Annotated in this window: 42 protein-coding genes; 20 read left to right on the forward strand and 22 right to left on the reverse strand. The window is 63.4% G+C overall.

The features are described from left to right. Positions 1-244 (forward strand): hypothetical protein (locus tag F3H96_RS30920; protein WP_149791147.1); only part of this gene is annotated, 244 nt, incomplete at its 5' end. Positions 245-364: 120 nt separating this feature from the next. On the opposite strand, the gene F3H96_RS28905 is transcribed toward F3H96_RS30920, so the two are convergent. The 8 genes from F3H96_RS28905 to F3H96_RS28940 all read right to left on the reverse strand — a co-directional run bounded on the left by F3H96_RS28905 (position 365) and on the right by F3H96_RS28940 (position 9,447). Continuing rightward, the gene (locus tag F3H96_RS28905) at positions 365-727 is read right to left on the reverse strand and encodes a nuclear transport factor 2 family protein (protein ID WP_149805052.1); all 363 of its coding nucleotides are present in this window, start codon (positions 725-727) and stop codon (positions 365-367) included. Positions 728-852: 125 nt separating this feature from the next. After that, a complete protein-coding gene (locus F3H96_RS28910) occupies positions 853-1,338 on the reverse strand; it encodes a hypothetical protein (protein WP_149805053.1) in 486 nt (161 codons plus the stop codon). A gap of 98 nt (positions 1,339-1,436) precedes the next feature. Continuing rightward, positions 1,437-2,615: an MFS transporter gene (locus F3H96_RS28915; RefSeq protein WP_149805054.1), complete on the reverse strand. Its 1,179-nt coding sequence runs from the start codon at positions 2,613-2,615 to the stop codon at positions 1,437-1,439. A 20-nt stretch (positions 2,616-2,635) separates the two neighbouring features. Continuing rightward, positions 2,636-3,376, reverse strand: a complete 741-nt coding sequence (locus F3H96_RS28920) for an NUDIX hydrolase (RefSeq protein WP_149805055.1) — start codon at positions 3,374-3,376, stop codon at positions 2,636-2,638. A gap of 91 nt (positions 3,377-3,467) precedes the next feature. Next, positions 3,468-3,911 carry a DUF983 domain-containing protein gene (locus F3H96_RS28925; protein ID WP_149805056.1) on the reverse strand — a complete coding sequence of 148 codons (444 nt, stop codon included), beginning with the start codon at positions 3,909-3,911 and terminating at the stop codon, positions 3,468-3,470. Then, on the reverse strand, positions 3,911-6,220 hold the full coding sequence (rnr, locus tag F3H96_RS28930; RefSeq protein WP_149805057.1) for a ribonuclease R: 2,310 nt from the start codon (positions 6,218-6,220) through the stop codon (positions 3,911-3,913). The genes F3H96_RS28925 and rnr overlap by 1 nt, the downstream gene beginning before the upstream one ends. A gap of 6 nt (positions 6,221-6,226) precedes the next feature. Next, positions 6,227-8,794, reverse strand: coding sequence for a type I DNA topoisomerase (topA, locus tag F3H96_RS28935; protein WP_149805058.1), 2,568 nt, complete (start codon positions 8,792-8,794; stop codon positions 6,227-6,229). 275 nt (positions 8,795-9,069) lie between these two features. After that, positions 9,070-9,447 (reverse strand): hypothetical protein, encoded by a 378-nt coding sequence (locus F3H96_RS28940; protein WP_149805059.1) that lies wholly within the window; start codon positions 9,445-9,447, stop codon positions 9,070-9,072. 165 nt (positions 9,448-9,612) lie between these two features. On the opposite strand from F3H96_RS28940, the gene F3H96_RS28945 reads away from it, so the two are divergent. The 4 genes from F3H96_RS28945 to F3H96_RS28960 all read left to right on the forward strand — a co-directional run bounded on the left by F3H96_RS28945 (position 9,613) and on the right by F3H96_RS28960 (position 15,014). Continuing rightward, positions 9,613-10,359: a cytochrome c biogenesis CcdA family protein gene (locus F3H96_RS28945; RefSeq protein ID WP_149805060.1), complete on the forward strand. Its 747-nt coding sequence runs from the start codon at positions 9,613-9,615 to the stop codon at positions 10,357-10,359. A gap of 204 nt (positions 10,360-10,563) precedes the next feature. After that, positions 10,564-11,931, forward strand: a complete 1,368-nt coding sequence (gene glmU, locus F3H96_RS28950) for a bifunctional UDP-N-acetylglucosamine diphosphorylase/glucosamine-1-phosphate N-acetyltransferase GlmU (RefSeq protein WP_149805061.1) — start codon at positions 10,564-10,566, stop codon at positions 11,929-11,931. A gap of 234 nt (positions 11,932-12,165) precedes the next feature. Next, positions 12,166-13,989, forward strand: a complete 1,824-nt coding sequence (gene glmS, locus F3H96_RS28955) for a glutamine--fructose-6-phosphate transaminase (isomerizing) (RefSeq protein ID WP_149805062.1) — start codon at positions 12,166-12,168, stop codon at positions 13,987-13,989. A 272-nt stretch (positions 13,990-14,261) separates the two neighbouring features. Beyond that, positions 14,262-15,014, forward strand: coding sequence for a DUF502 domain-containing protein (locus F3H96_RS28960; protein ID WP_149805063.1), 753 nt, complete (start codon positions 14,262-14,264; stop codon positions 15,012-15,014). Here F3H96_RS28960 and recG read toward each other — a convergent pair. Then, positions 14,966-17,074: an ATP-dependent DNA helicase RecG gene (recG, locus tag F3H96_RS28965; protein ID WP_149805064.1), complete on the reverse strand. Its 2,109-nt coding sequence runs from the start codon at positions 17,072-17,074 to the stop codon at positions 14,966-14,968. The two genes, F3H96_RS28960 and recG, sit on opposite strands and share 49 nt — an antisense overlap. Positions 17,075-17,167: 93 nt before the next feature. On the opposite strand from recG, the gene F3H96_RS28970 reads away from it, so the two are divergent. From F3H96_RS28970 to F3H96_RS28980, 3 genes are all read left to right on the forward strand, one after another. Further along, positions 17,168-17,455 carry a succinate dehydrogenase assembly factor 2 gene (locus F3H96_RS28970; RefSeq protein WP_149805065.1) on the forward strand — a complete coding sequence of 96 codons (288 nt, stop codon included), beginning with the start codon at positions 17,168-17,170 and terminating at the stop codon, positions 17,453-17,455. A gap of 13 nt (positions 17,456-17,468) precedes the next feature. Beyond that, positions 17,469-20,969 carry a transcription-repair coupling factor gene (mfd, locus tag F3H96_RS28975; RefSeq protein ID WP_149805066.1) on the forward strand — a complete coding sequence of 1,167 codons (3,501 nt, stop codon included), beginning with the start codon at positions 17,469-17,471 and terminating at the stop codon, positions 20,967-20,969. 156 nt (positions 20,970-21,125) lie between these two features. Next, positions 21,126-22,499, forward strand: coding sequence for a 3-deoxy-7-phosphoheptulonate synthase class II (locus tag F3H96_RS28980; RefSeq protein ID WP_149805067.1), 1,374 nt, complete (start codon positions 21,126-21,128; stop codon positions 22,497-22,499). 104 nt (positions 22,500-22,603) lie between these two features. Here the strand turns inward: F3H96_RS28980 and F3H96_RS28985 are convergent, their stop codons facing one another. After that, the gene (locus F3H96_RS28985) at positions 22,604-24,184 is read right to left on the reverse strand and encodes a glycosyltransferase family 39 protein (protein WP_149805068.1); all 1,581 of its coding nucleotides are present in this window, start codon (positions 24,182-24,184) and stop codon (positions 22,604-22,606) included. A gap of 202 nt (positions 24,185-24,386) precedes the next feature. On the opposite strand from F3H96_RS28985, the gene F3H96_RS28990 reads away from it, so the two are divergent. After that, positions 24,387-25,091, forward strand: a complete 705-nt coding sequence (locus tag F3H96_RS28990; protein ID WP_149805069.1) for a hypothetical protein — start codon at positions 24,387-24,389, stop codon at positions 25,089-25,091. 54 nt (positions 25,092-25,145) lie between these two features. Here F3H96_RS28990 and F3H96_RS28995 read toward each other — a convergent pair whose 3' ends face one another. The 3 genes from F3H96_RS28995 to F3H96_RS29005 all read right to left on the reverse strand — a co-directional run bounded on the left by F3H96_RS28995 (position 25,146) and on the right by F3H96_RS29005 (position 27,384). Continuing rightward, on the reverse strand, positions 25,146-25,913 hold the full coding sequence (locus F3H96_RS28995; RefSeq protein ID WP_149805070.1) for an RES family NAD+ phosphorylase: 768 nt from the start codon (positions 25,911-25,913) through the stop codon (positions 25,146-25,148). Further along, entirely contained in the window at positions 25,873-26,250 is a 378-nt protein-coding gene (locus F3H96_RS29000) for an MbcA/ParS/Xre antitoxin family protein (RefSeq protein WP_149805071.1), read from the reverse strand. Before F3H96_RS29000 ends, F3H96_RS28995 begins: the two co-directional genes overlap by 41 nt. Positions 26,251-26,313: 63 nt before the next feature. After that, positions 26,314-27,384 carry a diguanylate cyclase gene (locus F3H96_RS29005; RefSeq protein WP_149805072.1) on the reverse strand — a complete coding sequence of 357 codons (1,071 nt, stop codon included), beginning with the start codon at positions 27,382-27,384 and terminating at the stop codon, positions 26,314-26,316. Between the two features lie 320 nt (positions 27,385-27,704). On the opposite strand from F3H96_RS29005, the gene F3H96_RS29010 reads away from it, so the two are divergent. Together F3H96_RS29010 and F3H96_RS29015 are read left to right on the forward strand one after the other, a co-directional pair. Further along, positions 27,705-28,124, forward strand: a complete 420-nt coding sequence (locus tag F3H96_RS29010; protein WP_149805090.1) for a GFA family protein — start codon at positions 27,705-27,707, stop codon at positions 28,122-28,124. A 78-nt stretch (positions 28,125-28,202) separates the two neighbouring features. Continuing rightward, positions 28,203-28,562 (forward strand): diacylglycerol kinase, encoded by a 360-nt coding sequence (locus tag F3H96_RS29015; protein WP_149805073.1) that lies wholly within the window; start codon positions 28,203-28,205, stop codon positions 28,560-28,562. Between the two features lie 22 nt (positions 28,563-28,584). Here F3H96_RS29015 and F3H96_RS29020 read toward each other — a convergent pair whose 3' ends face one another. Next, positions 28,585-29,184 (reverse strand): DedA family protein, encoded by a 600-nt coding sequence (locus tag F3H96_RS29020; RefSeq protein ID WP_149805074.1) that lies wholly within the window; start codon positions 29,182-29,184, stop codon positions 28,585-28,587. Further along, positions 29,181-29,744, reverse strand: coding sequence for a DUF1003 domain-containing protein (locus F3H96_RS29025; RefSeq protein WP_149805075.1), 564 nt, complete (start codon positions 29,742-29,744; stop codon positions 29,181-29,183). Before F3H96_RS29025 ends, F3H96_RS29020 begins: the two co-directional genes overlap by 4 nt. Positions 29,745-29,833: 89 nt before the next feature. Here F3H96_RS29025 and F3H96_RS29030 point away from each other — a divergent pair, with 89 nt between their 5' ends. From F3H96_RS29030 to F3H96_RS29050, 5 genes are all read left to right on the forward strand, one after another. After that, positions 29,834-30,547 (forward strand): DNA-3-methyladenine glycosylase I, encoded by a 714-nt coding sequence (locus F3H96_RS29030; RefSeq protein ID WP_149805076.1) that lies wholly within the window; start codon positions 29,834-29,836, stop codon positions 30,545-30,547. A gap of 201 nt (positions 30,548-30,748) precedes the next feature. Further along, complete coding sequence (locus F3H96_RS29035) at positions 30,749-32,428, forward strand: NAD+ synthase (RefSeq protein ID WP_149805077.1); 1,680 nt, start codon at positions 30,749-30,751, stop codon at positions 32,426-32,428. 17 nt (positions 32,429-32,445) lie between these two features. After that, complete coding sequence (locus tag F3H96_RS29040) at positions 32,446-32,859, forward strand: GNAT family N-acetyltransferase (protein ID WP_149805078.1); 414 nt, start codon at positions 32,446-32,448, stop codon at positions 32,857-32,859. A 377-nt stretch (positions 32,860-33,236) separates the two neighbouring features. After that, the gene (locus tag F3H96_RS29045) at positions 33,237-35,042 is read left to right on the forward strand and encodes an ABC transporter ATP-binding protein (RefSeq protein WP_149805079.1); all 1,806 of its coding nucleotides are present in this window, start codon (positions 33,237-33,239) and stop codon (positions 35,040-35,042) included. Positions 35,043-35,482: 440 nt separating this feature from the next. After that, a complete protein-coding gene (locus F3H96_RS29050; protein ID WP_149805080.1) occupies positions 35,483-36,652 on the forward strand; it encodes a hypothetical protein in 1,170 nt (389 codons plus the stop codon). Between the two features lie 160 nt (positions 36,653-36,812). Here F3H96_RS29050 and F3H96_RS29055 read toward each other — a convergent pair whose 3' ends face one another. The 4 genes from F3H96_RS29055 to F3H96_RS29070 form a co-directional block, all read right to left on the reverse strand. Continuing rightward, complete coding sequence (locus F3H96_RS29055; RefSeq protein ID WP_149805081.1) at positions 36,813-37,301, reverse strand: NUDIX hydrolase; 489 nt, start codon at positions 37,299-37,301, stop codon at positions 36,813-36,815. Between the two features lie 259 nt (positions 37,302-37,560). After that, entirely contained in the window at positions 37,561-38,061 is a 501-nt protein-coding gene (gpt, locus tag F3H96_RS29060; protein WP_095765134.1) for a xanthine phosphoribosyltransferase, read from the reverse strand. A 213-nt stretch (positions 38,062-38,274) separates the two neighbouring features. Continuing rightward, complete coding sequence (locus tag F3H96_RS29065) at positions 38,275-39,108, reverse strand: universal stress protein (protein ID WP_149805082.1); 834 nt, start codon at positions 39,106-39,108, stop codon at positions 38,275-38,277. Between the two features lie 135 nt (positions 39,109-39,243). Further along, positions 39,244-39,984 (reverse strand): competence/damage-inducible protein A, encoded by a 741-nt coding sequence (locus F3H96_RS29070; RefSeq protein WP_149805083.1) that lies wholly within the window; start codon positions 39,982-39,984, stop codon positions 39,244-39,246. Positions 39,985-40,151: 167 nt separating this feature from the next. On the opposite strand from F3H96_RS29070, the gene F3H96_RS29075 reads away from it, so the two are divergent. Then, positions 40,152-41,090 (forward strand): alpha/beta hydrolase, encoded by a 939-nt coding sequence (locus F3H96_RS29075; RefSeq protein WP_244620203.1) that lies wholly within the window; start codon positions 40,152-40,154, stop codon positions 41,088-41,090. A 319-nt stretch (positions 41,091-41,409) separates the two neighbouring features. Here F3H96_RS29075 and F3H96_RS29080 read toward each other — a convergent pair whose 3' ends face one another. From F3H96_RS29080 to F3H96_RS29090, 3 genes are all read right to left on the reverse strand, one after another. Continuing rightward, a complete protein-coding gene (locus F3H96_RS29080) occupies positions 41,410-41,649 on the reverse strand; it encodes a DUF2188 domain-containing protein (protein ID WP_149805084.1) in 240 nt (79 codons plus the stop codon). A gap of 25 nt (positions 41,650-41,674) precedes the next feature. Further along, positions 41,675-41,953 (reverse strand): DUF982 domain-containing protein, encoded by a 279-nt coding sequence (locus F3H96_RS29085; protein WP_149805085.1) that lies wholly within the window; start codon positions 41,951-41,953, stop codon positions 41,675-41,677. Between the two features lie 87 nt (positions 41,954-42,040). Continuing rightward, entirely contained in the window at positions 42,041-43,144 is a 1,104-nt protein-coding gene (locus F3H96_RS29090; protein WP_149805086.1) for an NADH:flavin oxidoreductase/NADH oxidase, read from the reverse strand. 153 nt (positions 43,145-43,297) lie between these two features. Here F3H96_RS29090 and F3H96_RS29095 point away from each other — a divergent pair, with 153 nt between their 5' ends. The 3 genes from F3H96_RS29095 to F3H96_RS29105 form a co-directional block, all read left to right on the forward strand. Further along, a complete protein-coding gene (locus tag F3H96_RS29095) occupies positions 43,298-43,876 on the forward strand; it encodes an NUDIX domain-containing protein (protein ID WP_149805087.1) in 579 nt (192 codons plus the stop codon). Between the two features lie 312 nt (positions 43,877-44,188). After that, complete coding sequence (locus tag F3H96_RS29100) at positions 44,189-45,355, forward strand: sulfite oxidase (RefSeq protein WP_149805088.1); 1,167 nt, start codon at positions 44,189-44,191, stop codon at positions 45,353-45,355. Positions 45,356-45,653: 298 nt separating this feature from the next. Continuing rightward, on the forward strand, positions 45,654-45,951 hold a 298-nt coding region (locus tag F3H96_RS29105; RefSeq protein WP_149805089.1), incomplete at its 3' end, for a hypothetical protein.

Genomic DNA, 45,951 nt, shown 5'->3' on the forward strand with positions numbered 1-45,951 from the left:
GGCCGAGATCCTGTGCCTCCAGGAAGAGCGCGTCGTCGCTCGCGACAACACAGTCGCCTTCGCGCGGCTCAGATTGCAGCTGCCGCAAAGTCCGATCCGACATCACTTCGTCAAAGCCACGGTCAAGATCAGGCAATATCCTGATGGCACGTTCGCAATCTTCCACGGGCCGCGTCGCATTGCGGCATATAGCTCCGATGGCACCCCAATCCAGAACTGCCGTCAAATCGGCAGAGCTGCGTGAACCGCTTCGACGCAAACTGAAGCGGACAAATGATGTGCTACCAAACCGGACAACTTGATTAGCTACCGACAGCCCGCGAGGCTCCAACCGGTGTCTCTGTTTTGAGTAGCTGAACACGGCTCAGGGAAGGATGGACGGCTGGTCGATCACCCAAAGCCACGTTCCGTCAGCTTGCCGGTGGGCGATCTCCGCAGTCACCGTGCCATCGCCAAGGCGCGTGGAAGTGAGCGCCAAATCTGCGTTGACGATAGCCGGGCGTTGATCTCCAAGCTCAAATTTTCGCCCGGTTGCCACCAGCTTGGCGTAGAATCTATGGATGGCGTCCCTGCCGCGGGCCAACTGTCCGTCGCCGACGTCGAGGATGGCTTCGGGCTCGTAGAGAGCAGCCATGCCTTCCGCATCTCCCGCCAGCTCGCGAGCAACCAGGAGCCGCGCCAGATCCTGGGGATCATTCGCCGGCTCGTGGTTTGCCGCGTCATTCACAGACGACATTCTCCAACACAGAGTTCAAACGCCTGCAGCGGTTCCGGGACACGACATGCATCAAAACAAAAACCTAAAGCGCATCGCTTGAATCCGTTGCAGCGCGACGCGCTTCAGGCTCCGCTTCACTCCGCTGCGACTGTCTCCGGCCGCCTTGCCTTACCGAGCCGATCCTGATCGGCCTTCTTCCAGTCGCCCGTCGAGTTCCACCAGCGGTTGGGGTTGGCGCGGTCGCCGAGGCCCTTCGAGCGGCTGGCAAGCAACGGCTGGAGGCGAATCACCGGCTCCTCGTAGCTGTGAGCCTGATAGATAGCCTCGACGACACGCGCGGCCAGATCCTGGTCATCGGGCATTTCGAACGACACCTCGACGGTGCCCGGCCGCTGCCGCAACAGCGTCTCTGCACCGGCTGCCGCACCCTCGAGCGGCCGATAGCGCTCGACGCCGTCCGCCGACTGGAAGGCATTGCTGTCATAGTTGCCCATTCCAAGCGGCGTGATGGCAACGACGGCGTCCATGATGCGGTCGACATCGGCGGCTGGCGCCTGGAAGCTGACAAGCAACAGCAATTGCATCCGCACGGATTTGGTTTCAAAGCCACTGTCTATCATATGATATCTCCCTGCTTGCTGAGCGTGGGTATAGCAGGGGTGCTGCTGACACGGTGATGTCAGCAGCGTCGCTTGCCGAAGGGTTCCGGGTAGGCGCCCTAAAGGACCTTCTTCCGGATGAGCCTGACGCCGACCAGGGCCATATAGGCGGCAAAGAACATGGCCAGCGACCAGCCGAAGCCGGAGGGACCGAAGGCGTCCATGCCGATACCGATCGCCTGCGGGCCGATCACCATGCCGACGCCGTAGCAAAGCACGAAGGCCGCGTTGGCAGACGCCAGTTCATGGCCGGACAATTGCGCGCCGAGATGGGCAAGACCGATCGTGTACATGGCGGCGACGACGCCGCCCCAGACGAACAGAAGGGCAGCCATCAGGTGCCAGTTCTGCGCGAAGAACGGCATGAATATGGTGCCGACGAGGCCGACGGTGGCACAGGCCAGAAGCAGGTAACGGCGGTCCGAGACACGGTCGCTGATCATGCCGATCGGGATCTGCAAAAGCACGTTGCCAAGTCCGATCATCGTCAGCAGCAGTGCGGCGTCGGCCTCCGAATAGCCGATCCGGTTGCCGTAGATTGGGAAGAGCGAGAAGCCGCCGGTCTCGACCGCGCCGAACACAAGCACGGCAAAGGTCGCGGTCGGCACCAGCCAGACATAGCGCAGGAAATGGCTGGTCTCGCTGTCGGCGACGATGGTCGGGCTCTCGTTGCGGGCCGCGAGCACTGGAATGGCGGCAAGCGTCACCAGCGCGATGGTGACGCCGAAAGGCAGGAAGCCTGAACTGCCGAGGTGAGCGAACAGCCACGGTCCGGCGGCGAAGCCGAGTGATAGCACCGTGGCGTAGATACCGAGCACGAGGCCACGGCGGCGCGGCGGCGCGGAGGTGCTGATCCAGAATTCCGACAGGATGAACAGCACCGTCAGCGAGATATGCAAGGCGACGCGGAGCGGAAACCACATCCAGAAATGCGGCGCGAAATGAAAGCCGACGAAGGCGAGCGCGCCGACCGCAATCATCATCAGCATGGTCCAGGCGACGCCGAGGCGCATGGCAAGCGGGGTGGCGAGCGGCGCGCCGGCGATCGAGGCGAGGCCGGCGACGGCCGTGTTGAGGCCGATCATCGAAGCCGAATGCCCGCGGCTTTCCAGGATGACGCTGAGCAGCGGCATGCCGAGGCCGATGGCGATGCCGACAACGCTGATCGACGAGATCGCCGCGGTCATAGGCAGCCAGTGTACGCGTTCGTCGCCCTTGTCTTGGGTATCGACCGTCATGGGATCAAAATGCTCAGCTTCTAAAGGACTTCGCGGACAAAGCGGTTGCGGACGAGCCGGAAGAACGGCACGGCACCCCCCGGCCGCAGCAATGGATCGTGGGCAAGTCGCTTGTCCAGTTCTTCCAGGATCATGCCGGTAATGTCGGGGATATCGGCCTTGCGGGCATCGGCAAGCGGCAGCCAGACGAGTTCTTCCAGCTCGTTGGTCGGGCCCCCGCCGGGCAATTCCACGGCGACGTCGTGGCGCCAGGCGCTGAAGAAGCGCGTGTCGAAACGGCGCACGCGATTGGGCGGCGTGATGGCGCGGGCGATGACGCGCAGCACGTCCAGCGACGGGACCACGCCATGTTCGACGAAACCCTGCCAGTCGCGCTTTGCGGTCGAGAAAGCGCCTTTACGGCCGATCAGCAGGCCGGCTTCCTCATAGGTCTCGCGAATCGCCGACAGGGCGATTGCCCGCGCCCGCGCCGGGCTCGCGCGACTGGGACCGGCGACCAGCTTCTTCTCGTCTTCGCCGCGCAGTGCGGCGGCGACGGGAATGCGGCTGTCGGCCGGATCGGTGCGGCCGCCGGGGAAGACGAATTTGCCGGGCATGAAGGCGTGACCGGCATGGCGGCGGCCCATCAGCACCAGAACGTCCTTGTCCTTGCGGTCGAGCAGAATGAGGGTCGCGGCATCGCGCGGACGCAACGCCCGGCCGCTGCGCACGGCCAGGCTTTTATCGAGCTTGTCGACATCCGCCTTGGTCATTCCTTCCATGCGCTCGACCTAGCGGAAACTTTCCGGATGCGAAAGTGGCTTGCGCGTCGCGGCCCTTGCACCAGGGCGGGACAGCGATGCAGCGGGCTTATCAACGGGTCTCGAATTCGTCTTTCTCGTCGCCGAAGCCGTGCATATAGAGCGCCCATTGCAGGCCGATGACGGCGCCCTTGACCGGCTGCAACAGCACGATCGCGAGAACAATGGTCAACGGCACCCAGATCAGCGCGTGCTGCCAGGTCGACAGCGTTGACGTAGCTTCGACGGCCATGAAGCCGCCGACCACGATGTGGCCGACGATGACGATGACCAGATAGGCAGGCAGGTCGTCCGCGCGATGGTGGTGGAGGTCGTCGCCGCAGACCTCGCATTTGTCGACGGGCTTCACGAAAGCGCCGAACAGCTTTCCCTTGCCGCAATGCGGGCAACGGCCGAGCATGCCGCGCTTCATCGCCGTCCACAGCGGACGCGCGACGCGGCCCGAATGATGCTCGCCGCCGAAAGCCGGTTCTTCCATCTGCAAGTCGCCTGGCATTATCGTCTCCTGCCGCGCGGTCCCGAACGCGATTGCGACGCGCGGGCGCGGCCCTTGGCCTTATGGAATGACCGCCTCGAGCCGGGCAGTGGCTTCGGGTCGGTGAGCATCTCGAAACGCATTGCACCGGCCATCGGCGCAACCTCGACCAACCGGACTTCGACGCGATCGGCAAGCTGATAGCCTTTGCCGGTGCGTTCTCCGTACAGCGATCGGGCGGTTTCGTCGTAAATATAGTAATCGCCGCCCAAACTTGACACCGGAATAAAGCCGTCGGCGCCGTACTGCGGCAATTGGACAAAAAGTCCTGCCTTGGTGACGCCCGAGATGCGGGCGTCGAAGGTGTCGTTTATGCGCTCGGCGAGATAGGCGGCGACCAGCCGGTCGACCGTGTCGCGCTCGGCGGCCATGGCGCGGCGTTCGGTGGCCGAGATCAGCGCTGCGACCTCTTCCAGCCGCTCAGCTTCCTGTTGCGTGAGGCCGCCGGGGCCAAGCCCGATTGCGGCAATAAGCCCGCGATGGACGATCAAGTCGGCATAGCGGCGGATTGGCGAGGTGAAATGCGCGTAGCGCCTGAGGTTGAGACCAAAATGGCCGATGTTCTTCGGCGAGTATTCGGCCTGGCTCTGCGAGCGCAGCACCACTTCGTTGACCAGCGCCTCGTTGTCGGCGCCGCGCACGCGCTCGAGAATGCCGTTGAACTGGCTGGGGCGCATCTGCGCGCCGCGCGCCAATGACAGGCTGAGCGTCTGCAGGAAATCGCGCAGCGATTCCTGCTTGGCGAGCGAAGGCGCGTCATGGATGCGGTAGACGAGGGGCTCTTTCTTGCCCTCCAATGTCTCTGCAGCCGCGACATTGGCCTGGATCATGAACTCCTCGATGAGCTTATGCGCATCGAGGCGTTCCGGCACGATGACACGGTCGACCGTGCCGTCGGGTTTGAGCAGGATCTTGCGCTCCGGCAGGTCGAGCTCCAGCGGCTGGCGGGCATCGCGGCCGCGCTTGAGCACGGCATAGGCGTGCCATAGCGGTTTGAGCACCCCGTCGAGGATCGGCCGCGTCTTGTCGTCGGGCATGCCGTCGATCGCGGCCTGCGCCTGCGGGTAGGCGAGCTTGGCCGCCGATTTCATCATCACGCGATGGAAGGAATGGCGAAGCTTGCGGCCTTCCGAGGAGAAGGTCATGCGCACGGCGATCGCCGGCCTGTCCTCACCCTCGCGCAGTGAGCAGAGATCGTTTGAGATGCGTTCTGGCAGCATCGGCACGACGCGATCCGGGAAATAGACCGAATTGCCCCGCTTCAAGGCTTCGCGATCGAGAGGGGTTCCATAGCGCACATAGGCGGCGACATCGGCGATCGCCACGGTGACGACGACGCCGCCAGGATTCTTCTCGTCGGTGTCGGGCTCGGCGAAGACGGCGTCGTCATGGTCCTTGGCGTCGGCCGGGTCGATGGTCACCAGCGGCAAATCGCGCCAGTCCTCGCGGTGAGCAAGCGTCGCCGGCTTCACCGCATCGGCCTCGGCAATCACGTCCGCCGGAAAGACATGGGGAATATCGTGGGCGTGGATGGCGATCATCGAGACGGCCTTCTCGCTGCTCAGCGATCCCAGCACCGCCAGCACCTTGGCGCGCGGCAGGCCGAAGCGCGAGGCGCGCGCAGGCTCGACCTCGACGAGGTCGCCGCTTTTCGCGCCGTTCTGGAATTCCTTGTCGACGATCAGCTCCGGCTGCCGCCGTTCGACAGGCTCGATGCGGAACGTGCCGTCCTTCAACACGCGAAAGACGCCGAGCACCGCGTCGCTGCGCTTCTCGAAGATTTTCATCACCCGCCCCGTATAGGCGGGGCCCGACGGATCGTCGGTCGGGAAGGTCTTGGCGAGCACGCGGTCGCCGATGCCGGGCACGGGGCCGCCGGCGCCGCGCGAGATGCGGATGGCGATGACGGGCGGCGAACCGGCGCCGGTATATTCGCTCGGATGCGCCAGGAGCACGCCGTCGTCGTCGCGGCCGGCAATGTCGAGCACGGCGACATGGGGCACGGCGCCCGCGCGGGTGAGGCGCTTCCGCTCCTTGTTAAGCAGGCCTTCATCCTGCAGGTCGCGCAACAGGTCTTTCAGCCAGATGCGGTCCCCGCCGCGCAGCGCGAACGCCTTGGCGATCTCGCGCTTGCCGGAGCGGTCGGGATTTTCGGCGATGTAGCGCAGGATCTCGTCACGCGAGGGCCGGTAATCGTCCTTGACCACCTTAGCCCTCGTGTCGGCGTGGCGCGGATCGCCGTGGCTTCGTCCGGAGATCCTGCGCGCCACGTGCTGCTATCCCTTCTTCGCGACCCTGCGGAAGGGTTTTTTGCCGTTTCCGCCCTTGGCTTCCTTCTCGGCGATCAAGGCGAGCGCCTCTTCCATCGTCACCGATTGCGGGTCCTTGCCCTTGGGCAGCGTCGCGTTGACCTTGCCGTAGTTGACGTAGGGGCCGTACTTGCCGTCGCGCACGACGATCTTGCCGCCGCCGTCAGGATGGTCGCCAAGCTCCTTCAGCGCCGCGGGCGTGGCGCCATTGCGGCCGCCCTTGCCCTTCTGCTGCTTCTCCGCGATCACCGAGACGGCGCGGTTCAAGCCGATCGAGAACACGTCCTCGATGCTTTCCAGATTGGCATAGGTGCCGTCATGCAGCACGAACGGGCCGTAGCGGCCGAGACCGGCCGAGATCATCTTGCCGGTTTCGGGATGCTTGCCGACGTCACGCGGCAGGCCTAGCAGCGCCAGCGCCTTCTCGTGGTCGATCGATTCGGGCGTCCAGCCCTTGGGCAGGCTGGAGCGCTTGGCTTCCTTGCCTTCGCCGCGTTGGATGTAGGGACCGAATCGGCCGCCGCGCAGGGTGATTTCCTCGGCGGTGTAAGGATCCTTGCCAAGCAGCTTGACGCCGTCATCGCCATTGCCGTTCTCGCCATTGGGATTGGCGGCGTCGCCGAGTTGGCGAGTGTAGGAGCATTCCGGATAGTTGGAGCAGCCGACGAAGGCGCCGAACTTGCCGAGCTTCAGCGAGAGGTTGCCGGTGCCGCATTTCGGGCAGATGCGCGGATTGGAGCCGTCCTCGCGCTCCGGGAAGACAAGCGGCGCGAGTTCTTCGTTGAGCGCGTCGAGCACGTCGGTGACACGCAGTTCCTTGATGTCGTCGACGGCGCCCGAGAAATCCTTCCAGAAGTCGCGCAGGACGTCCTTCCAGGCCAGCTTGCCGTCGGAAATCTCGTCGAGCTTTTCCTCGAGCGATGCAGTGAAGTCATACTCGACATAGCGCTCGAAGAAGCTTTCGAGGAAGGCCGAGAGCAGCCGGCCCTTGGCCTGCGGCACCAGCCTGCGCCGGTCGATTGTGACGTAGTCGCGGTCCTCGAGCGTCTTCAGAATGGCCGTGTAGGTCGACGGCCGGCCAATGCCGAGCTCTTCCAGCTTCTTGATCAGCGACGCTTCGGAGTAGCGCGGCGGCGGCTCGGTGGTGTGCTGGGTGGCGTTGATCGCCTGACGGGCAAGCTGCTCGCCGGCGCGGATTTCGGGCAGGCGGCGGCTTTCCTCGTCTTCCGCGTCCTCGTCCTTCTGGTCGGTATAGGCGGCGATGAAACCGTCGAAACGGATGACCGAGCCGATCGCCCGCAGTTCGGCCGAGCGGGCGCCGTTGACCGCCTCGATCTCGACCGTGGTGCGCTCGATCTCGGCCGGCTGCATCTGGCTGGCGATGGCGCGCTTCCAGATCAGCTCGTAGAGGCGGGCCTGGTCGCTATCGAGATATTGCCTGACCGAAGCCGGCGTGCGTTTGAAATCGGTCGGGCGGATAGCCTCGTGCGCTTCCTGGGCGTTCTTGGCCTTGGTCGTATAAAAACGCGGCTTTTCCGGCAGGTACTTTGCGCCGAATTCGCTGACGATGGCGCTGCGGGCGGCCTCGATCGCCTCCGGCGCCATCTGCACGCCGTCGGTTCGCATATAGGTGATGAGACCGGCGGTCTCGCCGCCGATGTCCATGCCTTCGTAGAGCTTTTGCGCGACCTGCATGGTGCGTGTGGCTGAGAAGCCAAGCCCGGACGAAGCGGCCTGCTGCAGCGTCGAGGTGGTGAAGGGCGGGCCGGGATTGCGCTTGGTGGGCTTGGCCTCGACCGACAAAGCCTTGAAGGTCGCACCTTCCAGCATCGCCTTGATGTCGTCGGCTTGCGCCTTGTTGGCGATGTCGAGCTTCTGCAGCTTCTTGCCGGCATAGGCGGTCAGCCGCGCCTCGAAACTGTCGTTGCGCGGCGTGCCGAGGATGGCGGCGATCTGCCAGTATTCCTCGCGGATGAAGCGCTCGATCTCGGATTCGCGGTCGCAGACCAGGCGCAGCGCCACCGACTGCACGCGGCCGGCCGAACGGGCGCCCGGCAGCTTGCGCCACAGCACCGGCGACAGCGTGAAGCCGACGAGGTAGTCGAGCGCGCGGCGGGCGAGATAGGCGTCGACCAGCGGCGCGTCGATCTGGCGTGGGTTGGCCATCGCCTCCAGCACCGAGGCCTTGGTGATGGCGTTGAAGACGACGCGGCTGACCGGCTTGTCCTTCAGCGCGCGCTTCTGCTTCAGCACTTCCAGCACATGCCAGGAGATCGCCTCACCCTCGCGATCCGGGTCGGTGGCGAGGATCAGCCCATCGGCATCCTTGACCGCCTTGGCGATGTCGGCGAGGCGCTTGCCCGACGCGGTGTCGACCGACCAGGACATGGCGAAGTCCTCGTCAGGGCGCACCGAGCCGTCCTTGGCCGGCAGGTCGCGGACATGGCCGAACGAGGCCAGGACCTTATAGTTCTTGCCCAGATATTTGTTGATTGTCTTCGCTTTGGCCGGCGATTCGACGACGACGACGTCCATGAGGTCTCTTATCAATTGTGAGGTGGCGGAAGAACTCCGCGACGCACGACGAAATCCCACTCTTTTCGTCGCTCACATGGCCGTGCTTTTGCAATCGGTCAAGGGGAGGGACCCAATTTGCGAAGCGGCCGTCGGCTATACACTCTAAGAGTGTATGGCAAAGATCACTTTTTGGGGGACAGTGACGTCCGCGCCTCAAACGGGCTGACGACTGCGAAAAGATGGCCGGCTGCCAGATCGAGGGACCCGGCAGCCGGAGCAGTCATGGCGTGAGCTCAATCAGCCTTGACGACGTGCCAGGCGCCGGCGACGCCTTCGCCGGTCATATCGCCGGCCTTCTTGTCCTTGACGAAGGTGTAGACGGGCTTGCCGTCATAGGCCCACATCTTGCTGCCGTCCTTGCGGTCGACGATCGTCCATTCGTCATCGGCCTTGGCGCCGGCTTCGGCCTTCAGCGGCGGCCAGTTGGCGGCACATTTGTCGTAGCAGCTGGATTTGCCCTTCTCATCCTTGTCGAAGGTGTAAAGGGTCATGCCCTTGGCATCGGTGTAGATCTTGGTGCCACCCACTTCCGCTTCCTTCCAAGCTTCCGCGGCATGGGACGCGGCGGTGCCGAGCAGAAGGGCGGCAAACCCGAGTGCGATCGATTTCATGACAATCTCCCTGAGAACAAGCGCTCGATTGCCGCGCGCTCATCCGAACAACGCATTGGCGCGGCCGTTTCTTCCTTCGCGAAGCGGCGACGTGCCACACAATGGTGATTGGCAGGCGCGCGCCGGCGTCGCTATATCGACGCCAGCACAATCGGGACTCATTAGATGGCATTGGACATCGGCTATGTCAGCGCGGTCGGGGCCGGGGCGATCTCCTTCCTGTCGCCTTGCGTGCTGCCGCTGGTGCCGCCCTATCTCTGCTACATGGCCGGCGTTTCGGTCGACGACTTCCGCGGCAATCAGGGCGTGACGGCACGGGAAGGCGCCCGCGGAGCGCTGCTCTATGCCTCGCTGGCTTTCGTGCTCGGCTTCTCGACCGTCTTCGTCGCGCTCGGCGCCGGCGCTTCCACCATCGGCCGCCTGCTGCGCGTCTGGCAGGAGCCGCTGGCGATGGCGGCGGGAGTGCTGATCATCCTGATGGGGCTGAACTTCCTCGGCGTTCTGCGCATCCCGCTTCTGTCACGCGAGGCGCGCTTCCAGTCGCAGGGCAAGCCGGCCAGCATGGTTGCCGCCTATGTCATGGGGCTCGCCTTCGCCTTCGGCTGGACGCCGTGCATCGGCCCGGTGCTGGGGCCGATCCTGACGCTTGCCGGCGGCCGCGAAACTGTGGGCGAGGGGGCGCTGCTGCTTGCCGCCTATTCACTCGGGCTCGGCATTCCGTTCCTGGTCGCGGCGTTGTTCTCCGGCGCCTTCATGCGCTTCCTCGGCAAATTCCGCGTCCATCTCGGCAGGGTCGAGAAAGCCATCGGCGCGCTGCTGGTGGTCGCCGGCTTGTTCTTCCTCACCGGAGGCGTGCAGAGCGCGTCGTACTGGCTGCTGGAGAATTTCCCGGTGCTTGGAAGGTTAGGCTAACCCGCCGGACGCCTGAAGGTGTTGGCTGAATTGCAAGTGACGAACAGGCTGAATGCAGGAAGCACGGCCTTCTGTAGCCGTCCGGGGATCCGCATAGTAAAATTCAGCCGCTCCATCATCTCACCGGAATTTAACCGCATTGGTGCAGCATCACGCGGCTGCTAGCATGCTTTTGATTCAGCTCTTTCATATGGTTGCCCGTTCATGAGCCAGAGATCCTGCCTGTCCGTCATCCTCGCCGCCGGCGAAGGAACGCGCATGAAAAGCGCGATGCCCAAGGTGCTGCATGCCATTGCCGGTCTGCCGATGGTGGCGCATGTGGTGAAGGCCGCCGAGGCGGCCGGCGCGACTGGCGTGGCGCTGGTGATCGGTCACGGCGCGGAAGAAATGCGCAGGGCGGCACATAAATTCGCGCCGAAGGCGGAGACTTTCGTGCAGGAGCAGCGGCTCGGCACCGGGCATGCCGTGCTCGCCGCTCGCGAAGCGATATCAAGAGGTTACGACGATATTCTCGTGATGTTCGGCGACACGCCGCTGATCGGCGCGGGCGCGCTGACCGCCGCCCGGCGGAAGCTGGCGGAAGGCGCTGCCGTCGCGGTCATCGGTTTCCGCCCGCCGAGCCCGGCCGGCTATGGCCGGCTGGTCGAAAGAGACGACCATCTGGTCGCCATTCGCGAGGAGAAGGACTGCTCCGAAGAGGAGAAGAAAATCGGGTTCTGCAATGCGGGCATGATGGCGGTGGCCGGCAAGCACGCGCTGCAACTGCTCGACAAGGTCGGCAACAGGAACGCCAAGAGCGAGTTCTACCTTACCGACATCGTCGAGATCGCGGGCGCCGGGGGCCTCGACGTGGTGGCGACGGAGGCCAGTTTCGAGAATGCGCTGGGCATCAACAACCGGGCCGAGCTGGCGGAGGCGGAAGCGATCTGGCAGGCGCGCCGGCGGCGCGAGGCGATGCTTGCGGGCGTGACGCTGATTGCACCTGAGACGGTCTATTTCTCGCATGATACCGAAATTGGCGCCGATACGGTCGTCGAGCCGAATGTCTGGTTCGGGCCAGGCGTCAAGATCGCGTCGGGCGCCAGGATCCACGCCTTCAGCCATATCGAGGGCGCCACCATCGCCTCGAACTGCGATGTGGGGCCGTTCGCGCGGCTGCGGCCGGGCGCAGACCTTCGCACCAAGGCAAAGGTCGGCAATTTCTGCGAGGTCAAGCAGGCGACCATCGAGGAAGGCGCCAAGGTCAACCACCTGACCTATATCGGCGACGCACGTGTCGGCGCGGCGGCCAATATCGGCGCCGGCACCATCACCTGCAACTATGACGGTTATTCGAAATTCTTCACCGACATCGGCGAAGGCGCCTTCGTCGGCTCGAATTCCTCGCTGGTGGCGCCGGTTACGATCGGCAAGGGAGGCTATATCGCTTCTGGCAGCGTGATCACCGAAAGCGTGCCGGACGATGCGCTGGCCTTCGGTCGTGCCCGCCAGAAGACGATCCCCGGCAAGGGCAAGGAGTTGCGTGAGCGCTTTGCTTCGGCGGCCGCGGCGAGGAAGAAGGCCGCGGAGTGATCCTACAAACGGCGGTTTACAGAGGGTCGCAGCTGTCGCTAAAGATGAACTCGGATAGCGGAGCGGTGAAAACCGGGCAGTTGCAGTAACCCGATTGCAAGGAGCCGTCTGTCAAATCGCCGGCATCAGAAGACCGTTCCCGTTGACACGGAACGAAACGCAAATTGACTTTCGCGGCGGCCCGGCAATCCCTAGATAGCGCTGGGTTTTCCGCTGGGAATCGGGGGCTGTCGCATGTGCGGTATCGTTGGAATTATCGGCCGGCAACAAGTCGCACCGCTCATCGTGGATGCATTGAAGCGGCTTGAATATCGCGGCTACGACTCGGCCGGTGTCGCCACCATCGAGAATGGCGAGCTTGGCCGCCGCCGCGCCGAAGGCAAGCTGGTCAACCTCGAACGCCGGCTGAAGGACGAGCCGCTCGATGGCACGATCGGCATCGGCCATACGCGCTGGGCGACGCATGGCGTGCCGAATGAGACCAACGCCCATCCGCATTTTTCCAACGGCGTCGCCATCGTCCACAACGGCATCATCGAGAATTTCGCCGAGCTGCGCGACGAACTTTCCCGCGACGGCTACACCTTCGCCTCGCAGACCGACACCGAGGTCGTCGCGCATCTGGTGGCGCGCGAGCTCGCCAAGGGGCTGAAGCCGGTGGAGGCCGCGCATGCGGCGCTGAAGCGGCTCGCAGGCGCCTTCGCGCTGGCAATCATGTTCAAGGGCGACGAGGACCTGATCGTCGGCGCCCGCAACGGTCCGCCTTTGGCCGTCGGCCATGGCGAGGGCGAGATGTTCCTGGGCTCCGACGCCATTGCGCTTGCGCCCTTCACCAATTCGATCACCTATCTCGAAGACGGCGACTGGGCAGTGGTGCGCCGCAACGGCGTCAGCATCTTCGACATCAACGGCAACAATGTCGAGCGCGGCCGGCAGCAGTCGCTGTCGACCAGCTTCATGGTAGACAAGGGCAATCGCCGGCATTTCATGGAAAAGGAGATCCACGAGCAGCCGGAGGTGATCTCGCACACGCTGGCGTATTATGTGGATTTCGTCTCCGGCGTCTCGAAGCCGCTCGAGCTGCCGTTCGACTTCGCCAAGATCGGCCGGCTGGCGCTCTCGGCCTGCGGCACCGCCTATCTCGCCGGGCTGATCAGCAAATACTGGTTCGAGCGCTATGCGCGGCTGCCGGTCGATATCGATGTCGCATCGGAATTCCGCTACCGCGAGATGCCGCTTTCGGCGAACGACGCGGCCTTCTTCATCTCGCAATCAGGCGAGACCGCCGACACGCTTGCCTCGCTGCGCTATTGCCGCAAGGCGGGCATGAAGATCGGCGCCGTCGTCAACGTGCATGAATCGACCATGGCGCGCGAATCCGACGTCGTGCTGCCGACGCTTGCCGGCCCGGAGATCGGTGTCGCCTCGACCAAAGCCTTCACCTGCCAGCTTTCGGTGCTGGCCTCGCTCGCGGTGCGGGCCGGTGTGGCGCGCGGCACGATTTCGGCCGACGAGGAGCGGCGGCTGGTGCGCGAGCTTTCCGAGGCGCCGCGCTTCGCCACCCAGGTTCTGAAGCTGGACGAGCAGATCGAACGCATCTCGCGCGAGCTCTCCCGCTACAAGGATGTGCTCTATCTCGGCCGCGACACCAATTTCCCTTTGGCCATGGAAGGCGCGCTGAAGCTCAAGGAGATCTCCTACATCCACGCCGAGGGCTATGCGGCCGGCGAACTGAAGCATGGGCCGATCGCGCTGATCGATGAGAACATGCCGGTGATCGTCATCGCGCCGCATGACCGGATTTTCGAAAAGACGGTATCGAACATGCAGGAAGTGGCGGCCCGCGGCGGCAAGATCATCCTGATCACCGACGCCAAGGGCGCGGCGCAGGCGGGCATCAAGACGATGGAGACGATCATCCTGCCCGCAGTGCCCGAGATCATCTCGCCGATCATCTATGCGCTGCCGATCCAGATGCTGGCCTATTTCACCGCCGTGTTCATGGGCACCGATGTCGATCAGCCGCGCAATCTGGCGAAATCGGTGACGGTGGAGTAGCACCGTCACTGGTTGCTTTGGGCACAGTAGCTCGAAGTACATAGCTGCCCGTGGTCCTTGCATTCGTCATCCACGGGCGGAGCGGGAGCGAAGCTCCTGCTCTGCCCGTGGATGACGAAGGGAAGGATGTTTCGGCTAATCGCGAACGGAAGCAGCTTCCATTTGGTATACTGAGAGTCGCGTCATAGAAAGGCGTTCTTAAAAACTTCGCAGTTCCAAACCGGCTCGGGGTTCACTAATCTTAGGGATGCAACCTGCGCCGCGGTGAACTCATGTCCGACGCCCTGAAGACCTCTGGCATGACCCGGCTGAGGAATTATTTCCTGACCGGCTTCATTGTCTGCGCGCCGTTGGCGATCACGGTCTACATTGCCTGGTCGCTCATCGGCTGGGTCGATTCCTGGGTGAAGCCTTACATCCCCGCGCGCTACAACCCCGACACCTATCTGCCGTTTCCTGTTCCGGGCTTCGGGCTGATCGTGGCGCTGGTGCTGATCACGCTGATCGGCTTCCTGACGGCGAACATCGTCGGCCGCGCTATCGTCAATTTCGGCGAGCGGCTGCTCGGCCGCATGCCTCTGGTGCGCGGCATCTATGGCTCGCTGAAGCAGATCTTCGAGACGGTGCTGTCGAACAAGGGCGATATGTTCCGCCAGGTCGGTCTGGTCGAATACCCGCGCAAGGGGGTCTGGTCGCTGGTCTTCGTCGCCAGCGAGAAGGAAACCGAGATCAACCAGAAGCTCGACCAGGAGGGCGATCCGCTGATCGCGGTGTTTATGCCCTGCACGCCGAATCCGACCACCGGCTTCCTGATGTATGTGCATAAATCCGAGATCGTGCCGCTCGACATGTCGATCGAGGACGGCGCCAAGCTGATCGTGTCAGCCGGCCTGGTGGCGCCGGAAGTCAACGCCAAGCTGGTGACGCTGAATGGCGAGCATCTTGAAGGACCGCTAGCCAATCCGGCGCTTGGCGCTCAGCCGGCGCGCAGCAGCCGGACCGCCTCGTCGCGACCGAACAGGTAAAGCAAAAGCCGCAGAGCCTGGCCGCGTTCGGTTTGCAATTCCGGATCGCGCGACAGGATCAGCCGCGCGTCGTCGCGCGCGGCTTCGAGCAGGTCGGCATGGAATTCGAGCCGCGCCACCTGGAAGCCGGGCGTGCCGGACTGGCGGGTGCCAAGCAGTTCGCCTTCGCCGCGCAATTTGAGATCCTCCTCGGCGATGCGGAAGCCATCCTCGGTCTCGCGCATCACCGAAAGCCGGCGTCTTGCGGTCTCGCCGAGCGGGTCCTTGTAGAGCAGCACACAGGATGACGGCTTGTCGCCGCGACCGACCCGGCCGCGCAATTGATGCAATTGGGCAAGGCCAAAACGTTCGGCATGCTCGATGACCATGATGGTGGCGTCAGGAACGTCGACGCCGACCTCGATGACGGTGGTGGCGATCAGGATGCGCGTTTCGCCTTGCTTGAAGGCGCGCATCGCCTCGTCCTTCTCCGCGCCCTTCATGCGGCCGTGCACCAGGCCGATCCGATCGCCGAAAAGCGGTTTCAGCGAAGCGAAACGGTCCTCCGCCGACATGAGCTTGATTTCTTCGGATTCCTCGACCAGCGGGCAGATCCAGTAGATCTTCTGGCCCTCTGCGACGGCATCGCGCATGCGCCCGACCAGTTCGTCGAGCCGCTCCATAGGCAAGGTCACGGTGCGGATCGGCTGTCGGCCGGCCGGCTTCTCGGTGAGCTTCGAGACGTCCATGTCGCCGAAGGCGGTCAGCACCAGCGTGCGCGGGATGGGTGTGGCCGTCATCACCAGCATATCCGGCGCATCGCCCTTGGCGGTGATGGCGAGGCGCTGGTGGACGCCGAAGCGGTGCTGCTCGTCGACGACGGCCAGCACGAGATCGTGGAACGTCACCGTTTCCTGGAACAGCGCATGGGTGCCGACGACGATGTCGATCGCGCCGCTGGCAAGGCCTTCCAGTGTTTCGGTGCGTTCGCGCCCCTTTTCGCGCCCGGTGAGGATGGCGAGGCGCAGGCCAACCTTTTCCGCCAGCGGCGCGATGGTCGCCAGATGCTGACGCGCCAGGATTTCGGTCGGCGCCATCAGCGCTGCCTGGCCGCCGGCCTCGACCGCGCGCGCCATGGCAAGTAACGCCACCACCGTCTTGCCGGAGCCGACATCGCCCTGCAGCAGGCGCAGCATACGTTCCGGATCGGCAAGGTCGGCATTGATTTCGGCGAGCGCGAATTCCTGGCTGGGGGTGAGCTTGTAGGGCAGGGCCGCACGCAGCTTTTCGACGACGCGGCCATCGCCGACCAGCGGCCGGCCCGACAGGCGGCGGATTCTGGAACGCACCAGTGCCAAGGATACCTGACCCGCAAGCAACTCGTCATAGGCAAGGCGTCGCCAGGCCGCCCCCTCGACGGCGACGTCAATCGGGTCCTTCGGGTGGTGGATGCGGGCAAGCGCATCGCCGAAGGGCGCGAAGGTATGGCGACGCATGAAGGCGTCGTCCTGCCACTCGGGCAATTCCGGCAGGCGGCCGAGCGCCTGCCCGATGGCGCGGCGCAGCACCTTGGCCGACAGGCCGGCGGTGAGCGGATAGACCGGTTCGACCAGCGGCAGCCCCTCGGCCTCGTCGATCGGCGCGATGTGGTCTGGATGGACCATGGTGGGGCGGCCGTTGAACCATTCCATACGGCCGGAGATCACGACACGCTCGCCTTCGGGAAGCATCTTCTGCAAATAGGCGGCATGAGCGTGGAAGAAGGTCAGCGCAACCTCGCCGGTGTCGTCATGGGCATAGACGCGGTACGGCACCGACCTGTTGCCGCGCGGTGGCGGCTGGTGGCGGTCAACCCGCACCTCGAGCGTGACGATCTGACCTTCGGCCGATAGCGCGATGCCTGGACGGTTGCGGCGATCGATCACCGTGTTGGGCAGCAGGAACAAAAGGTCGGCCGCGCGCGCGGCGCGGTCGCCAGGATCGGCTGGCACAATACGTTCGATCAGCAAGCCAACCTTCGGGCCGACGCCGGCAAGCGAGGTGATCGGGACGAACAGGGGATCGAGGATGGAGGGACGCATTGTGTCAGCTTATGTCGCGACGACGGCAGCGCAAAGGCTGACACCGGTCTCTATCCACGCTATATGCGCCGCTTCAGCTGGGATGGGGGTGCCATGACGGGTACACAGCGATCAAGCGAGGGGCTGGATGTCCGCCGCCGTAAGCTTCTGTTCCGCTCGTGGCATCGCGGCATGCGCGAGATGGACCTGATCCTCGGCTCCTTCGCCGATGCGGAGATCGGCGCCTTGACCGGCGACGAAATCGACCAATATGAAAAGCTTCTCGAAATCCCCGACACTGAATTTTTGCCGATGGTCACCGGCGAGCGCCCGGTTCCGCCCGATATCGATTGCGCGGTGCTGCAAAAGATACTGGCGTCGCGCCGGACCATGACATTTTGAAAAACGCATATCCATGAGCCTCATTCCTTCCATCGGTCTGCCGAAAGGCCGCGCCGGCCAGTTCATCGTCGACGGCGTCGCCGACGGCTATGAAGCCTTCGCGCTGGTGCAAACGGTGCACGAGATCGCGCCAGACAAGCCGGTGCTGTTCGTCGCCCGCGACGGCCAGCGACTGCCGGCGATCATCGAGGCGCTAGCCTTTGCCGCGCCCGGCCTGCCGGTGCTCGAACTGCCGGCTTGGGACTGCCTGCCTTACGATCGCGTTTCGCCCGGTGCCGATGCCGCGGCGCGGCGGCTCGACGCGCTTTCCGCCATGATCGCGCTGGCAAAAAAGCCGCATCGCGCCGTCATCCTCACCACCGCCAATGCGCTGTTGCAGCGCATCCCGCCGGGCGAGCTGATCGAGGCGCAGACCTTTCATGCTAGGCCCGGCAACCAGATCGACATGAACGTGCTGATCGCGCGGCTGGAAACCTCCGGCTTCGAACGCGTGCCGACGGTGCGCGGCCTCGGCGAGTTCGCGGTGCGCGGCGGCATCCTCGACCTGTTCGCGCCAGGCTGGAGCGAGGCGCTGCGGCTCGATTTTTTCGGCGACACGCTGGAATCGATCCGGGTCTTCGATGTCGCCACCCAGCGCACCACCGGACAGCGCAGGTCGATGGCGCTGCAGGCGATGAGCGAAGTGGCGCTGGCGCCGGCGACGATCAGCCGCTTCCGCCGTTCCTATATCGACGCCTTCGGCGCGCCGTCGCGCGATGATGCGCTCTATACGGCGGTCAGCGAAGGGCGGCGCTTCGCCGGGATGGAGCATTGGCTTCCGTTCTTCTACGAACGGCTGGAGACGGTGTTCGACTATCTGCCGGATGCGCCTGTCGTCTTCGACCATCTGGCGCATGAGGCGCTGGCCGAGCGTCATACGCTTATCCTCGACCATTACGAGGCGCGCCGGAAGCAGGCCGACAGCGCGCTGAAGGATGCGGTGCCCTACAAGCCGGTGGCGCCGGATCTGCTTTATCTGTCGCCGGAGAATCTCAAATCCTCGCTCGGACCGCGCGAGGACATCGACTTCACCGTCTTCGACGCGCCCGATGTCGGAGGCAGGCGGGTCTTCCACGCCGGCTCGCGCCACGGCCGCAGCTTCGCCGAAGAGCGCGCCGACCCGAATGTCAATGTCTTCGATGTGGTCGTAAAGCACATAGCCGACGAGCGCGCCGCGCGCCGCCGTGTCATCGTCGCCGGCTGGACGGAAGGCTCGCTCGACCGGCTTGGCCAGATTCTGGCCGAACATCATCTAGGCAATCTGAAACCGGTCGCGACGCTTGCGGAGGTCGAAAAACTCGAGCCGGGGCAGGCGGGTCTCGCCGTGCTGCCGCTCGAATCGGGCTTCGAGACCGACGACATGGTGGTCGTCGCCGAGCAGGATATCCTCGGCGACAGGCTGATCCGGCGTTCGAAGCGCAAGAAGAAGGCTTCGGATTTCATCGCCGAAGCCTCGTCGCTGTCGTCCGGCGACATCGTCGTCCATGCCGACCACGGCATCGGCCGCTTCATCGGGCTGCGCACCATCGAGGCGGTCGGTGCGCCGCACGATTGCCTCGAAATCCATTATTCCGGCGACGACCGGCTGTTCCTGCCGGTGGAAAACATCGAACTTCTGTCGCGCTACGGTTCGGATTCGGCCGAAGCGACGCTCGACAAGCTCGGCGGCGGCGCCTGGCAGGCGCGCAAGGCGCGGCTGAAGAAGCGCCTTCTCGACATGGCCGGGCAGTTGATCCGCATCGCCGCCGAGCGGCAGATGCGCACTGCACCCGCGATGATCCCGGCCGAAGGGCTCTATGGCGAATTCGCCGCGCGATTCCCCTATGAGGAAACCGACGACCAGCAGACGGCGATCGACTCCGTCATGGGCGATCTCGGCGCCGGCAAGCCGATGGACCGGCTGGTCTGCGGCGACGTCGGCTTCGGCAAGACGGAAGTCGCGTTGCGCGCCGCCTTCATCGCGGCGATGGAAGGGTTTCAGGTCGCTGTCGTGGTGCCTACCACGCTTTTGTCACGCCAGCATTTCAAGACTTTCTCGCAGCGTTTTTCCGGCCTGCCGATCCGCATTGCGCAGGCGTCTCGCCTCGTTGGCTCGAAGGAGCTTGCAGAGACCAAGAAAGGCGTTGCCGAAGGCACCGTCGACATAGTCGTCGGCACGCACGCGCTGCTCGGCAGCTCGATCTCGTTCAAGAATCTCGGGCTTCTGATCATCGACGAGGAGCAGCATTTCGGCGTCAAGCACAAGGAGCGGCTGAAGGAGCTGAAGAACGACGTGCACGTGCTGACGCTGTCGGCGACGCCGATCCCGCGTACACTGCAGCTGGCGCTGACCGGGGTGCGGGAACTGTCGTTGATCGCCACCCCTCCGGTCGACCGCATGGCGGTGCGCACTTTCATCTCGCCTTCCGATCCGCTGGTGATCCGCGAGACGCTGCTGCGCGAGCGCTATCGCGGCGGCCATTCCTTCTATGTCGTGCCCCGTATCAGCGATCTCGCCGAAATCCATGATTTCCTGAAGGAATCCGTGCCGGAACTGAAGGTGGCGGTGGCCCATGGGCAGATGCCGCCGGGCGAGCTCGACGATATCATGAACGCTTTCTATGATGGCCAGTACGACGTGCTACTATCGACCACCATCGTCGAATCCGGCCTCGACATCCCGACCGCCAACACGCTGGTCGTCCACCGCGCAGACATGTTCGGCCTGGCCCAGCTCTACCAGCTGCGCGGCCGCGTCGGACGGTCGAAGGTGCGCGCCTATGCACTGTTCACGCTGCCGGCCAAGCGCAAGCTCACCGACACGGCCGAGCGCCGGCTGAGGGTGCTGCAATCGCTCGACACGCTGGGCGCGGGCTTCCAGCTCGCCAGCCACGACCTCGACATCCGCGGCGCCGGCAACCTTCTGGGCGAAGAGCAGTCGGGCCACATCAAGGAGGTCGGCTTCGAGCTTTACCAGCAGATGCTGGAAGAGGCGGTTGCCGAGGTGAAGGATACCGGCGAGGCGCAGGACGGCGGCTGGTCGCCGCAGATCGCCGTCGGCACGGCGGTGATGATCCCGGAAAGCTATGTGCCCGACCTCCAGCTCCGGATGGCGCTCTACCGCCGCCTCGGCGACCTCGAAACCACCGAGGAGATCGATGGTTTCGGCGCCGAGCTGATCGACCGGTTCGGCCCGCTGCCGGAGGAAGTGACGCATCTGTTGAAGATCGTGTTCATCAAGGCGCTTTGCCGTAAGGCCAATGTCGAGAAGCTCGATGCCGGCCCCAAGGGCGTCGTCATCCATTTCCGCAAGCGCGAGTTCCCCAACCCTGTCGGGCTGGTCAAGTTCATCGGCGAGCAGGGCTCGCTGGCCAAGATCAGGGCCGACCACAGCGTCGTCTTCATGCGTGATTGGCCGAACGCCGAAAAGCGCCTCGCCGGATCGGCGGTGGTGATGACGCATCTGGCCCGATTGGTCGACAAGGCCGCCGCCTGACTGGTTCACATTGGAATTCCGAGCAGATCAAGGTATTCGCCACTGCTCAAATTCCCGGCTAGAATAGGAAATCGGCTTCGTGTAAGGAGCCGCGACCTCTTGTTGGGGCGGGAATGGCGGGCAAGGCGCTCGCTGTGAAGAGTATTGGATGCAGCGATGACGAAATGGTCGCCGAATTCGTGGAGAGCAAAGCCGATCAAGCAGGTTCCGGCCTATCCGGACCTTGCGGCGCTTAAGGCGACGGAAGCCCAACTCGCCACTTTCCCGCCGCTGGTTTTTGCCGGTGAGGCGCGCAAGCTGAAGAAGCAACTGGCGGCGGTCGCCGCCGGCGAGGCTTTCCTGCTCCAGGGCGGCGACTGCGCGGAGAGCTTTGCCGAACATGGCGCCGACAACATCCGCGACTTTTTCCGCGTCTTCCTGCAGATGTCGGTGGTGCTCACCTTCGCCGGCGCGCAGCCGGTGGTGAAGGTCGGCCGCGTCGCCGGCCAGTTCGCCAAACCGCGCTCGTCGGACAACGAGACCAAGGCCGGCGTGACGCTGCCGAGCTACCGTGGCGACATCATCAACGGCATCGAGTTCGACGCCAAGTCGCGCATTCCCGATCCCGCGCGGCAGGAGATGGCCTACCGCCAGTCGGCCGCCACCCTCAACCTTCTGCGCGCCTTCGCGCAGGGCGGCTACGCAAGCCTGGAGAACGTGCATCGCTGGATGCTGGGCTTCGTCGCCGACAGTCCGCAGGGCGAGAAATACGAATCGCTGGCCAACCGCATCACCGAAACGATGGATTTCATGCGCGCGGTCGGCATCACGTCGGAAACCAATTTCGCGCTGCGCGAGACAGATTTCTACACCAGCCACGAGGCGCTGCTGCTCGGCTATGAAGAGGCGCTGACGCGCGTCGATTCCACCTCGGGCGACTGGTACGCGACCTCCGGCCATATGATCTGGATCGGCGACCGCACCCGCCAGCCGGACCATGCGCATATCGAATATTGCCGCGGCATCAAGAATCCGCTCGGCCTGAAATGCGGGCCGTCGCTGACGCCGGACGGCCTCATGGAACTCATCGACCTGCTCAATCCGGAGAACGAGCCAGGACGCCTGACGCTGATCGCGCGTTTCGGCTCCGACAAGGTGGCCGAGCACCTGCCGAAGCTGGTGCGGGCAGTGAAGAAGGAAGGCCGCAACGTGGTGTGGTCGTCCGATCCGATGCATGGCAACACGATCGAGGCGGCGGGCTACAAGACGCGGCCGTTCGATCGCATCCTCAAGGAAGTGCAGACCTTCTTCGAGGTGCATCGCGCCGAAGGCACGCATCCGGGCGGCATCCACGTCGAGATGACCGGCAAGAACGTCACCGAATGCACGGGCGGCGCCCGCGCGATCACGGCGGAAGACCTGCAGGATCGCTATCACACGCATTGCGATCCACGCCTCAACGCCGATCAGGCGATCGAACTCGCCTTCCTGGTCTCGGACCTGCTCAAGAAGAGCCATCCGGTCCAGCACAAGCAGGCCGCGAACGCCTAGAGCCCGCCGCAGCTTTCCCTCAGGGATCGCGCCAAACCAACGAGGCGCTGGCAACGAGCCGGCGCCTTCTCTATTTTGGCAGACGGATTAGTCCGGACCGCTGGTCATTCCGGGTCGGGCGGTCCGGCGGGGTCGCCAGGGAAACTGGTCCTGCCGGGCGGAATGACGGCAAAATTGATAGGCAAGGGCGGTGCCTTGAGCGACCAGTCGAAAAACACCGTCTTGACCGGCAGGCCGGCAGTCCAGGCCTGCTGTTGCGCGGAGAGTTTCCAGCCCTTTGGCCATACCAGCAGCATGCCCTGATCGTGCAGGCGCTGGACCGTGATCCAGGGGGCAAGGCGCCGGTCGAGAGTAGTGAATATCGAGGGTTGGTCCGGAGCTTCGAGCCCGGCAAGCCTGGCGGCGACGTCGTCGCCGCCGACGATGCGCAGCGGCGCCGATACCGTCTCGTGCCAGACCGCATCGGCCGCCTGCGAGATCGATCGCGCCGGCCAGCACACGGGCTGCAGGCGACCGAGGATGTTGCAGCTGGTCCAGCGGGTTGCCGCATAGGCGCTCGATATTCCGACCACGCACAGCAGTGCCAGCACCGTCAACCGGCGCAACTCGGCTGGCCCCAGTCGCTGGCCCAAGAGCGCAATCGCCAGGGCGCCGACGAGATTGTACATCGTCGCTCCCCAGGATTCGCCGGTGCCTGTAAACAGCGAGGCGACCATGATCAGCAGCGCCGGCCCCAGGCCCATCCATGCCAGGTAGACAACCGCGCGCCGCTCGGGGGCGGGGTGGGTCGATAACGGTTCCTGCGCGGGGCTTGTTTGCCGGCGCAGCAGGCCGGAGAGCGCGAGAACGACGGGAACGGCGGACAGACCGGCAAGCTGAACGCCGATATAGTAAAGTCGGGCGCGGTTCGCGACCACCCATGCGTTGCGATGCTCGGCATAGGTCAGCGGCAGGAAATCGAGGCGGAAAAGCTCGATCGCCAGCGGCGCCGCGGTGCCGAGAAAAATCGCAAGGCCAAGCCATGGCCACGGGGTGGCAAGCCTGCTTCGGGCACGGACGTCGTACAAAATCCAGAGGCCGCCGAACGCCAGCAGCAAAGCCGTCGAGAACTTGGCATAGAGCCCTATGCCGGAAACGAGGCCGAGGGCGAGCCACCAGCCGGGCCGTCCGTCGCGCGCCGCGCGCCACAACAGCCATGAGATGCCGGCCCAGAACGGCATCTGGGCATAGTCATGGTTGAATTGCGGGGTGGGCCAGCCGAAGAAATAGATCGCGGGCATCAGGAGCACGGCGGCGAGCGCGCGGGTCGGCCCCATGATGTCGCGCGCCAGAAGATAGACCAGGACGAAAGTCGTCGAGACCAGCAGTTGCGACAGCATATATTGCGGCCAGCGGAACGAGCCGGTCAGGAGATGGCTTATCTCGAGCAGCCAGCAGGGCAGTTGCGGGTGCTTGTAGGTCAGCAGCACCCATTCTCGGCCCCACATGAAACCCTCGACGACGTCCCCTGGCGGGCCAACATTGACGAGTGCCGGCATCACGGTCCAGCAGGCGATCTGGGTAAGGCACAAAAACGCCAGCAATCGCCATGGGCGCCGGACCAGGCCGCTCCATAACGACGACAGATGGCCTTCCGCCGCGGTCGCGGCCGGCCAGACATGCGCGGACTCGCTGGTTCTCGACATACGAGCCTAAAATCACACCGGTGGATCGCTGAATAGCCCGATAGCAGAAGCTTACGAAAATGTATGCTGCCGCAACATTGTAAAACCAAGATTGCGTTGGAACCCGTCGCCGGCGCTTCGGGTAAGACCGTGGCCGGCCGGTCATTGCCGGGGCGGCCGCCGCTGCTCGGAGCGCTGAGGTCCCAGCCAACCAGGTGCCATCATGCGTCACCAGCATGCCATCATCCATCACCGCGGGCTCGACTTCTGGTCGGCGCGTGCGGCGGTTGTCGTCATCATCTGCCTGCAGCTTCTGGTCATCAACAACCTGTCCTTCGGTCCGCGCTGGCTGGCCCCGACGGCCGAGGCGGCGTTGCTGGCGCCGTTGTCGATCGCGACGGCCTGGACACAAATGGCGACCCGAACGGCAGTCGATCACGAACATTGGTACACGATCGGCCAATTGCGCCTCTACATCCGCCGCACGGCACTGGTGATGACCGGCGTCATCAGCGTCATGAATTGCGGATCGCTGGTGTTGCTGGTGCGGGCGCTGCTCGAGGGGCATGCCGGGGCCGGCACGACGCTTCTCGTCGACGCGCTCAACATCTGGGTCACTAATGTGATCGTCTTCGCGCTATGGTTCTGGAGCACCGACCGGGGCGGTCCGCCGACCTGTGGCCTGGTCAAGCGCGCGCATGCCGACTTCCTGTTTCCGCAAATGACGTTGCCCGATCGCGAGATACAAGGCTGGCTGCCGGGCTTCGTCGACTATTTTTTCCTGGCTTTCACGAACGCCACGGCGTTCTCGCCGACCGACACCTTGCCGCTCACCCAGCGCGCGAAGCTCTTGATGATGGCCGAGGCGATGATCTCGCTCCTGACGATCGCGCTGGTGGCGGCGCGTGCCGTGAACATCCTGGCCTAAGCTGCGTCGATATTCAGGTGAGGCCGCCCCGACCTCTCAACACAGCTTCCGAGTTCAGTGACCGCGCTCCCAGCGCATGGCGGCCAGTCGCGGATCGGCAAAGGCAGTGCGTGAGAATTCGAGGCGTTTTTCCGGAAATTCGCAGATCGCCTGGATGCCGAACGAGCCGATGCGGATGCGCCAGGTCTGCGGCTCCAGCGGCTTTGCCCTGGTAAAGCCCTTGCATGTCAACAGGGCGATGTTGGCGCCCTTCGGATCGCGCACCGAGCGATAACGGATCGCCTGCAGCTCAGCCTCGCGGGCGACATCGGCGATCGCCTGGCAGGCGGTGTAGTCGGTGGCGTGCGTCCAGGCTTTTTCATCGCGGCCGATCGGCGGCCGCGTCAAGTCGATGGCGCTGTTGCATTTGATCGCGGCGGCGAAGGCAGTGTATTCCGCCGCATCGTTCGGCCATTGCGTCGCCGGCGATTCCGCGAAGAACAGCAGGCGGTAGAAGGCCATTTCCGCCACCGCCGTCAGCACCGTCTCGGCGGCATAGTAGACGCCTTTCGTCTTGCCCGCGCGACGGAAGCGCGAGCCGTGCGGATAGACGGAGCCGTAGCGAAAGGGCGTTGCCAAAAGATAATGGAGATGGCGGCATTCCAGCGGGATCTGCGGCTTGGTGTCCTCGATGAGGTCCTCCAGCAGCGCCTGTTCGTCGAGCGTGTCGACGAGCTTGAGGGTCGAAACGCGATGTTGCGCCTCGACCATGCGCCAGTATTTGCCTTCGAGCCTGACGGCCTCAGACGAGAGCGCGCCGGGAGTCCAGGTAGGCAATGACATCGACAAGTCCGGCAATCGTCAGGATTTTTTCGAGCGGCGTGCCGTCGAGCGTGGTGTTGGGGTTCTTCAGCCACGCCCTGGCAACGGTCGCGTCGCCGCCGACGATGGCGTCGAGCGAGCGGAACAGACGAACGAACAGCACCGCCAGCTCGAACGGCTTGGTGCCGCGTTCGAGCAGGAATTGTTGCTTGCGCATGCGCGAGACCGTTGCTTCCGACACGCCGATGACCAGGGCGAGTGTCCTGGCGGTGATGTCGAGCAGGTCGGCCGCGCGCAGCGTGGCCTTGGTGATGACGGCATTCTCGGCCGCGGTCGCGGCCGCGACTGGACGTGGCATGAGCGCACCTTTCATTTCTGTGGAAAATATAGTCCACAAAAATTCGTCTGGAAAGGGACCGATTCAGTCTTTCTTGTAAAGCAGCCAGCCCTTGCCGGGGCGGCCTGCCATCGCTGAATGCTTGGTCACCCGGTTACGACCGCCGAGCTTGGAGCGATAAAGCGCCCGGTCCGCCTTGGTATAGAGATCTTCGGGGCTCTCAGCCTCCGAGGCCATGCAGATGCCCAAGGATACGGTAACGGTGCCGTAGTTCATGCCGGTCTGGCTGCTGGTAAATGGGGTCTGCTCGATCAGCGCGCGGATGCGCTCGGCGATTTCGCATGTCGCTTCCTCGCTGGCGCCCTCGACGATAAACGCAAATTCCTCGCCGCCGGTGCGCGCGACGAACATGTCGGCACGAACGCTGGATTGGAAGATCTCGGCGATGATCTGCAGGATCCTGTCGCCGACCGGGTGCCCGTAGCGATCGTTTATATCCTTGAAATGATCGATATCGGCAAGGATCAAGGCATTGAACAGGATGCCGCGATTGCTGTTGTAGATCCGGGTGATCTCCTTGTCGAAAGCGCGGCGGTTCCACAGCTGCGTGAGCGGGTCCGTGTCGGCAAGCCGCTTGTATTCCTCGAGCTTCGACTTGACGCTTTCAAGCTCGGCCGTCTTTTCGCTGAGCGTGCTGGCGACCTGGCGGCCGTGATCGATCGTTGAGCTGGTGGCGGCCGACATCGCGCCGGCGATCTTGTGCAGGAGCTCCTGCGAGAGCAGGCTGCGATTGCTCAATCCACTCGATGTCTCGTCGAGAATGCGGCCGTATTTCTCGATATGCGTGTGTTCGTTGCGCAGCAGCGCGGCGATTTCCTCGAGTTCCCTGGCGATCAAATCCCGCGCATGTTCGACAATGGCGGGACCGTGATGCTGCGGGAAGAAGGTGCGTCCGATGCGATCGAGGTCCTCCTGCGTCGGGCGGCTGCTCAACGAGACGACGGCAAGGCCGAGTTCGTGATTGCTGCCGCTGAGCGCTTCGTAGAAGATCTCGTAGTTGCGCGGCAGGCCAAGCACGCCGAGCTGTCGCATCGTCGCCACGACTGTGCTGGCGATGTCGGTATTCCTGTCGGTAGGGTTGGCTGCCGGTTGCATGTCTGTTCACTGTCCCTTCAGTGCGACCGGAGACCTGCCACCGCCGGGAGTCGCTCATACGGGGATTCGAACCGGAATGCGATTGCGCCGGTGCGTCCCCTATCACGACCATCGCTTGTGGAAACCATAAATGCGTTATCGCTAAAGTTTCCTTAATGGCCTGCATTTCCTCAATGTTTTTGCTACCCCAGGATGCAAGGCCGTGCAGGCGCGGCCTTTGAAACACGTCGCTCCGGTGTCGCATTTGCCTGTGCCCAGCCACCCCAAAACTGAAATGCTATCCGTCAACAATCGGGCGAATGATGCCGAAGGAGGCCGGAATGGATGACAACCACAGCGGATCGTGCCTGTGCGGGGCGGTGCGTTTCAGGACGAGCGGCTCGTTGCGCGGCGTCGTCTATTGCCATTGCTCGCAGTGCCGCAAGCAGAGTGGACATTTCTACGCAGCGACCAACGTTTCAGATGCCGATATCGCAATCTTCGGCACGGAAAACCTCACCTGGTACGAGGCCTCCGCCTTTGCCAGGCGCGGGTTTTGCAAGACGTGCGGCTCGCTGCTGTTCTGGAAGCCATCGGACGATGCTTATGTATCGGTTCTGGCGGGATCGTTCGATGAACCAACGAGCCTCCAGGGTCGGTGCCATATCTTCGCCGGCGACAAGGGCGATTACTATTCGATCGAGGACGGGCTGCCGCAGTTCGAAAAATCGACTCCGTCAATAAAGGTCGCGGACGGATGAATTTTGAAACGGCTGCCTTATTCCCTTGGTCCCGTCATTGCGATATCCCCTGCCGGTGACTCGCAAAGGGGCATGGGCATGCAGCGACTGATCGATGCCTTCATCAATTCAGTTCGGGCCTTCCGCAAGCTGGCCGCGCACGAAAAGGCATTCCAGCAGGAACTGCTGTTGCTCGCTCTCGCCCTGCCGGCCGGTTGGTTCATTTCGGTCTCCTGGCGCGGCTATGCGCTGCTGATCGGCGCGGTGCTGCTGTTGATCATGGTCGAAGTGCTCAACACCGGCATTGAGGCGGCCTGCGACGCGATCTCGCGCGAATTCCACATCGACATCCAACTCGCCAAGGACTGCGGTTCGCTGGCGGTGCTGATTTCGATCGTGATCGCCGGCGGCGTCTGGGGCATCGCCATCATCGAGCGCCTTATCGGCGCGCCGATCTGATGCTTGCCGATCGCTCCGGCGATCAGGATCCTGCCCGGTCTTCCCTGGCGCGTTCGCGTCGGGCAAAGTGGTGGCCGACCAGCCAAGCAATGATTGCGACGCCGACGCCGACGGCAAGCGCAATGAGCAGGCGTTCATGCCGCTCGAACGCCTGGCCCACCATCTCCTCCGCGCCTAGGCCGAAGACGTAGCCGATGCCGCTGAACACGGTCGCCCAGACCGCGGATGAGATGGCGTTGAGGATGACGAAGCGCGGCACAGGCACGGTCGACAAGCCGGCGGCGATACCGCCGACCAGCCGCATGCCGTAGATGTAGCGATTGGTCAGCACGAAAATGTTGGGATGGGTGTTGAGTAGGCGATAGGCGCGGCTGAAGCCGGGCCGCCTGCGCAGCCTTTTCACGTAAGGATGATCGGCGAAGCTGCGGCCGAGGGTGAAGAAGAACGTTTCGCCGGCGAAGGCGCCGAGAAAGGCGGCGATGAAAGTCTGCCAGAGCACGAAGACATGCTGATGAGCGAAGAAGCCGCCGAGGATCGCGGCGCTCTCGCCTTCGGCCACACAGCCGAGGAAGACCGCGATCAGCCCGTATTGCTCGATCAGGCGATGGATGGTCTCAGTCATTTTGTTGCGGGCCGCGCCGAGAGTTTTTCGTCGATGCGCCTGATCTGCTCGGCCATGCGCAGGATTTCGTCACGCATGCCGATGATCTCGCTGTGACGCAGTTCGTCGAGCTTTTCATGCAGGGCCATGATTTCGATCTCGGCCTTCAGATTGACCTCATAGTCATGCGCCGCGTCGATGCGGTCGCGTTCGGTCTGGCGGTTCTGCGACATCATGATTATCGGCGCCTGCAAGGCAGCGACCATCGAGAGCACGAGATTGAGGAAGATGAAGGGGTAGGGATCGAACGCGTCGCGCGACAATAGCCAGGCATTGGCCGAGGTCCAGAGCACCAGAAACGCGATGAAGCCGAGGATGAAAGACCATGAGCCGCCGATCCTGGCGATCGAATCGGCGATGCGGTCGCCGAAAGTCTGGTGAAAGGCGACGGCCTTGTTGGTGTCGCGCGTGATGGTGGTGCGCTCAAGCGTCGATTGAAGCACGCGGCTCTCGAGCGGACCGAAACCCTCCGGCTTGCGCTTGAGCAAACGGTTCGCCACATCTTCGACGATCTTGTTCATGGTCCTCTCCTTCGGCAGAGCGTCATAGACGTAGAGGCTGCCGGGCAGAACGTGAAGTGATAGATTGCCGCTGACAGGCGAGGACAACGATGCTCGATTTCCAGAAAATCCATGCGCGGGCGGCAAAGCGCAAGGGCGGAGAGGCCGCGCTGGCTCCGCTGCTTGGCCCCGCGCCGGACAATATGGCGGTAGCGAAAATTCCCGACGATCGCATTCTCTCCACCATGGCCGAACGCATTTTCGCCGCCGGCTTCGTGTGGCGCGTCATCGAACAAAAATGGCCGGGTTTCGAGGAAGCATTCCTCGGCTTCGAGCCAAAGCGGCTTTTGTTTCAGCCGGACGATTTCTGGCACGAGCTGGCGTCCGACAGCCGCATCGTGCGCAATCCGCAGAAGATCAAATCGGTCCGCGACAACGCAGCCTTCGTCGATCGCGTCTCGAAAGAACATGGCAGCTTCGGCAAATTCATTGCCGGCTGGCCGGCGGACGATCAGGTTGGCCTGACCGCCTATCTCGCCAAGCATGGCAGCCGGCTGGGCGGCAACACCGGTCAGTATTTCCTGCGCTGGCTCGAATGGGACACGTTTGTCGTCTCCACCGACATGGCGGCGGCACTGCGCGATGCCGGCCTCGATATCGCCGAGAACCCGACCTCGAAACGGGATCTCGACAAGATCCAGGCGCAGATCAACCAATGGTCGGCCGAGACCGGCCTGCCGCGCCGCCACATCTCGCGCATCCTGGCCATGTCGATCGGCGAGAACCGGTCGGTGGAGGCGCTGCGCGAGTATATGGCCGACTAAAGGCGCCTCGCGCTGAAACGGATCCGGCCGACGCGCTTTTAACTTCTTGTTTGATGCATGCCGTTGTCACAGAACCGCTGCACACTTCTGGGCGACATGCATTGGACCTGATCGCATTCATGCCCGGCTCGGACCGGTAGGCTCGGATTGGTATAAGCGATCGGCATTGCCCGGCGATTTCAGCCACGCTAAATCCGTTCCATGACCAAGACCGCCCCCGATATCCTGCGCATCGCCGTCGCCCAGCTCAATCCGACTGTCGGCGACGTCGCCGGCAATCTGGCAAAAGCGCGCGAGGCGAGGGCGGACGCGGCGCGCCAGGGCGCCGATCTGGTGCTCTATACGGAGCTCTTCCTCCCTGGCTATCCGCCGGAGGACCTGGTGCTGAAGCCTTCCTTCCTGAAGGCTTGCGAAAAGGCAGCCGAGGATTTCGCGAAGGACACGGCCGATGGCGGACCCGGCGTCATCATCGGCACGCCGCTGAAGCGCAAGTCCGGCACACACAACTCCATCGTCTTCGCCGATGACGGCAAGATCATCGCCGAACGCTATAAGCTCGATCTGCCGAACTATGGCGAGTTCGACGAGAAACGCGTCTTCCAGGCCGGGCCGGAATTGCAGGGTCCGGTCAATTTCCGCGGCGTGCGTATCGGCATTCCCATCTGCGAGGACATCTGGGGCGACGTTGCCGTCTGCGAAACGCTGGCCGAAAGCGGCGCCGAAATCCTGCTGGTGCCGAACGGCTCGCCCTATTACCGCGCCAAGATCGACGTCCGCCATCAGGTGGTCATCCGGCAGGTCATCGAAACCGGCTTGCCGATGATCTACGCCAACCAGCTCGGCGGCCAGGACGAGCTGATCTTCGACGGCGCTTCGTTCGCCATCGGGGCCGATAAGACACTTGCCTTCCAGATGAGCCAGTTCGAGGACGCGGTCGACGTCACCACCTGGAAAAGAAAGGGAGAGACCTGGATCTGCTCGGAAGGGCCGATGTCGAAGATCCCCGAGCGCGAAGAGGCCGATTATCGGGCCTGCATGCTGGGCCTGCGCGACTACGTCAACAAGAACGGCTTCAAGAACGTGGTGCTCGGCCTTTCCGGCGGCATCGATTCGGCGATCTGCGCGGCGCTCGCCGTCGACGCGCTGGGCGAGGAGCGGCTGCGCACCGTCATGATGCCCTATCGGTATACGTCGAAGGATTCGCTCAAGGATGCCGAGGACTGCGCCCGGGCGCTCGGCTGCCGCTACGACATCGTGCCGATCTCCGAGCCGGTCGAAGGCTTCAAGCACGCGCTGACCCAACTCTTCGAAGGCACCCAGGAAGGCATCACCGAGGAAAACCTGCAAAGCCGCGCGCGCGGCACCATCCTGATGGCTATCTCGAACAAGTTCGGCTCGATGGTGGTCACCACCGGCAACAAGAGCGAGATGTCGGTGGGCTACGCCACGCTTTACGGTGACATGAACGGCGGCTTCAATCCGATCAAGGACCTCTATAAGATGCAGGTCTATGCGCTGTCGCGCTGGCGCAACATGCATGTGCCGCCGGGCGCGCTCGGACCCGCCGGCGAGGTCATCCCGAACAACATCATCGACAAGGCTCCGTCGGCGGAGCTGCGCGAGAACCAGACCGACCAGGATTCGCTGCCGCCCTATCCGGTGCTGGACGACATCCTTGAGTGCCTGGTCGAGAATGAGATGAGCGTCGACGACATCGTCGCGCGCGGCCACGACCGCGCCATGGTCACACGCGTCGAACACCTGCTCTACATCGCCGAATACAAGCGCAGGCAGGCCGCGCCAGGCGTGAAGATCACAAGGAAGAATTTCGGCCGAGACCGCCGCTATCCGATCACCAACCGTTTCCGGGACGGCGGCTAGTCCGGCAGGGCGGGGGCATGCAAGACATAGAAATCAGTTTCGACCTGTCGCGGATCGATTTCCGGGCGACCTCCGACCAGCTCATGCAAAGCTACTGGGGCGCGTCCCGAACCGACGAGGCCCACCATCGCGCCTTCGACAACTCGCTTTGCGCCGGCGCCTATATCGACGGCAAGCAGGTCGGGTTTGCCCGCGCGATCACCGACTATACGGTGTTTGCCTATGTTGCCGACGTCATCATCTGGCCGCAGCATCGCGGACAGGGGATCGGCAAGCGGCTCGTCCAGGCGCTGATCGACCACCCCGAGGTCGGGACGGTGACGCATTGGAGCCTCTCGACCGATGACGCCCACAGCCTCTACGAGAAATTCGGCTTCGAGGCGTCGACCGATGGACGCTACATGCGCCTGGACCGCAAGCCGGCAGCTTGACGGGCGACGCCCATGCAACGCTGCGTTGTTGCAAATTCGTCTCAGTGCTTGGACCAGATGCCGTTTTGGCGACGGGTTGCCTTGGCGATGGGCCGACGTCCCCTTATAAGGACTTCTCCGCGATTCCCTTTCGGGAGGACCGTATGGCAGGAACTGACATCGTTATGCGAGGCTACGAGGCCTAGGTTGGCGTCGGCGCTCCGAGGATTTTTCGGAGAGCCAGACGCGGAACAGGCATTGGCCGCTGCCGGTCGCCGCCTCTGGGCGGGCGGCCTGCCATACTGAACCTCCCGCACACAGAGGCGCCGCAAGGCCTGGGCGCGGGTTTTTCCAATTAGACATTACCGGAATCGGGCTCGTTGCGCCCGCATGACATCATGGCTCGTTTCAAGATCGATCTGCGTGCCAGCGCCTTTCGCACCGTGCTGGGCTTTACATTCCATCATTGGCGCCGCCAGCCGTGGCGGCTTTCGCTCATCATGGGCGCGTTCCTGCTGTCGACGCTCGCCGATGTGCTGACACCCTTTTATTCCGGCCGCCTGGTCGACGCGGTCGCCAGCGGCGCTGGAACCAACGCGGTCGCCTGGGACGCGGCGATGGCGGCGTTCTCGATCCTGATGGGGCTGGCGCTGGCCGGCGTCGTGCTGCGCAATGCCGCCTTCCTGGGGATCGTCGAGCTGACGCTGAAGATGATGTCCGACATCGCCGCCGATGCCTTCCATCGCGTGCAGCGCTTTTCGACGGATTGGCACGCCAACAGCTTCGCCGGATCGACGGTGCGCAAGATTACCCGCGGCATGTGGGCGCTGGATCTGCTCAACGACACGATCCTGATCGCGCTTCTGCCGTCGGTGGTCATGCTTGTCGGGTCGACGCTTCTGCTCGGCTGGTTCTGGCCGCTGATGGGGGCTGTGGTGGCGGCCGGCTCGGTGCTGTTCATCACGGTCACGGCGACACTGTCGCTCGGCTATGTCGCGCCCGCCGCGCGGCTCGCCAACAGCTGGGACACGCGGCTTGGCGGCTCGCTGGCCGACGCGGTGAGCTGCAATGCCGTCGTCAAGGGCTTCGGTGCGGAGGCCCGCGAGGAGGCGCGGCTGGCGCGCGTGGTCGCCAAATGGCGGCTGCGCACCGGCCGCACCTGGATGCGCGGCACGGCCAACGGCTCCACGCAAGGGACGTTGCTGCTCCTGATGCGCGCGGCGGTAATCGGTCTTGCCCTCATGTTGTGGGCCTGGGGGCAGGCGAGCGCCGGCGATGTCGCCTTCGTGTTGACCTCGTTCTTCGTGCTGCAAGGCTATCTGCGCGACATCGGCACGCATATCCGCAACCTGCAGCGCTCGATCAACGACATGGAGGAACTGGTCGACTTCCAGTCGGAGCCGCTCGGCATCGAGGACCGGCCCGGTGCTCGGCCGATCCGGATCTCCGATGGGCATATCGCCGTCGACAAGGTGACGTTCCACTATGGCAATCACCGGCTGCCGCTCTACCGCGATTTCTCGGTCGATATCGCGGCGGGTGAACGCATCGGGCTGGTCGGGCATTCAGGTTCCGGCAAGACGACCTTCGTCAAGCTGATCCAGCGCCTCTATGACGTGAATGCGGGACGAATCCTGATCGACGGGCACGATATCGCGCAAGTCGAGCAGGCGTCGCTGCGCAGCCAGATCGCCATCGTCCAGCAGGAGCCGATCCTGTTCCACCGCTCGCTTGCCGAGAACATCGCCTATGCGAGGCCGGGCGCCACGCAGGCCGAGATCGAGCATGCGGCGAAACTCGCCAGCGCTCATGATTTCATCGTCAATCTGCCCAAGGGCTATGGAACGCTGGTGGGCGAGCGCGGCGTGAAGCTGTCGGGCGGCGAGCGCCAGCGCGTGGCGATCGCGCGCGCCTTCCTGGCCGATGCGCGCATCCTGATCCTGGACGAGGCGACATCGAGCCTCGACTCGGAATCGGAAGTGCTGATCCAGAAGGCGATGGAGCGGCTGATGGTGGGGCGCACGACCCTGGTCATCGCGCATCGGCTGTCGACGGTGCGGGCGCTCGACCGGCTGCTCGTCTTCGATCGCGGCCGTATCGCCGAGGAAGGTTCGCATGACGCGCTGATCCGGCTGAACGGCGGCATCTACCGGCGGTTGTTCGAGCGCCAGGCGCTCGAACTGACCAAAGGGCTTGTCGGCTGAGGACGGCGCCCGGCAGAAGCCGGGCGCCGTCAGCCGCAATGCGGCTTTTGCCCGGGTTCGATACCGGCGAACCGCGACGCGACCGTCGCGAGCGTCGGCGGGCGCGGCTTCCGAAGTCCTGCGGCTCAGAGTATGACGCTCGTGCGAATCGGTCGGCAAAGTCCGCAGCTGCAACCTTACTCTCGTCATGCGGCCAGAGTGACGAAAGGCCGGATTCAAATTCCTTTCCATATACTGAAGTTTTTATTCATTTTATTTGCGATGCCGATACAGATACATAGTTTTTAACGATATTGGTCGTATGTTTACACAAAGGCAATTCAGCTATGGTAGACGCAAGTGCTCCGGAGCCTTTTATAGACATGCCAACCAGTAGGAGATCTTCTTTGGCAGCGTCAGGGTTTCGGCCGCCGGCGCAGGACCTCGTATAGGCATTCACAATGAATATTGCCTCCGCAAATGCCGGTCCGGGAATGGTGGCTGCGCCGTCGGTGGTTGAATCTCAGCATGGCTCGGTTAGGCCGCTCGCCGCCGAAGATCTCGAGCACGTCGCCGCACTCTTCCTGACGAAGTTTCGCCATCGTCGCCGCCTGCGCGAACGCGCGATAGCGCAGACGGCGGAATATATGAGGGAGCTATATCTCGGTGACGGTGAGAGCAAGGCTCTTGTCCAAATCAACCCGCAGGGCCGTTTGGGTGGGTTCCTCGGCGTTCTGAAGGCCCGCTACGAACTCAACGGAACGGCATTGAATGCGGCCATCATCGGGCCGTTCATGGCTGATTCCGGCATCGATCACGGCTGGGCGGGACCGCAATTGCTGCGCGCCCTGCATCAGGGCGAATTCGATCTACAGCTGACAGATTCGGCCAACCGGACATCGCTGGCCTTCGCGCGCCCGATGAAGTACCAACTCCTGCCGGTGCATTGTCTGGAATGGACCTGCATTTTCCGGCCTGGCGCCATGGCCGCGGCGGTGCTGCACCGTAAATGGCCCGGCTTGCCTCGCTTTGCACTCGATTCCTGCGCGCGGGCATTCGACGCTCTTGCAAGACGAAGTTTCGAGCCCCCGCCCCAGCATTCGTCATCACAACGGATCCATCGGGAACCGATCGATGCCGCACAGTTTGCGGAGCGGCTGCCGACACTGACGTCCGATTATGCTCTTCGGCCGCGTTGGAAGGATGGCGAACTGCCACAGCTGCTCGCATTGGCGGCCGAGAAGCGCGCCGACGGCCCACTTCATTTCGGCGGAACTTACGACGAAACGGGCAAGATGCTCGGGTGCTATGCCTTTTACGGCCAGCCCGGCGGCATCGCGAACCTCTTGCAAATCCAGGCGTCGGGATCCCACTGGGCCGCGACGCTGGACGGCCTCATCGCGGCCGCGCGCGAGATGGGCTGCGTGGGCATCACCGGGCAGACACAGGGCCGGTTCATGCCGCAACTCTTCGGCTACAAGGATCTCTTCTTCCGCTATGCCGGGGGCACGATGGTCCGCTCACGCATTGCCGAGGTCGCGGAAGCGGTTCGCTCCGGCGACATCTTCATCGGCGGGTTGATGGGCGATCGCTGGACCCGGCTGAGTTCCGACGATTTCGGCCGCGCCTGAGCACTGCCGAGCCATCTATCGCCTGTTTGAATTCCGGGCCGGAGGGGCTACGGCTAGAGTCTTTCACCGTTTCACGGAAACGGCGAAACGCCCTACCTCTTTGTTTTGACCCAATTCCTGACGGAAAACCGCGTCACACTTTTCCTGGAATTGCTTTGAATCAGGCGAACTTGTGCGGCGCGGCGCAGAAGCCGGCAATGATCTGGCAAAGGTCCGGCTCGTTGACCATTTGGACCGCTTCGGTCGCGCCGACCCATTTGCGCGTTCGTGCGCGCTTCTCTTTCCAGCGATCCGCGACACGCTCGACATGCAGCGGAAAGACAAGCACTTCGCAAGGCACTTCCTCGCCGGAGCCGAGGACCTTGGCATAGAAATAGCGGCCGGCTTCAAGATGCGAGACGGTGCCCCGCAATCCCGCTTCTTCGCCCGCTTCACGCGCGGCTGCCTCGCAAAGCGCCTCCCTGGCCTCCGGCCAACCCTTGGGCAGCACCCAGCGCCCGGTATCGCGGCTGGTGATCAACATGATCTCGACGCCGTCCCGGCCCTCACGCCAAGGCAACGCGGCGACCTGCAGGCGACGAGGCGCCTTGCCGAAAAGTCGCCTGACCCTTTCAGCCACCTGGTCGTGTGATGTCGGCCTCGTCAACATCGGAAGAATCTGCCCCAGCCTCCAGAATCGTTTGCCGCCTTACAAATCTTACGGCGAATTGTGGGCTTTAAAAGTAAAAAACTTCACTCTGTCCGAAAATCGCACCAGAAAAAGTCAATCCCACGAAGTAGACGTGCTCATCGACGCGACTGCACGACACTTTGAAGCTGGATCTTCTGGAGAAAATAGTCGACCGCGCGGTCCATGTGACAGTCCGCGATCCGGCTTGCGACCGGATTCAGCAGGAAATAGCGGCCATTCAGCCGGCGTGATCGTCCGCGATCGGCTTCTGGTAGGTGAAGCCCATGTCCCAGGGAAAGTAGATCCAGGTATCCTGGCTGACCTCGGTGACGAACGTGTCGACCAGCGGCCGGCCCTTCGGCTTGGCATAGACGGTCGCGAAATGCGCCTTTGGCATCATGGCGCGCACGATGCCGGCCGTCTTGCCGGTATCGGTCAGGTCGTCGATGATCAGCACGCCGGCTCCGTCATCGGCGAGCAGTGGCGGCGAAATCTCCTTGAGAACCTGCAACTGACCCTGGCTGGTATAGTCGTGGTAGGAAGCGACGCACACCGTCTCGATGACCCGGATGCCGAGTTCGCGCGCAATGATGGCCGCGGGCACCAGGCCGCCGCGGGTGATGCAGACGATTGCCTTCCACTGTCCCTTGTTGGCGCCGGAAAGCCGCCAGGACAGCGCACGGGCGTCGCGGTGGAACTGGTCCCAGGAGACGGGAAAGGCTTTTTCGGGAAGGGACATGGCTCACGCACTCCGCAAGCGCGCCGACGGCGCGCGAAATTGGTGGAATGCACGCGGAATTAGCCGGAAAGCGCCAGCCTTGGCAAGGGCGAGTCACTGGCAGGGCTGTGGACTTGAAGCATGGCGCGCCGAAACGAATTCAGGCGAGGCGCTGCAGGGTCCGATTGCGCATGTCCGTGCCCGAAACCGGGCTCCTCCGTTCGGGAGGCATGCTTAGCGCGACAGGAAGGCCGCGACGTTCGTCGTGCGCAGCACCGTGCGGGTGACGCCGCCGAACAGAAGCTGGCGCAGCCAGGAGTGGCTGTAGGCGCCGAGCACCAGAAGATCGGCGCCGGACTCGGCGATCCGGGCCTGAATCATGTCGTCGACCGAAGTGCCGCCGGATTTTTGCACGCAGACGCTGACATTGGCGCCGTGGCGCGACAGCGCCGCGGCGATCTCGGCGCCGGCGGCCTCCGGAGATTCATCGAGCGTCTCCGGCGGGTCGATGACGAGAATGTCGGTCTTGTCGGCCTCGGCGATGAAGGGCAGGGCATCGAAAGCGGCGCGAGCCGCTTCCTTGCTGCCGTTCCAGGCAAGCAGCACACGTCTGAAGGTCGTAACCAGCGGCCCGGCATGGGGCACGACCAGCACCGGCCGTCCGGCATCGTAAACCAGCGTGTCGACATCGGCGCTCGGATCGCCACCGGTGTCACGCTGCGCGGCGATGATCAGATCGGCGGCGCGCACGCTCGATATGCCGGTCAGCGCGCTGTCGCCAGAGAAGCTTTCCAGGCTTCGCCATTCGAAGGACAGGCCGGTCTCCTCGACCCGCTTCAGAAAATACGCCTGCAGCTTGTCGGCGCGCTCCTTGTTCATCTCGGCTGAGACCTGCAGGAACTCGGTATCCGGGAAGCCGGTGGCCGATGTGTAGGGGACGGGAAGCGCCTCGGCATGGATGCCGACGAGGTGGCTCTCGAACCTGTCGGCAAGCGGAATGGCGCAATCGAGGACGCGCTCGGCGTCCTGTTCGTTCTGCAAAATGGCGACGATCGTCTTGAAGCGCATGACATCCCCTCAAGTCTGTCGGCGCAACCGCGCCTTTCCCTCATATCTGTCGGCGCCACTGCGCCTTTGGCCGTCAAACGGAGGGAGGGAAGTGGTCCGCCTGAAACGTCGGTAAACCCGATCTGGTTCCGTGGGTCAGCCTGCCTTGGCGAAGCGCCCCACCATCGCCTCGACGTCCTTGCGCGCGGCCTCGAGGGCGTCCTCGCTACGGGCGCGGACGACGAGCTCGGTCCAGAATTTGCCGTCGCCATATTTGGGATAGGAGCCGATGATGGTGCCGGGATGCGCCTTCTGGATGTCGGCCAGCGGTCCGCCGATCAAGCCCTCGCCGACGGGGCAATGCACGGTGGCCGACAGCATCCTGGTGCCGGCCTTGAGCGTCGGCACGACACTGTCGAGCATGGCCTGGAAGATCGACGGCACGCCGGCCATGACATGGACGTTGCCGATACGGAAGCCCGGCGCGACCGAGACGGGGTTGTCGATATGGTCGGCGCCGCGCGGCATACGCGCCATGCGCTTGCGCGCCTCGGTGAATTCGATGCCGCGCCCGGCATAGCTTGCTTCGAGCAAAGCGTAAGCCTTGGCGTCGTACTCGCAGGGCACGCCGAAGGCCTTGGCGATGGAATCGGCGGTGATGTCGTCATGCGTTGGGCCGATGCCACCCGTCGTAAAGACGTAAGTATAGCGGGCGCGCACGGCATTCACCGCGGAGACGATCTCGTCCTCCTCGTCGGGGACGATACGCACTTCCTTCAGGTCGATGCCGATCGCCGTCATGATGTCGGCGAGATGGCCGATGTTCTTGTCCTTGGTGCGGCCGGAGAGGATTTCGTCGCCGATGACGAGCATGGCGGCGGTGACGATTTCAGGCATGGCAGGCTCCGGCGGAAGACGTCGCCTGAGATAACGCGGCCCGCGGCCGGCCGCAATGCGAAAGCAGGATGTGCGCTTGTGGCGGCGGTTGTCGCGGATATGGTGCGGAACGCTCCGACCTGGATGAAAATATGCTGATATCGATTGTCTTGTGGCTGTTCGCTGGCTTGCTCGTCGCGGCCGCGCTTGTCTTGCTGGCCCTGATGCTCATGACCTGGCGGGTCGCGGCGAAGGCCGAAAGACTGGTGCCGACTTGCGGAAAATTCGTCGAGATCGACGGCAACCGCATCCACTACGTGGAACAAGGCGACGGCCGGCCGATCGTCTTTCTGCACGGGCTCGGCGCCCAACTCCATCATTTTCGTCACACACTGTTCGGACGCTTCGGCGCCGGTTATCGGCTGATCGCGCTGGACCGGCCTGGTTCCGGCTATTCGGCTCGGGCAAGCGGCGCGACCGGGCGGCTGCCCGAACAGGCCGAAGTCGTGCGGCGCTTCATCGAGGAACTGCGCCTGGAACGTCCTTTGATCGTCGGCCATTCACTCGGCGGGGCGATCGCGCTTGCGCTGGCGACTGAACATCCGGCAGCGATCTCCGGCATCGCACTGCTTTCACCGCTGACGCATCTGGAAGCGAGGACGGGTCGGGGATTCGACCTGCTCTATGTTCCCACACCGCTGCTGCGACGCCTTCTGGCTCATACGGTGGCGATACCGCTAAGTCTTCGCTACGCACAACCGACCATGAAGTTCATTTTCGCGCCGCAAGCGGTTCCGGCCGACTACATGGTCGCCGGCGGCGGATGGCTCGGATTGCGACCGTCTCACTACTTCGCGACATCCACCGACGTCGTGGCGGTGGAACGGGACCTTGGACAAATCGAGCGACGTTACCGCGCAATATCGATGCCAACCGGCATCCTGTTCGGCACCGGGGATCAGGTGATCGGCGAGGCGGTCCATGGCGAGCCGATGCTGGACGAGATCAAGGATCTCGACTTCGAGCGGGTCGAAGGTCTCGGCCACATGCCGCAATTTGTGGAACCCGAACGGGTCGTCGCCTTTATCCAGCGAGTCGCGGCCCGCGCCTTCGCCAATGAGAGATGATTGCGGCCGCTATTCGCGCCGCGCCTCGCGGTGCGTCACGCAAAAGTGTCGGGCATTTTTCGCGGCTACGCGGATTTCCAGCGGAACCTTGCTTCCAACCCATGGTTCCACGGGCATCGCCATCTGGGGCCGCGGCGCCCGATAGAACACCCTTGGCAACACCGGGACTATCGACCGCTGCGCCGATGCCACGCCCGGTCCGGACGCCAATTCACAACAAAACATCAATGACCATTACTGCGGAAAGTAGATCCGCCTAGCCGCCGGCGGCCGGCATGAAGCCCAAGGACTTTGCCGGTCGCGGTGGCGGTTCCAACCCTCAGTCGGATACTTCGGTCTGCGGGCGGTCGCGGCCGTCGGCCAGTTCGTCGTGCCACGTGCCTTCGGCATCCTCATACTGAATGCCGTCCGTCGTGCCGGCAACCTGCTGTTCGGCCGAGGCGATTTCGGCCGCGCGCAGCGCCTCCTGGTGCGTGCGGAAAGTCTCCGAAAACGTCGAGCCGACCTTGTAGGCCCAGCCGCCATCATGCTCGACGATCTTGTAAGTCAGCTTCGCCATGAAATCCTCCGGTTAAGAAGCCCGCTCAATGCAGCTTTCCGTCAGGCAACCTGTCTTCGGGAACCAGCACTTCGGATTCCCTGGCTGCCTCGACAAGGGCGCGACGCGCGTCCGCTGTCGAACGATAACCTTCCAGCGCTTTGAGGCAAGTGTCGAGAGCATCACGGTGGCGCTGGCCGCGATTGAGCGGCCAAACGGTCATCAGGCACTCGGCGGCCTCGCGGGTGCTGTTTATTTGGCGATATTTGCCGACATGGCCGAGCTCGACCACCACTGGCTTTTCAAAAGGCTTGTTGTCTATCATGGCCGCCAACGTAGAGCGGCCAAATTGGTTGCAGTTGTGGCGAGGATGCTGCGCCCAAACGTCTCAGGACCCCGCTGGCATTTCGGTTCAGCCGGCGGCCTTCATCCAGTGGCGCATCGTTGCCACCGAACGCGCCAGCTGCGGTGCCGGATGGATTTCCTCGCCGAAGGTCGCCGCCGCACGCCAGCCCCAGCGCGGGTCGGCCAGGAACGCACGTGCCATCGCCACCATATCGGCACGACCATCGGCGACGATCGCCTCGGCCTGGCTCGGGTCGTCGATCAGTCCCACGGCGCGCGTCGGAATGCCGGCGCCCTTGCGCACGGCCTCCGCAAGATGCACCTGGTAGCCGGGGCCGGGCGGCACCTGCTGCAGGGGCGAATTGCCGCCGCTGGAGCAGCACAGATAGGCAATGCCCTCGGCCTTCAGCGCCTTGGCCACCTCGATCGCGTCCTCGATGTCGAAACCGCCATCGACCCATTCCTTCACCGAAAGCCGCGCGCCCAGCATCATGGCCGGGGCAGCCTTCCTCACCGCCCGCGCGATTTCGAGCAGGAAGCGCATGCGGTTTTCCAGCGATCCGCCCCAACGGTCGGTGCGCTGGTTGGAGAGCGGCGAAAGGAACTGGAAGATCAGATAGCCATGCGCGGCGTGCAGTTCGGCAAAGTCGAAGCCGGCGCGTCCGGCGCGCACGGCCGACTGCGCGAAACGCGCAACGAGCTGCAGGATCTCGTCATCCTCCAACGCATGCGGCACATTCCAGCCGGTGTCATAGGCGATGGCCGAGGCTGAAACCGTCTGCCAGGGATCTTCGCCCGGCTGCAGCGGACCGCCACCTTCCCAGGGTTTGCGGTTCGAGGCCTTGCGGCCGGCATGGGCAAGCTGGACGCCGAACTTCGTGCCCGGCGGGGCGACGCGCCTGGCGGCGTCGAGGGTGCGCTTGGCGGCCGCCTCGTTGTCGTCGGAGTAAAAGCCAAGACAGCCATGCGAGATGCGCCCGCGCCGCTCGACATCCGTCATCTCGACGGTGACCATGCCGGCGCCTGACATTGCCAGGTTCATCCAGTGATGGAGATGCCAGTCGCTGGCCGAGCCGTCCTCGGCCGAATACTGGCACATGGGCGCTACCGCGATGCGGTTGGGAAAGGTGAGGCCGCCGAGGGTGATCGGCTGGAAAAGCGATGACGTCATGAACCGGCTCCTGGAGAGATACCGCTATCTAGTAAGCCACAGCGCTTGACGCCAGACACGAGCCGGTGAAACGCCTCGCTGGACCAGTCGGTTTCCAGGATTGCGCGGGTGCCCGTTCGCCGCTACCCCTTTGCGGCCAGATCGGAGGTCGTCATGGAAGATCGCGTTCGCATCCTTTCGGAGGAGGTTCTTTCGGACGACTGGGCGGTGTTGAAGAAGACAGTGCTCGACTATCGCCGCCGTGACGGGCGATGGGAGACGCAGACCCGCCAGACCTACGATCGCGGCGACGGCGCGGTCATCCTGCCGTTCGATCCGCAGCGCTCGACCGTGCTCCTGGTGCGGCAGTTCCGCTTCCCGGCTTATGTTACCGGCCACCGTGAACCACTGATCGAGGCCTGCGCCGGCCTGCTCGACGAAAACGACCCCGAAACCGCAATACGCAAAGAGGCGGAAGAGGAGCTCGGCTACCGGCTAAAGGACGTGGAGCGACTGTTTTCGCCCTATATGAGCCCCGGCAGCGTGACCGAACGGCTCTGGTTCTTCGTGGCGCGCTATTCACCGGCCGACCGCATCTCGGCCGGCGGCGGCGCGCCGGAGGAGGGCGAGGACATCGAGGTTCTGGAAATGCCATTGGACGAGGCGCTGGCCGCCACTGCCGACGGGCGCATCGTCGACGCCAAGACGATCATCCTGATCCAGCATTTGATGCTCAACCCTATCAAGGCTTGAGCCTGCCAAGCACGGCTCTGCCGGACACAGCCAGCCGTTGCAGGTCCGTGAACGCAGTCTGAAAATATCCTGACGATCGACGTTCTTTTTGAACAGCCTTGCCCTCGCCACGTACGCGGATAAGGCATATGCTGAAAGTTCCGGTAGGTGACGGAGCCAGCCGACGGGAGCGGGAGACGCCGCCTTAAGCAACGGAGCTTTTCCCGCGCGATCTCAAGATAACCTGCTTCGGCCCAATCCCTTTGGCGATTTGGGCTGAGATTACTTTTATTTACTGGAGGAGAAATCAGCTTTTTACTGGAGGAGAATCTCATGCATTACCTTCAACGACGCGAATTCATCGGTCAAGGCAGCGCCGCCCTTGCGGCCCTGGCATGCTTCCATTCACGGTTCGCCTACGCTTTTCCAAGCAGGGCGGGGGAGACCGTGATTCCATGGCTTGATCAGCCGCTCCCCAATCCCGTTCCGGCCGTCATCCAGAGTCAGCTTGTCTGGGAGGACATGGATTCATGGGTGACGCCTAATGAGAAGTTCTTCAGCATCGCGCATTTTGATCGGCCAACCATTGATGCGAACGCCTGGAAGCTGGAAATCGATGGGTTGGTGAAGAAGCCTCTGAGCTTGTCCCTTGCCGACCTCAAGGCGCGGCCGCGCCAGGAGGTGGTTTTCACCGTAGAATGTTCGGGCAATCACGGTTTTCCATTCTTTACTGGCGGCATTGGCAATGCCCGCTGGGCTGGCACGCCGCTCGCCGCCATACTTGAAGAGGCAGGCGTGAAGGAAAATGGCATCGAAGTTGTTTTTTGGGGCACTGATGTCGGCGATATCGCTCTCAAAGACAACAATCGCGACGTCAAGATGCACCAGAATTTCGCCCGTAGCATGTCGCTCACCGACGCGATGAGCCCCAACAACATTCTCTGCTACGAGATGAATGGGGCCGCTCTGCCGCAACCCAACGGTTTCCCGGTGCGGCTCATCGCGCCCGGCTGGTACGGCATCGCCAACGTCAAATGGCTCAAGCGCATTGAGATTCGCAACACGCGCTTCATGAGTCTGTTGATGGGCCGAGACTACGTGACCATTCGCGAGGAAGAGCACAATGGCGAGACGGTGTGGGCCGAGACCTCGGTCGGCCGTGCGCTGCTGAAATCCGCGCCCGCCAGAGTGACGCGCAGCGATGCCGGATACCGCATCAGCGGTGCGGCCTGGGGTGCACCAATCGCCAAAGTCGAAGTGAAGATCGATGATGGCCCGTGGACCGAGGCGACGATCGACCATAGTGAAGAAGCTGAATTCGCGTGGAAGGTCTGGTACCTCGACTGGAAAGGCCCATCAGAGGGCGAGCATACGGTCACCTCGCGCGCCACTGACACGGCGGGGCAGGTCCAACCCGCGATGGACGATCCTGTTATCGCCAAGAAACATACTTACTGGGAAAGCAACGGACAGATCACGCGCCACATCGGCATCGCTTGACTACGCTAATCTATACGCCGGACACGAGGCCGAAAGAGCTTCACCGGATGAGGAAGTGAGGCGCACAGAAAGGGATCAGTCGCCGGGGCCGTGACATGTGCGAGCTACCTAAGCATGTCCGCTTGCAATCTTGCCGTGACGCCGGACAAACGGCGCCGGACACCCTTTCCCTGATACGAGATTAACAGGAAGTCATAGCCGGCGTTTGCCTGCTCAATTGTGTTTTGACTATTTGGCTTCTCGGGCGCGTAAAATATCAGGTTCGCCCAACCGGGCGGACTAACTCAGGGAGGATGTTATGAAGATGAATCGACGTAATGCTCTCGCCCTTGGGGCCACCTCGTTGGCCGCCCCGCTGTTGGCCGCAAAATCCACTCCGGTGGCGGCCAAGTCCTACGGTCCGACTGATGGCAAAGAGATTTTTCCTGGCGTTCGCCTCGTCGAACGGGGGACACGAGACTCCCGTATCAAAGGGTACAACAAAATCGTCATGGAAGACGTCGTTTATCAGCCGAAGGGAACTAGCCCGCTGGGGGATGTGATGGCCGACGACATGGTCTGCACGGTCACTGAAGGCGAGCTGGAAGTTACGGCCG

It is taken from the genome of Mesorhizobium sp. NFR06 (assembly GCF_900115245.1).
Classification (GTDB): Bacteria; Pseudomonadota; Alphaproteobacteria; order Rhizobiales; family Rhizobiaceae; genus Mesorhizobium.

Bases quoted from the DNA above. Each gene is read 5' to 3' on its own strand.
- topA (WP_149805058.1), bottom strand. From the start codon at position 8,794: ATGGACGTCGTCGTCGTCGAATCGCCGGCCAAAGCGAAGACAATCAAC.
- glmU (WP_149805061.1), top strand. From the start codon at position 10,564: ATGAGCCAGAGATCCTGCCTGTCCGTCATCCTCGCCGCCGGCGAAGGA.
- F3H96_RS28925 (WP_149805056.1), bottom strand. From the start codon at position 3,911: ATGCCAGGCGACTTGCAGATGGAAGAACCGGCTTTCGGCGGCGAGCAT.
- F3H96_RS28995 (WP_149805070.1), bottom strand. From the start codon at position 25,913: ATGTCATTGCCTACCTGGACTCCCGGCGCGCTCTCGTCTGAGGCCGTC.
- gpt (WP_095765134.1), bottom strand. From the start codon at position 38,061: ATGTCCCTTCCCGAAAAAGCCTTTCCCGTCTCCTGGGACCAGTTCCAC.
- F3H96_RS29100 (WP_149805088.1), top strand. From the start codon at position 44,189: ATGCATTACCTTCAACGACGCGAATTCATCGGTCAAGGCAGCGCCGCC.
- F3H96_RS29090 (WP_149805086.1), bottom strand. From the start codon at position 43,144: ATGACGTCATCGCTTTTCCAGCCGATCACCCTCGGCGGCCTCACCTTT.
- F3H96_RS28960 (WP_149805063.1), top strand. From the start codon at position 14,262: ATGTCCGACGCCCTGAAGACCTCTGGCATGACCCGGCTGAGGAATTAT.
- F3H96_RS29070 (WP_149805083.1), bottom strand. From the start codon at position 39,984: ATGCCTGAAATCGTCACCGCCGCCATGCTCGTCATCGGCGACGAAATC.
- F3H96_RS28945 (WP_149805060.1), top strand. From the start codon at position 9,613: ATGGCATTGGACATCGGCTATGTCAGCGCGGTCGGGGCCGGGGCGATC.
- F3H96_RS28985 (WP_149805068.1), bottom strand. From the start codon at position 24,184: ATGTCGAGAACCAGCGAGTCCGCGCATGTCTGGCCGGCCGCGACCGCG.
- F3H96_RS29040 (WP_149805078.1), top strand. From the start codon at position 32,446: ATGCAAGACATAGAAATCAGTTTCGACCTGTCGCGGATCGATTTCCGG.
- F3H96_RS28980 (WP_149805067.1), top strand. From the start codon at position 21,126: ATGACGAAATGGTCGCCGAATTCGTGGAGAGCAAAGCCGATCAAGCAG.
- recG (WP_149805064.1), bottom strand. From the start codon at position 17,074: ATGCGTCCCTCCATCCTCGATCCCCTGTTCGTCCCGATCACCTCGCTT.
- F3H96_RS29050 (WP_149805080.1), top strand. From the start codon at position 35,483: ATGAATATTGCCTCCGCAAATGCCGGTCCGGGAATGGTGGCTGCGCCG.
- F3H96_RS29010 (WP_149805090.1), top strand. From the start codon at position 27,705: ATGGATGACAACCACAGCGGATCGTGCCTGTGCGGGGCGGTGCGTTTC.
- F3H96_RS29005 (WP_149805072.1), bottom strand. From the start codon at position 27,384: ATGCAACCGGCAGCCAACCCTACCGACAGGAATACCGACATCGCCAGC.
- F3H96_RS28910 (WP_149805053.1), bottom strand. From the start codon at position 1,338: ATGATAGACAGTGGCTTTGAAACCAAATCCGTGCGGATGCAATTGCTG.
- F3H96_RS29085 (WP_149805085.1), bottom strand. From the start codon at position 41,953: ATGATAGACAACAAGCCTTTTGAAAAGCCAGTGGTGGTCGAGCTCGGC.
- F3H96_RS28970 (WP_149805065.1), top strand. From the start codon at position 17,168: ATGACGGGTACACAGCGATCAAGCGAGGGGCTGGATGTCCGCCGCCGT.
- F3H96_RS29035 (WP_149805077.1), top strand. From the start codon at position 30,749: ATGACCAAGACCGCCCCCGATATCCTGCGCATCGCCGTCGCCCAGCTC.
- glmS (WP_149805062.1), top strand. From the start codon at position 12,166: ATGTGCGGTATCGTTGGAATTATCGGCCGGCAACAAGTCGCACCGCTC.
- F3H96_RS29030 (WP_149805076.1), top strand. From the start codon at position 29,834: ATGCTCGATTTCCAGAAAATCCATGCGCGGGCGGCAAAGCGCAAGGGC.
- F3H96_RS28920 (WP_149805055.1), bottom strand. From the start codon at position 3,376: ATGGAAGGAATGACCAAGGCGGATGTCGACAAGCTCGATAAAAGCCTG.
- F3H96_RS29055 (WP_149805081.1), bottom strand. From the start codon at position 37,301: ATGTTGACGAGGCCGACATCACACGACCAGGTGGCTGAAAGGGTCAGG.
- F3H96_RS29065 (WP_149805082.1), bottom strand. From the start codon at position 39,108: ATGCGCTTCAAGACGATCGTCGCCATTTTGCAGAACGAACAGGACGCC.
- F3H96_RS28940 (WP_149805059.1), bottom strand. From the start codon at position 9,447: ATGAAATCGATCGCACTCGGGTTTGCCGCCCTTCTGCTCGGCACCGCC.
- F3H96_RS29015 (WP_149805073.1), top strand. From the start codon at position 28,203: ATGCAGCGACTGATCGATGCCTTCATCAATTCAGTTCGGGCCTTCCGC.
- F3H96_RS28990 (WP_149805069.1), top strand. From the start codon at position 24,387: ATGCGTCACCAGCATGCCATCATCCATCACCGCGGGCTCGACTTCTGG.
- F3H96_RS29095 (WP_149805087.1), top strand. From the start codon at position 43,298: ATGGAAGATCGCGTTCGCATCCTTTCGGAGGAGGTTCTTTCGGACGAC.
- F3H96_RS29025 (WP_149805075.1), bottom strand. From the start codon at position 29,744: ATGAACAAGATCGTCGAAGATGTGGCGAACCGTTTGCTCAAGCGCAAG.
- mfd (WP_149805066.1), top strand. From the start codon at position 17,469: ATGAGCCTCATTCCTTCCATCGGTCTGCCGAAAGGCCGCGCCGGCCAG.
- F3H96_RS29000 (WP_149805071.1), bottom strand. From the start codon at position 26,250: ATGCCACGTCCAGTCGCGGCCGCGACCGCGGCCGAGAATGCCGTCATC.
- F3H96_RS29020 (WP_149805074.1), bottom strand. From the start codon at position 29,184: ATGACTGAGACCATCCATCGCCTGATCGAGCAATACGGGCTGATCGCG.
- F3H96_RS28915 (WP_149805054.1), bottom strand. From the start codon at position 2,615: ATGACGGTCGATACCCAAGACAAGGGCGACGAACGCGTACACTGGCTG.
- F3H96_RS29045 (WP_149805079.1), top strand. From the start codon at position 33,237: ATGGCTCGTTTCAAGATCGATCTGCGTGCCAGCGCCTTTCGCACCGTG.
- F3H96_RS29080 (WP_149805084.1), bottom strand. From the start codon at position 41,649: ATGGCGAAGCTGACTTACAAGATCGTCGAGCATGATGGCGGCTGGGCC.